The sequence below is a fragment of the Corynebacterium sp. sy017 genome (assembly GCF_017918135.1).
Classification (GTDB): Bacteria; Actinomycetota; Actinomycetes; order Mycobacteriales; family Mycobacteriaceae; genus Corynebacterium.
Genome location: NZ_RZUE01000003.1, coordinates 346,027 through 403,697, shown reverse-complemented (window position 1 = coordinate 403,697; position 57,671 = coordinate 346,027). Strand labels below are relative to the sequence as shown.

Genomic DNA, 57,671 nt, shown 5'->3' with positions numbered 1-57,671 from the left:
CAAGCAATAAAATGCGCAGTTCCTGGTAAGAAGGAAGCAAGATAAGCAAGGAACTGCAAAATGAATGGCACAACAAGATTTATGCCTAGCGCGTTGATCAGCAGCATCAAGAAAAAGATCATCATCGCCCATGCTGATGGCCTTCCAATACTTATGCTGTTTAAGACGACGAACACAATCACAATAAGTGCAATAAAAACAAACAACCGCCATGCTTTCATTGCTGCAGGTATCTCTCGCTTTGCAACGCCCAAAGGAGTTACTCGCACTCGTTGTATGCCGATAAAAGAAGCAACGACGCTGAGCAGCATTAAAATAACCGCCACTGAAACATCACCCCACCAAGGGAGAAGCATCTCAGAAACACTGATATTTTTGCCTTGGAAAGACAGTTTCGTAAACAGCGGTAGCGACACCACGCTCAGTAAAAAGCCAAGAAAAATACCAATGAAAGACTGGATGGCTGCTTCTATCAGTGCCATAGCCGTAATATCAGTTGCGGATAGACCGACGAGCCTTAACACAGCTAAGCGACGTTCACGTGCCGAAGCCCCCAATACTGCAGATTGCGCCGTAAGACTGAAAATAGCTGGAAAGAGAAAACTACACGCTATGACAGCTAACCATAAGAATATAGCCAGAAATATACGTGCGTCTTTAGGATCCTCTGCCCACATTTGTTTCATTGCTGCACTTGCTGCTTCTGGATGATTCATTCTCTGGTAAAACATCCAGGTGCCGCCAACAACGATAAACGAGAAAAAAGCACTAACAATCATTGACACAATGGCGAATATATTAATCAGCCCTGTGCCTTCACGATTACGGATACTAGCTTTTTGGAGATCCCAAACTAATTGCGCAGTTTTCATCTCAGTTCTCCTGTCGCACAGTACGCTGAGTTAATCGACGATCAGAGTGAATAATGCCGTCTCGAATTTCGACAAGCCGATCTAACCATTGCGCAACGTTTGCATCATGGGTCACCATGATTAATGTTGACCCAGTTGTCTTAGTCATGGTGGTCAATAGCTGCATTACTTCATGACCGGTACTTTGATCTAATGCACCGGTCGGTTCATCAGCAAAGATGATTGCAGGTTGTGTTACTAGCGCACGCGCAATGGCTACGCGTTGTGCTTGTCCGCCGGAGATCTGTCCAGGACGACGCTGTGCCAAGTTTCCGATGCCCAGTTGGTCAAGTAGATGTTGGGCATGTTGTTTTGCTTTGTTTCTACTTACTCCTGCCAACATTGCTGGTAATGCAACATTTTCCATATTAGATAGCTCAGGGAGTAACTGCCCATCCTGGAATACGAAACCAAAGTTATGCAATCGGATTTTGCTGCGTTGTTTATCAGTCATCGTGCCGATCTGAGTATCACCAAAAGTAATAGAACCACTGCTAGGAACCAAGATACCTGACATACAATGCAACAGGGTTGATTTGCCCGAACCAGAAGGACCCATGATCGCTACGCTTTCTCCAGCGTTAATCGTTAAAGAAATACCGGATAGTACCGGACCACCACCAAATTCCTTGGTGAGTTCATGTAGTTGAAGTGTTTGACTCATGACCCCTATTTCAGTTGAAAAACCTTCCTTGCGCCATACTGCTCACAATTATTTTTTAGGTAGTGCCAGCACTACCCCCATGTTCATGACTATGATGCTGTGTGGTGTAATAAATCTAAATGCGCAATAGCATTATCCTTAGATTCTAAGAAAAGTAACGAGAATAACTCGCAACTATCAACGGCATAAGGGCACATAGGCAGGAGGAATATGCTGCGACTATTCAATCGCTTGTTAGATCGTCGATTAAGCAATGTCGATGGTCGAGGCACATACTCTGCAGAAAAGACTCAAGCAGAAAGAATAGCGGAGCTAACTGCCTCGCGCCGTAAAATTGCCGATGCCTATGAACGCGAGCGCCAGCGCATCGAACGTGATCTCCATGATGGCGCACAGCAGTATCTCGTTGCAGCAGCTATAAAACTAGGAGAAGCCTCCTTAGACGCTCAGGGAGAAAGTGCTCAATTAATTGAAGCGGCCAAAAATGATATTCATCATGGTCTTGCCGCATTGCGTGAAACTGTTCGTGGTATTCCACCGCACATTTTGCGCGATCGTGGTTTAGTAGCAGCAATTAGTGAAGCCGCGAGTAAATATGGCAATCATATTCATGTTTATGCCCCTCATCCTCTTCCAGTTTTATCGCCTAGTGTTCTAGCTGCTGGCTATTTCTTTGCCACTGAAGCGCTCACTAATGCTGCCAAATATGCACCAAATAAACGTGTTTCTGTGCTTATTACAACAGACCAAGATCTAAAAATTTCTGTTGTCGACGAAGGATCAGGTGGCGCACGCATTATTCCTGGTCGTGGAATTCATGGTTTAGCAGAACGACTTGATTCTTTTGGTGGTACGCTCACCTTAAACTCACCATCAGGTGGTCCCACCCAAATAATCGGCACTATTCCCCTCTTGCTCGAACGTGGACAAAGCGCTATTTCTTCTTTCACGCCACATATGGACACATAAGGACATCACTAATCATGAATACTGCACAGATACATACTGAACCGCTATCAATTGTTATTGCTGATGATTCCGTCTTGTTAAGAGAAGGATTAGCTGGACTATTAGAGCGTCGTGGGCATCATGTAATCGCGCAACTAGGTACAGCTACTGAATTGCTTGAGTTTTTTACTCAGGATCAATCCCATGAATGCGAACCAGATCTATTGATTACTGATGTGCGCATGCCACCGAATATGACCGACGACGGACTACGCGCTGCACTAGAAATTAGAAAAATTAGACCTCAACTAGGAATAATCGTACTGAGTCAGTATGTCGCGCACACATATGCTGTTGAACTTTTTGATAAAGCTACAAGTGGTACAGGTTATTTGCTCAAAGATAGAGTATCTGAAGTAAAGAACTTTCTCGACACACTTTATATGGTAGTTTCGGGAGGAACAGTCATTGATCCGACTGTTGCTGGTGCATTGATATCCGCACAGCGTACTGGTCTTGGTAGTCTTTCGCCTAGAGAGAAAGAAGTCCTTGGTTTAATGGCTCGTGGACAATCAAATAGAGAAATCAGCAAAGAACTTGTTCTTTCTCAAGCCGCTGTTGCCAAACATGTATCAAGTATTTTTATGAAACTACAATTGCCAGCGACAGAAGAAAATCGTCGAGTCAAAGCAATTCTCGAATATCTTGCCCAACCAATCTAGGCCTTATTTCGTAAATAAGAAACTTCTTCTTTCTAGATGTATGATGTTTCTCATAACTGTGTTTTCTCCTATGAAATAGAAGAGGAGAGAATTACTACTTTTGTGTGAAAGGATATCTCCTTATGGTGGCTAAATCTCAGAGTCACAAAGCTAAAGTAACTGCTGCAGCGCTTGGTGTAATCTGTGCACTTTCTTTATCTTCTTGTAGCTCCCATAATGTATCCAACACCCCAGATGCTTCCACTTCTGTGCAACAAGCTACCGGCTATGACACCTGGGATGCAAATGTACTTGGTGTAGATCTCAACGGTCAAGCGGTTGACATGGAAAATGCAGACTACGCTGGTCATAGTCCAGAGGATATTCAGCAAATAACTGATTATGGTGAGAATACCGAATATCTTGAAATTCCTGAGGTTGGTATGAATGTGCCCCTAGGAACGATGAACTCATACAACGGTGTAATCGAGCCAGTTGGTTTTACCCATGCTTATGTTGTTGGCGATTTTTCACCTGGCTACCATGATCCCGATAACGGGTCTGTCATGATCGTTGCTCATGCTCTCGACGGTGCGGGAATGGCACCTGGCAATTTTGTATGGGACTCTGCTACACGTCAAGCAAAAGTACACGCTGGCAGTGAGATCAATGTTGGTGGTGATGCTTTTACCATTACTGCGGTGGAGCAAATTCCAAAAACTGAAATAACGGATAAAGAAGAACTTTGGTCACAAACTCCAGGAACTCTTTTCTTTGTTACTTGCGTTCCTAATGCTGCAGAAAACTTAATCATCACTGCTACTATCAATCAGCCACAATAATCTCCGCTAAAAGCAGTCAAAGACCCAAAGGTTAAAGCTCCTGAGCACTATCGCTCAGGAGCTTTAACTTGGAATTGCATTCTCCACTAGCTATTTAGCAAGCAAAACCCCACCTGTAGTAATTTTGGGTCGGTTTTTCTTAGCAGTTTTATGCGCATTTTTCTTGACACTATCGACGATTTTCATCGAGCGGTTCGTAGCCTCATCTTTCTTCTTCACAACAACTGTATGAGTTTCAGTGCTCACCATCGCAGGAGTTGTCATCGCAGTGCTCTGTGATTGCGATGCAGAGGTGATGGCTACCGGCTCTGAAGTTGATGGGCTCAGTACCGTTGACGTCGATGGTGATGGTGATACTGGATCATCTGCAGGGAAAGTAGTTTCTATAGGGACAACAGGTTCTGTAGATTCAGGTGCTGGTTCCGGCATTGGAGTAGTTTCAGCAGAAGCCTCTTCCTCCGTTGTGGTTGGCTCAGTGGTTGCTTCTGTTGTTGCAGGCGTGGTCGTTGCTTCTGGGGATGGTTCTTCCGAAGTTGTTGCCTCTGTGGTTGAGGTTGCCTCAGTTGTCGTAGACTCCGCTGAAGTAGGGACTGTTTGCTCAGGTGTGTTCTCCGCACCACCTTCAGCCTTAGTAACAAGTTCATCAATCACGGCGGCGATATTCGCACCACCATTAGAGTTCAATACCGTGATGATTTCACCAGCTAAATTGGGGTCAGAACTGGCAGTAACATACGGTCCACCACTGGCACCGCCACCAACCCAACATTCCTTTTCATCAGGGACTCTGTGGATTTCTCGGTTATTCTGCCCCGGATAACGGGTGTAATTACCCACGCACACAGACTGGGATTGACCGTTAAAAGGAGCAGGTCCTGGGTAACCAATAAGAGAAGCCTGTACCTGCTCACCCTCAGCTAGCTCAGGGTGAATACCAAAAGCACCAGTCACTTCCTGGATAGTTTTGCCCTCTGCATTAGGTGCTAATTTCAGAATCGCAACATCGGCAGAGGAATTCTCTGGCACAAAAGCGTCCGCTACCTTCCAGCTTTTATAAGGGTTACGCACCGCAGGGTCATTGGAAGTGCCATCGAATGCGGGGGTAATCATGGATTTACCAGCTGCTATGTTGTTGCGTGTTGCGTCGGTAATTTTCCACACAGGGCCGTTAGCTTTCGCAATGCAGTGTGCTGCGGTAATGGCTAGCAGGCCAGACTCGCTATCAATCACAGATGCGGTACACATGGAACCGCCATTGATAAAGCGTGCCACTGCGCGGGAAACAGGGTGCTCAGAGTATGGTTTCTGTGCAAAATACGCACCATTTTCATTCATCTCTGACAGTCGTCCATCAAGCACAGAACCGGCAGGATCTGGTTGGGGTAGCGGTGGTTCTTTTGGTTGAGCATGTGCAGGGGAAAAGCCCATGCCAAGCCCTAAAGAAGTAGCTACCGCAACCACTATGGCACGCTTTTTCATAGCATTCATTGAGTGTATCTCCGTCTAATATATACTCTGCAATAAGTTATTCTTATTTTTCACTAAGTGTAGCAGTCCCACTGTATTGCAGTGAAAAGGTGTACCTACATTACTGAAAGAGAAACCATGTTTAATAGCCAACAACACGCTACTCCTCGACGTTACCTCTATACAGCTGTTGGAGTCGTCGTACTAGCAGTTGTTTCTCTGCTGAGCGACGCTATCGGTATGTATCTGAACGATGGTAGGCACCAAATACTCAATTTTTGGCATTTCTTTTTCAGCAGAATATTCAATGCTGGCGTGTTATGGGCAGCACTTTCTTTCTATGTGGGCTGGCTTTTCAAGAATGGGCGCCTGACTAATTGGTATGCACCGGTTATTGCGATACTAGCAATGGAGTGCACTCTTATTGTGCACTATGGTTTAGGGGTACTTATTGGTTTTATGGACAACACGATATGGTCAGGCAATGAACAGTGGTTCATCGCAGCTGTTGTGTTATGCGGCCCTATTGGCTGGTTGGGTGCTATCGCCTCGCGACATGATTTCTTCGGCTATAGTGCACGGTTTACACTTCCACTCATTGCCCTAGTCGAATCAATGTATAAAATATATCTTGAGCTACCCTGCACTATGAGCTGCCTTGATCCAGATCATATATCTATTTGCATTGTTAGTGCTCTGCTTTTTGTAGTTGGCATCTACAGCACAATCATGGTTATCCGTTCCATTTCCCGTGATAGGCGTACTCACTCATAAAACATACCCATAGCGTGATTCGAGACCAATTAAAAGTTTTATGCATTTTACCTACGTTTTATGCGCTTTATGTATTGATTTTACTTTTATGCATACTTATCCTTGAAACATGAATCCGAACCCTTTTCACCCAACTTTTGGGCGTTCCCCTACCGTCGTCGCTGGCAGAAAAGCAGAAATTAATTCCTTTTCCTTAGCTCTAGCTGAAGGTCCCAGTAACCCTTGGCGAACTGCCCTTATCTCAGGGACAAGAGGCATTGGAAAAACAGTTCTACTCAACCAATTAGAAAATGCTGCAGCAGCTCAAGGATGGGTAACTGTGCGCGCTCATGTTGGAAAAAACATGATTTCCGACCTCAGCGAAACGACTATCCCTCGAGTAATGAGAACTTTAGATACTCATCCACCAACCCGCAAACGCCATGTCACTGGCATTGGTTTTAGCCCACTGAGTATAACAACTCAAGTAGAAAATACCAGCGTAGAACCAAAACCTAATTTGCTAAGTCAACTACATGATCTTGCTGCAATGACGCATAAATATGCGGTAGGAATCTTGATCACTGTTGATGAAATACAAAGCGCACATACTGAGCATTTACAAGAATTAGCTGTTGCTATTCAAGACCTCAACCGGGATGATGCAGAAATTGCATTCCTCGCAGCAGGTTTACCCAGTGGCATTGACGACTTGCTCCAAATGGACGGAACTACTTTTCTACGTAGAGCAGAAAAAATCCATTTGAGCACTTTACAAGAAGAAGTCGCTCAAGAATTATTTAGAGATACAGCTAATCAAGGTGAAAAGACATTTGAGGATAGTGCCCTAAAACTAGCAGCTCAAAACAGCTACGGGTACCCGTATTTGATACAAGTGATAGGTTCCATTTCTTGGGCTTATGCAAAAATAGATAACTCTGATGTTATTAATGAAGACCATGTACGCTCTGCCTTGCCAGAAGCAATAAACCGTTTAGGAAGGCAAGTCCATGAACCCTCTTTGCACGGTATTAGTCAGAGACAATGGGACTTCTTGTACGCCATGGCAGAACTGTGTAAAACCACTGATGCGCCTATTGCGTTAAGAGATATTGCGGAAAAATTAGGAACCGATACTACTGCTCTTTCACGACCACGACAAGCACTTATTCACCGAGAAATAATATCTGCGCATTCTCGTGGCTATTTAGAGTTCTGTCTGCCTTATATGGTGGAGTATCTTGAATCCATATGATAATTTTCTGTCCTTCTTTTGCCTGAAAGTATAACCATGAGTATTTTCACCGGACTCAGTGCCTTCCCGCTTACCCCACTACGCAATAACGAGCTTGATAGCAGTGCGTTTATCAGGATTATTAGCATGCTGGCGCAATCACAGGTAGATTCTATTACCGTTTTAGGGTCTACTGGCTCTTATGCTTATTTATCTGTGGCACAACGCGCTCACGTCGCACAGCTTGCCTTAGAACATTGCGGGGATAAACCAGTTTTTGTTGGGGTCGGAGCACTGAACGCTTACGACGTATTGCGCAATATCGATTGGGCACAAGAAGCTGGTGCTGCAGGGTTACTTCTAGCTCCGATGTGTTATCAACCGCTAAAAGATACGGAAGTATTCGAGCTGTATCGAAGTGCTAGTGAGCATACCCACCTACCCATCATTCTTTATGACAATCCAGGCACCACGCATTTCCAATTCACTCCTGAACTCTATAGGGATATTGCTGAATTACCGCATATCGCCTCTATTAAATTGCCAGGTGTGCCAGAGGATTCACAAGCCGCTCGCCAGCATATTGATACTATTCGCACCCTCATTCCCGGACAGGTGACTTTAGGGATTTCCACTGATAGCCACGCAGCACGCGGACTCAATGCTGGGTGTGATATTTGGTACTCAGTTATGGCTGGAACTATTCCCGACACCGCCCATGCGCTCGCCTACGCTCACTCCGAGGAAAGAATCAAAAAATCACACGATCTTACCCCGCTCTGGGAGCTTTTCGACGAGCACTCAAGTCTGCGCGTAATCACAGCCATTGCTCAGTATAAGGGCCTAGTCTCTCCTGCTTGCCTACCACTGCCGCTGCAAGATATGACAGCACATGACTATGCAAAGGTTGCGGACATGGCACGCAATCTTGGGTTATGAGCACACTTCTTTGTCTTGTTCATTTCCCAGGATACTGATCCAGCGTGAGTGGGTTTGTGCTCTTGCCCAGGTTCCGCCATCTAAACAACCTGTATCAACATAATCATGTCCTTGTACCGAAGCACTATGGGATTTCTCGTGCTGAAAATACGACCAGGTTCTCCCGCCAGAAGCGCCATAACTCCATTCCCCGCCTTCCGCTGGGTTGATAGTGGTAGGTGCGACTTCTCCGCCTATTGTTAGTGCTCCCGCGCCAGCAATAATAAGCGCTCCTGCTCCGACACCGCTGATAATCCAAGATTTTTTAGACATTTTTCTTCAACTCCACTGTTCTATCGCATTGCTCTACAACCCACGGATCGTGGCTTACTATCACTATCGACGCACCTTTAGCCGCTAATATATCGAGCTGTTCGAGAATCGTCGTAGCATTTCCCCTGTCTAAAGAGGCAGTAGGTTCATCCGCAAGAACAATGTCAGGTTGTCGTACGAGAAGTCTTGCTATTGCTACTCGTTGCTGCTCGCCTCCACTGAGTTGATAAACCTTCTCTTGTTCTCTCCCCCGCAAACCGACAATCTCTAAAGCAGTATGCAAAGATTGGGGTGATTTCTTAGCATTCGAGCGCGCCGCTAAAGTTACATTTTGCGCAACCGTTTCATTATCAATCAGCGCGTAATCTTGGAATAAATAACCAATGGTTTCGCGTCGAAAGCGCATTTTAGTGCGCGTTGAGGCTTGCGTCAGGTCAACTCCGTTGAGAAATAACTGACCTGCATCAAATTTTTCCAATAACCCAATACAATTGAGCAAAGTGCTTTTACCACAACCAGATTCACCAGTTATACATACCCGCTCACCAGCATCAATATCCACATTGATACCTTCCCATAAAACTCGATTATGAGAACGAGTCCCCACTGTCTTCTTTGCGTCTCTTACTGTAATTCGCATTATTTACCTCCTTGTATGTATCAATTCAGCTGTGCTTACATGGCGCAACCATAAAGCTGTGATTGGCAAAGCTGTTACCACAGCGATTATGAGAGAACACAACCAGGAAAAGTTTGATACATGAAAAGCAGCCATAAGTGATGGATCTGCAGCACCTGCTAATGCTCCGCCTTCCGACCAAGCTCGGAAATGGGCTGCACGGCTCCACAAAAATCCCGCTACCAGAACAACTATCCCAGCTTCTATTGCCAATAAGACGCTAAAAAGAACCGTGGGAATCACACCATGTATATAGGTTGCACGCAATCGTTGATGAAAAACTTTTAAGCAGCTATACCATACAGCTAAAGCTGTGACCACACTCAAAAACAAAGCAGCAATCAATGCACCAGCATAAATCCAGACTACTTTCCCCAAAGTTTGATGATGCTGTGCCCATTGTTGACTCATAAGTTCCGCTGACCTTATGAAATTACCTATCAGTGGATCCTCAGCCAGCTCTTGAAAATGTGAATACTGCGTAAACAGAACATCTTTCTGAGTAAGAGCTGCAACAAGATTACGATCACCTATCTGTTCTAAATTATTTGGATATACAACCACTATTGGATCAGCAATCAATGCACGGTTTATCCACTCATTATCACCAACTTCCCATGACTTTCCATGACTGCTACCCGATGCATACGTGCTAATGCGTGCCTGGGATACAGAGACACCATATCGTTCTAGCTCTGATGTTATATCTAAATTTTGTGGTATCGAATCAGGAATAAATACCCTAGTTTCACTATCATAAGGCGACTTACGATATGCTTTTTCCAATGCACCATCCACTGATCGTCGTGCAGCCGATTCATTATAAAACAACAGATCTCGATTAAGTTGCGAGTTCGGCACCACTGCATGATCAAGATATTTCGCATAGAGGACACTTCCTTGCGCAGACATTTCTCGCAGCTGCCGTGATAATAGCTCCCATGCCTCACGCATCTCTGTCAGCTCACGAGCCCCAGTAACACTAGCGCTATATACCGTGCTTTCCGACGCCCAAACTGGTACTTCCTTATGCTGTTTCCACCATTCACTGCTGTAGTTAAAAATTCCTATACTCAACGATGCCACACACATACAAGCACCAATACGAATAAGAAAAACACTGCCCAATACTGCCTTGCTTGGCAACTTTCCTGATAGCAGGGAAACAATGGAAGCACAGCGCAATGCACACAACCCTAACCAAACAGAAAGCACACAAGCACAAAGAGCAATACCCACAAAAATTGCTTGATAATGCGCTAGTTGTATAGCAGATTGGGAATTACTCAACGCAGCAAAAACCCCAGCACAAGCTACAACACACACTGCAATTATCAACACGCTCTTAGAAAATGCCCTATGCAACTCATACTGAGCACTACGCCATAAACCAAAACCATGTAAAGCGCGTACAGAATCAGCGTGCGCATTGAGAATGACACCAATGAGACAAAAGGCTATGCAGAAAACAAGAAGTAAGGCGGTAAGCTCACCCAGTGCAGTACCGGTAAGTAAAAAAGTCCACTCTGTCAACGGATATTGCTGATGGCTTATTCCCTGGTTATCGAGATACGCAAACACAGCCTCGTGAAACTTCTTGGAGCCTGAAAGCTCAAACATTTGGCGATATTCTTCATGCGGAATATCAGTCAATTCTTTAACAACCGTCGACGGCGTACCTGGTAATCCGCGATAGCCATTTTTGTGCCATACATCAAGTTTGCCGCCAGCACCATACACAATACGCCCTTGTGGGTCAGGAAACTGCACCATTAACGACGCTCGATGTTGTCTAGCGATCTGAGATAAATCTTCTAATACCTGTTCTGGTTGCTTTTGTGTTTTGGCAAGACTCCTCACACTTACCACAGCATTGACACCTGGAAGCCCCTCTTGCTCCATCGTTGTACTCGCCCAGTAACCCAGTATTGCACCTAACAACAGTGCGAGAAACAAAGCACAACGAATAAGAATCGTGCCAGAGCTAGCATTACTATGCACAGAAAACAGCCGTTTCTCACCCGTGGTGCTTTGCGACATAACGCCTCCTTAAAACCCTTGCAGTTAACACAAAATCTTGCCCCCCCCCCGTGAGAAAAATGCAAGACTTTTAAGGAGAAATTAACTAAAATGTGTCCAAATTATTATGGTCAAGTGTTTTCTCGTCCGCTGCGAATCACATACACGCCACCGATGAAAACACACACTAATACTGCAATACTCCCCAACAAAATAGGAGTCTTTACAGGATTTTTCTCTTTGCCACTCCCTTGTTGCTTAGTATCCTGAGGAAGTTCGTCGGATGCAATCATACCGGCAATCCACCCATACACATTCGCTACAGGGCTGGTATATAACTGGGATGCTTTTCCATCAGCATCATCTCCGGGTGATGCTGTACTAACACCGATCAGTCTACCTTGAACAAATGTGGGACTACCAGAATCCCCTGGCTGAATTTTTGCACCACCTTTGAGGTTTACCACCCCCACATTTTTACCACCATAAAGAGATAATTCTTCATACCGATCTAGCTGTCCCACAGCCATAGGAAGGCGAGTAGTTCCTCCTGAACCATCCGGTGACCAACCATAAGTCACAGTTTCCGACCCAGGTTGCGGCACCTGTTGAGCAAGCTGTGGATATGAGCCGAGTTTCATATCCTCAGTAGTGTGTAGCAGTGCTATATCTCCTTCTGGCGCACGGTACCACCCATCAACTCCCACACGGTACTGTTTATCGCCTTGGCCTAAACGAATACTTCCCGAAGGTTTCGCAGTACCGTCTTCATCATATCCATCAACACAATGACGTGCCGTAATCACCCATCGCGGTGTAATAGCTGTACCAGTGCAATCACCGTCTTTGTCTCCCCGATCGCTTATCTGCGTGGCAACCACAGCGTTACTCTCCGTATTATCCGGAGCAAAGGTTGTGCTCTCCATAGCTCGAGCGCTAGGGAAAAACGTGGTAAAAGCACCTATCGTCATCACAGTCATATATGCAGCACATCGACGTAGCGTTATAGACATAACTCTGTCCTTTCTTTAGAATCGTGCAGGAAGTGTGGTGTTTGTTACTGTCAGGATCGCCTCTTTTATTGCTCGTTCTAAAAGGCCCTGCCTGCAAAAGCGACGCATTATCGTCGCAAGAATAAGGAATCCCAAAAGAGAACTCCACCCAATAGTCGTCATATTTAGCGATAATTTTTCAGCAAGTCCAGCACTAAGGAGATGTAGAACATAGAAAGTCAACGGCATAGAACCAAGACACTGCAGAGGATACGCAACTCTAGCTACATATGGCACCTGGCATAGCAACAAGCACATAGATAACAAAGCTAAAGCACCCACAGTGGTAGAAAGCACATCTATCAATGCCCCCGAGTGTGATGTTGCATTCAATGCCGCTGCAACAAAAGCAACATTCTTATCGCTTGAACTCACTAATGTCTCCCAATCAAAAGCATGGCGCAACCACACACCCAGAGATACAACTGGAATGGCTATAGCAATGATTGAATAGAGTACGCGAGAATTATCAAGCATAAATCGGTAAGCGATAATACCAATAACCATATAAAACGCCCAAGCCGCAGCAGGATAAGGGAAAGAAAGAACCTCAAATGGCTGCGTATAAACTGCAGCAACTACCTGCGCTGTTACGGTGATAGCAAGTAGCCATATAGCGACAACAACAAGAGTTCGGGTTTGCCAGCGTGGGGCACAACACAAAGCAATGTAGCACAATCCAAAAACTTGCAGAACCACCAGAATACTTCCCGATAACGGCTCCAATATCACTCCCAACAAGAACAAAAGTACTCCTCTGACCATTAAACGATGACGCATAATCGTCAGCTCTTGTCCACCAGCCTTCACTGCTTTATCACTCATCAGTCCAAGCGAAACGCCAGCCAAAATGGCAAATAACGCTGATGGGAAACCGTGAAAAATGAAATTGGCTGAACCTTCTGCCGAAAAAAGATGAGCAACGATCATACCCATTAGCGCTAAAGCGCGGGCTAGGTCTAGACCGATGATGCGATTTTGAGAAAATAGCGCGGTAGCACTGCTCTTCCTCAGGTATTTACCTAATTTATGACTATTCTTTCCATGAATATAAGCACTATTGCTTCTAGTTTTTATCTGCACGCAATTCACCATATTGTTGCGACATGAGAAGAACGTGGAGAATACCTGAAGATCCACTGGAGTGTTTATGGGAAGTAGCTGGGGAAAGAAAATTTCTTTATATTTTTGTATCGAACAAAATAATGTGCACTATACAGAAGGCTATCTCTTCTCAACACTATGAAATTTTCCATTGTGTTACTGATGTTAATCAGTAGTATCTTTCTTCCATTCCAAAGCCACGTCGATAGCAGTCCAAGCAAGCGCTGTCGCTCCATCAGAAAGTGCTTGTTCTGCTACTGAGCCAATACATGCATCAGCGAATTCAGCCTGATGGTTAAGAACAGGAAAAGAATTTACACCTATGTATGGATGAATAGCTCGTGTTATATGCGAAACATTTGCAAAATCAGTGGAGGCCTGACACATATGTGTCTCTGGTCCATCACTATATAATTTTCGCCCCAGTGCCTTCGCATTTCTCTCATAAAAAGCCAGTGCTGGCTCATCTATCAGAAAATCTGAGTATGGTTTTGACTCTTCGATAATGGATAACTCACAACCAGTCGCTAAAGCACCTGCTTGAAAACAATTTTTTACTTTCTCAGCTGTTTCTTTGAGCTCAGTCATAGTAGAAGCTCTCACATACCAACGCCCCTGTGTTCTATGCGGTATTGCGTTAGGGGCATCACCTCCTTTAGTAAGGATGCCATGCACGCGTACTGTAGGAGGAAGTTGCTGCCGCAAAAGGCCAAGAGCAACTTCAGAAATAATAAACGCATCTGAAGCATTTATTCCCTCACTGGGATAAGCAGCTGCATGAGATGCTTTCCCTATAAAATTTATCTGCCAATGCATCACTGCAAAGGGTTGTGCTCTACTTACATCAACTGGTGCAGGATGCGCCATCATTGCGAAATCAAGACCTGCAAACGCACCACGATCAAGCATTTCAATTTTTCCGCCTCCCCCTTCTTCAGCTGGTGTGCCATAAACCTCAACTGTAATATCCAGTTCATCTGCAACTTCCGCTAATGCTAGACCAGCCCCTAGAGACATACTAGCGATCAGGTTATGGCCACACGCATGTCCGATTCCAGGTAATGCATCGTATTCAGCCATGACCCCAATACGTCGAGTACCAGTTCCTTTAACAGCACGAAAAGCAGTATCGATGCCAACATATTTTTCTTCTATAGAAAAACCCTTTTGACGTAGATATTCAGTGCAACGAGTTGACGACTCATATTCTTGCCATGCTACTTCAGGATGTGCATGAAGCCACTCGGACAGTTCAACTAATAAATACAATTCTTGCTTTACTTTTTCCGCAGCAATGCTTTTTAATTTACTTTTCACCAGGAACTCCATAAGCAGGTGCTACATGTGGTTTTACCCCACGTATAACGTAATCATCACGCTGAGGCATCCATACATCCAAGAGTGATTCCAGATCTTCTAATGGAACCTCAGACCAATCGACGCGTAAATCAGTTTCAACCCACCCTGCTTTACGTACAACACCCAAACCAACCGAATGTATTGGTCCAGCTTCTCCTCCAGCATATTGTCCTGCTTTCATTGCTTTCAGCAATCGGTATTCTAATTCACCAGAGGCTTTCTCAAAGGCTTCTAGCATAGCCAAGATAACATCCTCACCAGCCAACATATTCCCTGCCACCACGCAATCATCACTGATAATTTGATGATGAATACCTAAAGTATTTTTACCTGAATATGCATAGCCAGAACCTGAAAATGGCAAGATAGTAATTTGCCGATAACTCAATGTATTATCAAGCGCTGCAAGCTGTCTAAACGCATCAGACGCGGAAAATCCGTCGGCAAGTCGATCTAATAAAAAACTACCAAAACGTGGATCAGTAATATTTTGTGATGCCACTGCGCCCACATTACCGCGTAAGTGCATACATCGAGCAGCAACAGCAGGTGAAGAAGATGCTACCGCTTGCCCCAGTGCACCAGTTTCATCTCTAGCAATAATAGAAAATGTCAACCCATTTCTCCTAAAATTTCATTTGACCATGTTCTAAAAACAATCCAATTATTGTTTTTGCACACCACTATGTGATACGGCACTAATTACTGTCAGAAAGTACGGCAGTGGCATCAATTTCCACCAGCCACTCTGGACGAGCAAGTGCATCAACCACAAGACCTGTCGACACTGGAAAAACTCCCTTGAGCCATTTACCTATAACGTTGTAAACAGGTTCTCGATAACGAATATCTGTTAAATAAACAGTAATTTTGACAATATCCTCAAGACAACCACCTGCCTCCGACAACAGCAAATTGATATTTGCCATTGCTTTCTCTGCTTGTGCTTTAACATCACCAATGCCAACAGACTCCCGAGTATCAAGATCCTGACCAATTTGTCCACGTAAGAAGACCAGATTATTCGCAACAACCGCCTGGCAAAGATCGTTAGAAAGATTTTGTTCAGGATATGTGTCTTTAGTATTAAACGGGCGAATACGGGTATATTTCATGTTCTCTCCTTATGTTTTTAATCTTTTGGATTAGCGTAATCACGATAATTCCGTTGAATATCTATTTGATCGACAACAAATTTCGCATCATGCCAAGAACCCCAAATAAATGATGAACCACGTCGAGACTGCCATGGTAAACCAACGAAATAGATACCATGTGCCTCAGAAATTCCTCGTGTCTGGTTAGGTTTTCCTTCTTCGTCGGTCGCTTTATCAACATCTAACCAGGTATAGTCTCTGCCAAAACCAGTCGACCAAATGATGGTAGAGATACCTGATTCGATCAAATTAAGTTCAAGGACAGGATTTTTGACGCAATCAGGATCTTCCCCAAGTTCATAGGCCTCAGGTTCTATTGGAAGTTGCAGGCCATGCTCTGCGATATATGCATCTGCTTCTCGCAATAAGGAAAGATAATTTTCATCTCCTGAACGAATATTTTGCGCAAGATCTCCTGCAAAATATATAATTCCGTTCTTGAAAGAAACAGTACGCCCGACTAAAGTGATTCCCGCAGATGCTAGGTCACGAAAATCAATGGTATACCCCCCTTTTGCTCCTGTTACTGCAATAGTTACGTGTTGTGTCTCCTCTTGAGGGGCTACCATATCCCATTTGCCGAGAACACCTAGCCAATAAACAAAATCACGATTGCGATAACTACGTGGTGGACGATCATGTGGTCCTACCGATAAATACACTTTTCTTCCAGAAGCTCGAAGCTCTTCTGCAATTTGTACGCCTGAAGACCCAGCACCAACAACAAGAACTCCACCTTCAGGGATGCTATTCGGATTGCGATAATCCGAAGAATGGATTTGGGCAATATGGCTCTTTTCAGGAACTATCGGTGGAATTATTGGAATCTGAAAGGCACCCGTCGCAGCAACTACATAACCGCACTCATAGGTTCCATGAGACGTGCTGACGACAAAACCACTTTGTCTATTTTTACGCGTTACCTGAAGTACTTCCACTCCTTCGACAATGGGCAGATCAAACTTTTCCGCATACTCAACCATATAATCCGCAATTTCTTCTTTAGAAGCAAAACGATCTTGTTCGCCTCCAAATGCAAGGTTAGGAAAACGATCATGCCAAACAGGACCGTTGGCTACCAAGGAGTCCCATCGCTCTTTCCGCCAGCGTGCTGCAATACAATCTCTTTCAAGAACTACATGGTTAATACCTTTTTCTTTGAGATGCTCACTTGTCGCTATTCCTGCTTGACCAGCACCAACCACAACAACCTCAGTCATGATATTCTTCATCATTCACGCTCCATTCCATGAAATCACTAAGATAGTGTTTCGCTTTTTATGTGCTGTGAATACAATTTTGATTGTCTAATAGATATATATCAACTATCATTTTCCGAAAGTCTATATCTGAAAAAGTGATAAATACTCCTCCACGATATAAAACAAGGCGAATTAATAAGAGGGTTTTCATTGAACACAACACGACTTACCATGACTCAGCTTCGCTATTTCACAAGAGTTGCTGAATTGGGATCAATGAGCGCAGCCGCAGACGATATGTACATTGCACAATCCGCTATATCAACAGCAATTTCCCAATTAGAAAGTACTGTTGGAGAGCAATTATTTCACCGTTTAAGATCAAAAGGAGTATCTCTCACCGACGAGGGATTACGTTTCTACCAAATGGTCACACAAGGACTACGACAAATTGATGAAGCCGTAGAAAACATTTCCTCTGAGGAACTATCTGGCCTTTTGACAGCAGGCTGCTTTACAACACTCGGACAATTTTGGATTCCACCTGTCATCGAACAACTCAATTCCGCACATCAAGGTCTAACGGTTGAAATGCGTCAATACAATGCTGTCCAGTTGGAATCTGCATTACTTACACGAGAAATAGAAGCAGCAATCGCTTATAACTTTGACTATGGCCCCAATATAAAGTTCGAAGAAATTGGCACAGTCGATCTTTTCGCAGGGCTTTCCGAAGAACACCCGTTGGCAAAACGTACCAGCATAAAACTGGAAGAATTGATTTCAGATCCACTCATACTCCTCAATCTCGGAAAATCTGCAGACTATTTCTTGTCTGTATTTGATCGCGCAAACTTAATACCACAAATCGCCTACAAATTTGAGAGTTTCGAAGCCGTACGCTCCATGGCTGCCAGAGGTTATGGATACGCACTTCTCAATCAAGGTCCAACACATGGACTTACCAATGAAGGACTTCCACTTAACATGATCCCCATTGAGGGGTACTCCAGTGATCTACAAATTGGCATTATATCCCGGAACGATGAACCGCTTTCACGAAAGGGAAAAGCTTTTAGAGACTCATTCCATCATGTTTTCATGCAGGTAAATTCACATCACCTATAGTTTTCTAGATAATTTTATCCTTCTAAATCTATTTTGGAGATACCCTAATTCTTATTTTTCTGTTTTACACAACTGAAATGAACCAAAATAATGGTTAATCAATAGGTATTCGATATCTAATACTTTTCAGCGAACAGGAAACAAAGATGAATACAAAAGCCTACTGGGTCAATTTACAAAGCAATTTGCACTTCGACGGAAGACCATTTATCAACGGACAAAGGATCGAAACAGATTCCAAAAGAACAACAGAGAAAATAAATCCAGCAAACAATGAGTATATAGGCTCTTTAAGCCTCTCTGAAGCAAGCGATATCAATGCAGCAGTGGTTGCAGCTCGCCAAGCTTTCTCTCAAGGACAATGGCACACAAATGGAGTTACTTATCGAAAAGAATTACTAACTAAACTTGCAGCCTTAATTGATAAAAATGCTGAAGAACTCGCACTGCTCGATAGTCTAGAAATGGGAAAGCCCATTCGAGAAGCGGTAACAATAGATATACCCGGAGCCGCAGCTCTTTTCCGTTTCTATGCAGAAGCTATAGAAAAAATGGAAGATTCTATCCCGGTTACACCGCCTAAAGCAACAGCTCAAGTCACAAGAGAAGCGCTTGGAGTCATAGGAGTAATTGTTCCATGGAATTATCCACTTGAAATTCTGACGTGGAAAATTGCCCCAGCATTAGCAGTAGGAAATACTGTTGTAGTAAAGCCGCCGTTAGAGGCATCCTATTCAGCTCTGCGTTTAGCTGAACTTGCCACTGAAGCAGGTTTCCCACCTGGTGTTATCAACGTAGTTCCCGGCACAGGAGAGGAAGCAGGTCAAGCCCTTGCCCGACACAATGACGTGGATATGATAGCTTTTACAGGGTCTACCGAAGTTGCTAAGCTGCTCCAAATTTATGCAGGAGAATCGAATCTAAAGCGCTTAGCATTAGAAGCGGGTGGCAAAAGCTCAAACATAATCTTTGCAGACTGCGAAGATCTACAACTTGCTGCGCAAAAAGCTGCATTCGGCGCTTTTTACAATCAAGGAGAGGTGTGCTCTGCTAATTCACGTATTTTTGTGGAAGAACCAATATATGAGCACTTTGTGGAAAAATTTATTGAGGAAAGTAAAGCATACAAACCAGGCGATCCTCTAGACCCCTCCTGTGGAACAGGATCATTAGTATCCCAGTCACATACTCAAAAGGTATGGTCAGCAATAAAATCTGCTCAAAGCGATGGCACAATTCTTGCAGGAGGAAAGCGGCTACAAATCAATGGATCAGATTGCTATATTGAACCAACAATAATCGGTAATCTTCCAGGCGATCACTTCTTACACCAAACGGAGATTTTTGGTCCCGTAGCTATCGTGTCTTCGTTTAGAGAAGAACAAGATGCTATAGATGCTGCTAATGCCACTAAATACGGATTAGCAGCATCAGTTTGGACAAATAGCTTGTCCAAAGCAAATAGAGTATCGGCAGTACTTAACGCTGGGACAGTTTCTGTAAATACGGTTGATGCCTTGAGTTTTACTACTCCTTTTGGTGGTTTTAAGCAATCCGGTTTTGGTCGAGATCTGTCTGTTCATGCTTTTAATAACTACACAGATCTTAAAACAACATGGTTTCAATGGGGCTAAGGGAGAAAACAATGTATATCAAAGGATTAGAAACACGATCCATAGAATTTATTCCCGAATCTGAACGACGTGGTCATCCAGCTGAGCAATTTCCACTGTGGTTTTCCGTGAATATGATGGTTCTTACCACACTAACTGGAAGCATTGGGATCACCATTGGGCTCAATGTTTTTTGGACTTCTGTCGGAATAATCTTGGGAAATTTTATTGGAGCACTCTTTGTTGCAGGCCATGCAGTTCAAGGACCTCACTTAGGTATTCCACAAATGATCCAAAGTAGAGCACAATTTGGCTATTATGGTGCAGTACTCCCTCTAATTGCGACCCTCATTATGTATATTGGTTATGTAGCTAGTAACCAAGTAATAGCTGGTGAAGCCATAGCCGATGCAAGTGGTATAAATATCTTCTTTGGCATCATATTTTCTGGAATCATTGTTCTCATCATCACTTTTTATGGTTTCAATCTCATCCAAAAAACAGAAAAGATATTAGCAGTTCTTCTTGGTATCGGGTTTGTCGGTGTCACTATTATGGCGCTGAAGAAAGGGCTTCCAGAAAACGCTTTATCCATTACCGACTTTAATTTATCTGCATTTTTATCATTGATAGCGGCAACAGCCGCCTGGCAATTAACATTTGCACCTTATATTGCTGATTACACAAGATATTTACCGCCAAACACCAGTGGAAAAAAATTAACTTTTTACACTTACAGTGGACTCGTCGTCAGCACTACATGGTTGATGATCCTAGGAGCAATTCTTGCAACCGAATTCCGTTCCTATAGTAGTTCTCCAAGCAAAATTATTGCTGGCATGTTCCCTGAATCCTGGGCATCTGGAGTATATGTGTTCGTAGTTCTTGGGGTTATTGCAACAAATGTTCTCAACCTTTATGGGGCGTTCATGGCGCTCACCACAATTATCGACACTTTTATAAAAATCAATAATTCGCTATCTCTGCGTTTATTTCTATTCCTTATAGTATTTATTTCTTCCATGGGAATAGCAACTCTGGCATCTGGGGAATTTATGATTTTCTTCGGAAATCTACTAATCGTGCTGGGATATCTACTGTTTCCTTGGACAAGTATAAACCTAGCTGACTACTTTTTCGTCCGCAAAGGAAAGTATTTTATCCCAGATATATACACGCCACATGGTATATATGGAGCTTTCAATACCAAAGCTATATCTGCCTATATCCTCACTTTACTTGTGGAACTTCCCTTTGCAAAAACAGATTTTTTCACGGGATTCATCTATGAGCGGATAGGAAACACTGACTATTCATGGATTATCGCACTTGTACTACCAGGTCTTTTGTACTGCGCCTTCATGACAGTAGGCAAAGACAAAAGATCTGACGCTCATAGTGAAACAAAAGGAGGTTCATGATGAGCTATTGAAACTGATAAAAATCTTTCATATCTTGCAACACTACTCGTCACATAACACACATGGAGGAATTATGAACGGTCTTAAAGATAACGTATATATTGTCACTGGTGCCGGATCAGGACTCGGATATGCAACTGCAATTCGCTTGGTTACTGAGGGAGCAAAAATTGCAGTGGTTGACTTGCAATTGGCCTCAGCCGAACGCACAGTTTCCGAATTAAACACACTCAAATCTGAATCTGCTCTTGCGGTCCAAGCTGATGTCACGGATGCAAAAGCAGTCCAAGCCAGTATTAAACACGTTGTAGAAGTCTTTGGAAAACTTGATGGAATTGTCAACTGTGCGGGCATAGCTTTAGGCGAAGGAGGCGTCGTCGAATGCTCTGAAAGTGCGTGGGACAAGATGATGGCAGTTAACGTAAAAAGTATTTTCCTAACTGGAAAATATGGTATCCCTTATATTCTTAAAAATGGTGGTGGATCCATCGTTAATATCGCTAGCGTTTTTGGTTTTGTGGTCAATAATGATGAATGTGCATATGCTGCTTCCAAAGGAGCTGTCATTAACCTTACTCGCCAGATGGCTCTTCAACATGCTTCCGATAAAATACGTGTCAATGCAATCTGTCCAGCAGATGCCGATACCCCTATGATTGACGGTCTTTTGGGCGCAACAGGAGCAGAGCTGGACGCAGGAAAAGCAGAATTGGCAAAACCAATTCCTATGGGACATTTAACAAAGCCAAGCGATGTCGCAGCTGCGATTGCATTTTTATTATCTTCAGACTCAGCATTCATCACTGGTGTTGCATTACCAGTCGATGGAGGATTCTTGATTAAATAACTTCGACAAGTAAAAGATCCAGTTCGTAAAGAGTCACTGGATCTTTTTCTATATACCCCATCCCAAAATTCCAAGAAACCGCTCACGCCATCCATCCATGTGCCATGAGCTCATATAATGGTTCTGGATCATCTACGTGCTGCGCCGCCCACGCAGTCCCCAAAGTAAGTAAATATATATCTCGCCCAGTCACACCTGGGCGAATATATCCGTCCTCCCGAGCTTGTTGTATAAGATCATCTAGCACGGAAATGACATCATGGCATTGCATTCCTAATGGCGATGTCGTTTGCGATACCGCCGAGCGCATAGGTTCCGTCAATCCTTTATAGGTACCAAACCATTGCCCTAGCGCATGAACCTGCGCAAATAAACATTCGAGGGAGTTTGTACCTGCAGCATCTGCCGCTAATATCGCGGCTTCTTCTTTTTCTGCCAGAACAGCAGCCACTAACGCTTCCCTATTGGGAAAATGGCGATACAGTGTTCCTGCCCCAACCCCCGCACGCTTTGCGATGGTTTCCATGGGTACCTCTACGCCTTTTTCGTCGAAGGCTTGAGCAGCCACCTCAAGTATTCTTTGGCGATTTTTTTGGGCGTCAGCACGTGTTTTACGTGCTTTTTTCTTTTGTTCCGTATGTTCTTTTTGCTCCATACTTTCATCTTACACTTGAAAAGTGGAGAACCCTTCCGTATTATACATTTCATAAACGGAATACATCTCCACTTAACGAGAAAGAGGTCACGATGACACCACACCTTGATCCGCTGGAACTACGAAAAACTTTCGGATTATACCCAACCGGCGTCGCCCTCACCGCAGGGCATCTCGACGGCACCCCCATAGGAATGCTCACTAATTCATTCACAACCATCTCCCTCGATCCACCTCTCATCAGTCTGAGCTTTGCACACACCTCAACTACATGGCCACAACTGCAACAACTGGATCACATCGGCATTAGTATTCTTAGTGCTCACAATCTTGAAACAGCCACACTGCTCAAACGACCCACTGCACAACGCTTTGATGGAGTTGAAGTAATCACCCACAACACTGGTGCAGTAGTATTGCCCGATGCGGCGGCTCAGATTTTCGTCGAAAAGCAACAAGAAATAGAAGCCGGCGACCACACACTCACGCTCTGGAAAGTCACCGACCATATACACAATGCACACCATAATCCACTTGTCTTCCACAAAGGTCGCATAAACACTCTATAAATCCAGAAAGGTACAATCATGTCCAATAACACTCAAAAGAAAATGATCATCGGCATGCAGCTAGGCAACGGCTACGGATCACAAGTCACTGCTTGGAACTTCGATGGGGTAGATCCGCACAACTACAGCAACGTCGACTCGCACGTTCGCTATGCACAAAAGGCAGAACGCGGAAAGTTCCAGTTCATCTTCTTCCCAGACTCCCCTAACCAGACGATGGGATCCGATAAAGAAGCTCCTCAAATGACTATGGATCCACTCATCACTATGGCAGCCATAGCACGCGGAACATCAAAAATTGGTTTAGCCTCCACCGCATCTACCCAATGGAATGAACCTTATAATCTTGCCCGCCAACTCAAAACTCTCGATGTCATCAGTGGTGGACGTATCGGCTGGAATGCTGTGACCGGCTCCGATCCTCGTGGAGCAGCAAACTTTGGACAGAATATGGAATCCAGCGCTCACCGCTACGGCAGACTCCACGAGTTTGTTCAGATTGTGCAAGCTCTCTGGGGATCATGGGAAAAAGATGCCTTGGTTCTTGATAAAGAAAAAGGTATCTTTGCACGACGCGACAAAATCCGCCCTATCAACATGGCTGGAGAGTTCCTTGCCTCAGCAGGACCATTGCCTATTCCACCTTCTCCGCAAGGACAGCCTGTTATTTTCCAGGCAGGTGGCTCACCTAATGGCCTCCAGGTCGCAGGGCGCTATGCCAATGCCGTTATCGGCGCAACCTTCAGTATTGAGGATTCTATCCGCCAGCGTAATGCAGTACGCAAAGCTGCTGAAGACGCAGGCCGTAATCCTGATGAGATTAAGTTTTTTGCTGGTGTAATGCCAACTATTGCTCCAACAAAACGCGAGGCGTTGGATCGCCGTGGTAAGTTTGTGGAACCCAATATTTTACAGCGCGTTAATTACTTAGGCGCCATGTTGGGGATTACTCTCACCAGAAAAGATCTTGATTCCCCTATTGATCCCGCTGTACTGAAAAACGCTCATGCACACCCTGGTGATCCTCGTTCTGCCAAGGCATTAGAGATTGCACGCCAGGGGTGGAGTGTACGGGATATTCTTTACCACGGAATCATTGATTTCCACCCATCACCAGTGGGAACTGCGGAAGAAGTGGCTGATCACCTTACCGAATGGTTTGAGGCAGGAGCCGTAGATGGTTTCTGGTATTCCCCTGATGCTTATGAAGACGGTATCGACGCTTTTGTGGATAACGTCGTACCTATTTTACAAGAGCGAGGACTATTCCACACTGACTACGAGGGCTCTACCCTGCGGGAACACCTCGGAGCACCAGAGCAGTATGGTTTGGATCCACGGATACAGTAGTTGGATACAGCAGCATTTGAGTTTATAAAGATCCCATTGAGGACTATGCAACGTGTATCTTGGTACTACAGCGCCACGATACACGATAGAAAATCTGACTAAAGTTCACGAATGATCTTTGCTGGGTTACCCACCACAACTACGCGAGAGGGAATATCGCGTGTCACTACAGAACCAGCTCCTACAATAGCCCCATCACCAATGCTTACTCCGGGGAGGATGATAGAGCCAGATCCGATCCACACATCTGATCCTATTGTCACCGATTGAGGTTCCAGATTAGCCCGTTTATCAGGGTTCATTCCGTGATTCAGGGTTGCGATGATTGTCTTATGGCCAATCAAGGTGCGGTCACCAATGACAATTCCACCTTGGTCTTGGAAAGAGCAATCGGAGTTAATGAATACATCTTCACCTACCCGAATGTTCTTCCCGAAATCTGCGGTGAAAGGTGGGAAAAGGCGAAAAGTTTTTGGTGTTTCATGGCCGGTCAGCTCAGAGAAACATTCCTGGATGGCGGTCATATCTGAGCCAGCATTATTCAGGCGAACACACGTATCCCGGGCCTGTGCAGCATAGTTATTCATCAATTCCCATTCAGGGGAACCAGGCACCATTACTCCACCGGTGGCAAGAAATTCACGTAATTCTTTAAGAGTTATGCTCATGGACGCACCAAAACCTTAATTGCTTCACGGGTATCCATTAACCGATAGCCTTCTGCAATATCGTCAAGATTAATTTCTTTATCAAACACTAGGCCTGGGTTAATATCACCGGCGTAGATTTTTTCAATAAGTTTGGGAAGGTAACGACGCACTGGCGCGGGACCACCATGTAAGTGAATCAGTGAGAAAAATAGATCCATGCCTGGAATTTCTTGGTTATGTGATACTCCTACAAAACCAACAGAACCGCCTGGTCGAGTGGAATGAATAGCTTGCATCATAGATTCTTGGGTTCCTACAGCTTCGATAGAACCATGCGCACCCAAACCACCAGTCATGTCACGTATTTTCTCTGCGGCTTCATCACCACGCTCTTCAATAACATCCGTTGCTCCTAGTGTCCGAGCCAATGCTTGTCTCTGCGGGTGACGAGAAGAAATAATGATGCGTTCGGCACCCATTTCTTTGGCTGAAAGTACGCCCATGAGTCCCACTGCTCCATCTCCTATAACAGCGATGGTTTTCCCTGGTGCCGCGCCTGCAGCCTCAGCGGCAAACCATCCTGTCCCTAATACATCAGAAGCCGCAAGGAGACTCGGTAGCATTTCTTCAGTGGGTTTATCCGGTAGTGCAACGAGGGTTCCATCGGCAAAAGGGATACGAGCTTTTTCAGCTTGGACTCCAATACCTCCATGCACAAAAGAGCCGTTTACACAACGTGATGGGTACCCTGCTTGGCAGATGTCGCAGGTTCCGTCGGAGATAACAAAGGAACCCACAACATAATCACCAGGTTTTACGGTGGTAACGTCGGAACCAATTTCCTCTACTCGGCCTACATATTCATGCCCCATATGGAGATTTTCTGCATCTTCATGCCCACGATAAGGCCATAGATCTGAGCCACAAATACAGGCAACAACAATAGAAATCACTGCATCCTGAGGGTGTTCGATAACTGGATCTGGTAGTTCTTCCACGACGGGGTTTCCTGCGCCACGCATCATAACTCCACGCATATTTTCTCCTTACTTAACAGGTGAATACTGATGTGATGAATAGACATTTTCAAGGCTATTTCCCACCCAGATCTAAAACAAATAAGTATATTTCATATATCATTATGCGTATTTTGCATAGGATGGTGCAGAATAGATACCGTGACCACTCCGTTAAACTTAGAGCAGCTACAAACCTTCCTCACCGTCATTGATGAGGGAACCATGAGTGCCGCAGCTGATGTATTAGGCCTCAGCCAACCAGCAGTATCCAGGCAATTGTCCAACCTAGAAAAGCATATAGGTCAACAGTTACTCATCAGATCTAATAAAGAAATCACACTCACACCTGCAGGAGCATTATTGCAAGAACGTGCCCGAACGCTCTTATCCATTGCTGAAGGAACTTTTGAAGAATTAAATCCTTCATCTGGCACCCTGGCAGGTGAAATACGTGTTGCCGCTGCAGAAAGTACAACATTCCGATACCTGGTTACTGCAGCCCACCGGATAAGGGAAAAGAATCCCTCTGTCCGCTTTTCTATTCATTCTGGCGGTGGACGTGCTGTGGAAGATGGCCTTAATGATGGTTCTTTTTCTTTTGGACTCTTTATTGAGCCGTGGCCTTTAAGCCGTTATCACAGCATACAAATACCTGATGCCGATGAATGGGGTATCCTTGTTGCTCACAATTCTCCTCTCAGGACACGCAGTAGCATTGGGCTTAATGAGCTTGGAGAATACCCAGTTCTTGTCCCTGAAAATGTTGTTACTCCGCAAGGACTATCCCAATGGTTAGGCATATCTGGCAATGTGAAAGTCTGTGGAACATATAATCTGTTGTTCAACGCTAGCCTTTTTGTTTCTTCAGGCAATGCGGTAGCTATTTGCATTGGCGGGTTGAATGACCACCGCCCGGATGTACATTTCATCCCTTTTAACCCACCGATTCTTTCACGCCTTCATCTAGCATGGCCACGCCACAAGCTACTGTCTCCTACAGAACAAGCATTCGTGGAGACAGTACAGAGCATCATAAAGGAGAGTTCGTAACTGTTCTCCACTAGTGCCACCTAAAGTGAAGATCCATCAGAAGAGAAGGGACTAGGCAACGTTTGGATGCGCACCACACATACCGTCCAAAAATGATACGGCACTACCTATATTCTTAACTTCTCAGGCACAACACCAATTCGCAGAATATAATTTGAACATTGCATCACAGCATTGTGTTCGATCCTGTAAGCGAGTCAAACAAGTGATAGCCGAAGATAAAAGTACAGTAAGTATGAGCAAAAATAACCTGTAGGTTCTAAAGGTGGTGACGTGGTAATGGCCTTGAAAAAGTCCGATCTGTATAGTTCGCTCTGGAAAAGTGCAGATGAACTTCGCGGAAGTATGGATGCCAGTCAATACAAGGACTATGTACTGACGATACTCTTCGTCAAGTATGTTTCCGATAAGGCTAAAAGCGACCCTTTTAGCCTTATAGATATACCCGAAGGTGCTTCTTTCGATCATTTAATCACCCTCAAAGGCAAAACCAATATTGGTGAAGAAATTAACAAAGCTATTCGTCTCCTAGCTGAAGCTAATGATCTCCAAGGAGTCATTAACATCGCTGATTTTGATGACCCAAACAAGCTGGGTGAAGGTAAGTCAATGCAGGACACCTTGAGTAATTTGATTGGTATCTTCGAAGATATCGATTTCTCTGGTTCGCGAGCAGAAGGTGATGATCTTCTTGGTGATGCTTACGAGTATCTTATGCGCCACTTCGCCACGGAATCTGGCAAGAGCAAGGGACAGTTCTACACCCCAGCTGAAGTCTCTCGTGTTATGGCTAAACTTCTTGAGATTCCACGTAATGCTCCAAAATCTACAACAGTCTATGACCCGACCTGTGGTTCTGGTTCCTTGCTAATCAAAGTTGCTGACGAATCTCCGAATGGTCTGACTATTTATGGTCAGGAAAAAGATAACGCTACTTGGGCTCTTTCTCGCATGAATATGATCTTGCATAATAATGAAACACACACAATCAGGCAAGGTGACACTTTAGCAAACCCTAAGTTTCGTGACGGTAATAAACTTCAGACTTTCGACTATTTCGTAGCCAATCCTCCGTTCTCCGTTAAGACTTGGAAGAATGGTTTCGATTACCAATTCGGGCGCTTTGATGGTTTCGCTGAGCCTCCAGAGAAGAATGGTGATTATGCTTTCCTTCTTCATATGTTGAAATCTCTCAAACCTAATGGTCGTGGTACAGTAATTTTGCCACATGGTGTACTATTCCGCGGCAATGCTGAGTCAGCTATTCGTCAAGAACTCATTAAGCGTGGTCTCATCAAGGCTATTATTGGTTTACCTGCCAACTTGTTCTACGGCACAGGTATCCCGGCTTCTATCATCGTGATCGATAAAAATGATGCTGCAAACCGTAAGGGGATTTTCATGATTGATGCCTCGAAGGGATTTGTAAAAGACGGAGCTAAAAACCGTCTCCGTTCACGGGATATGCGCAAAATTATCGACACTTATCTCGGGTGTATTGAGGAGGAACGCTATTCCCGTATGGTTCCGATTTCAGAAATCGCTGATCCAAAGAATGATTACAATCTCAACATTCCTCGTTACATTGATAGTTCAGAACCTGAGGACATCCAAGATTTGGGAGGACATCTCAACGGTGGTATTCCTATTCGAGATATTGATGCGTTGGATGACTACTGGCAAGCTTTTCCGAATCTTCGACAAGAGCTCTTTAAGCCTCTCCGTGATGGTTATGTTGAACTAACTGTTAAAACAGAAGAAGTCGCTGAGACTATTGAAAGCTCTAACGACGTAAAGGTTTTCCAAGACATCAATTCGCGGCATATTGAAGAGTGGTGGGCTAGTCATAGGGAAACCTTGAAATCCATTGATTCACAGACCCCCCCCCGCATGAACTTATCCAAATCCTTGGTGACGATTTATTAGAAAAATTTAAAAAACGCCCACTGATCAGTGAGTATAGTGCCTATGAACAATTGATGAGCTACTGGCATGAGACGATGCACGATGATGTTGCTCTGATCATGCATTCAGATTGGAAAGAAGCTGCTCAGCCTCGTGAGGCTCGCATCACCGGCTATGACAACAAGAGAAAGCCAAAATACGAAGATGCAGATATTAAGTTCGGCACTGGCACGAAGACTCAACGTTGGGTGACTGATTTAATCCCACCGCAGCTCATTATTGACCGCTATTTCCCTGCTGAACAAGAAGAGCTTGAACAGCTTACTCAGCACCAAGAGCAAACAGTACAGGAGCTCGCAGAATACTTGGACGAGAACTCTGCTGAGGAAGGACTTCTTTATGAAGCAGTTAACGACGATGGCAACATTAAGAAAAAGGATATTACTGATCGCCTGAAGGCCGCTAAAGCAGAAAATGCTGATGCTGAAGAGATCGAAGCTCTTAATTATGCAAGCAAGTTATTCTCAGCAGAAGCTAAAGCAAAGAAGCAAGTGAAGGAAGCTACACTCGAACTAGATTTTGCTGTACTCAAAAAGTATCCGATCCTGACTCCTAATGAGGTACGACAGCTGGTCGTGATGGATAAATGGGGAGTTTCTATAGAAAAACGACTCAGACAAATTGAACTTGAGATTCAACAAAAACTCAACGAAAGATTAATAAAACTCGGTAACCGCTATGCCGTGACGGTAGAAGAGCTTGAAGCCGAACTAGAAGCTACCAAAGCAGTATTAGACAATTGGCTTGCGGAAATGGGGATATAATGCAGGAACTCCTGACCGATAAGAATCATGTGCCAACTGATACTACGGATTGGAATTTGACACGAATTGGCGATATTGCAGACTTCAGCAAAGGAACTGGACTACCTAAATCGATAATAGGAACCAACAAAAAGAACAAATGTATACATTACGGTGAACTTTTCACTGACTACGGTGCAAGAATCAATAAAATTAAAAGCACTACAGAATGGACTGGAAAATCTTTTTCAAGCAACAATGACGTACTTATGCCAACATCAGATGTAACACCACATGGTCTAGCGAAGGCAAGTGCTTTAACGAAACCGGATATAATCCTCGGCAGCGATATACTAATCATGCGTTTATCACCAGACAAAGCATTCGCACCATTCATTGCTTATTTAATACGGCATAACGAACAGAAAGTTTTGAAATTGGTAAGGGGTTCAACCGTTTATCATATTTATGCTTCTGATTTAAATAATCTTGAAATCCTACTCCCACCTCTACCGATTCAGAAGAAAATAGTTGAGATTCTTGACGCTGCTGATGTGAAAATCCAGACTCTCGAAAAACAACTTGAATCCACCAAAGCAATCAAGCAAGGCTTGATGCAGGAACTCCTGACCGGCAAGACTCGTTTACCGAGCTTTTCAGAAAAATGGAATATATCTACTTTTGGTAACGTCTTACAATTCATCCGAGGTTCCTCGGTTCCTCACCAAATAAAACATGGATCGATCCCACTTATTGCAGCAGGCATTAAACCTGCAGATTACATCGATACAGCAAACAGAAAAGGACCTGTGATTTCTATTAGCTCCTCAGGGGCGAATGCTGGTTATGTAGCTTGGCATGACTCCGATATTTGGGCATCTGATTGCACAACTGTGTCTCACGCAAAAGACATCACACTTAAATATGCTTTTTACTTACTTAAACTGAAACAGAATCAGATTTTTCTATCTCAAACTGGCGGTGCACAACCCCACGTCCATGCAAAAGACGTATCCCCCATTGAAATTCAATACCCTTCAGAAGTATCTGAGCAAACTAAGATTATTGAAATCCTAGACGCTGCTGATGCGAAAATCCAGGCTCTCGAAAAACAACTTGAATCCACCAAAGCAATCAAACAAGGCTTGATGCAGGAATTATTAAGTGGACGAACCAGGCTAACGACAGGAGACAAATCATGAACAAAGTAGGGCAAAAAGAAATTGTTACCCAAGGAAAAGTCATTAACCTTCTAACGCAAAACCTTGGCTATGAGTATCTCGGTGATTGGCGTGACCGTGATAATTCCAATATCCTCGAATCACTACTACAGCAAAACCTCGAGTCTCGTGGTTACGAGACCACTCTGATCCGTCGTGCTGTTCAGGAGTTCACGAAAAAAGCTTCACTCCCCGCTGGCGGATCTCTATACGAGGTCAATCGTAAAATCTATGAGCTTTTACGCTATGGAGTCAAAGTTCAGCATTCCGCATCTGAAACATTTGAAACCGTACAGCTCATTGACTGGGAAAGTCCACAGGCAAACCACTTTGCAGTTGCCGAAGAAGTAACAGTTAAAGGTCAGAACACAAAACGCCCAGACCTCGTTCTCTATGTCAACGGTATAGCTCTGGGGGTTATTGAACTCAAGCGCTCCAAAGTCAGTGTTAGTGAGGGGATCCGCCAAAATATAGGAAATCAAGGTTCACAGTTCATCCGTTCTTTCTTCACAACCGTCCAGCTTCTTTTTGCTGGTAATGACGTTGAAGGCTTACGCTACGGCGTCATAGAAGCATCAGAAAAATACTGGTTACAATGGAAAGAAACCAGTGAAGTACAGGAACCTCTCGACCGTGAAATCCTACAGATGCTGGAAAAAACCAGATTCCTAGAAATTATTCACGATTTCATTGTCTTTGACGCAGGTACAAAGAAAACATGCCGCTACCACCAATACTTCGCTATTAAAGAAGCACAACCTCGCATAGCTTCCCGTGAGGGGGGAATTATTTGGCATACTCAAGGATCCGGTAAAAGCCTCACAATGGTGTGGCTAGCCAAATGGATACGTGAAAATCAGGAGAATGCCCGTGTTTTAATTATCACTGACCGTACTGAACTTGATAATCAGATCGAATTAGTATTCGATGGTGTCAATGAATCTATTGAACGAGCATCTTCAGCTAAAAACCTGCTTGGACTACTAAACAAGAGCCAACCATGGTTAATCTGTTCACTCGTACACAAATTCCGTGGTGACAATGAGACATCCACTGATGACACTGAAAGCTTCCTCCAGCAACTGAAGAAATCGCGTTCTGAGGGCTTTTCACCAAAAGGCAATCTATTTGTATTCGTGGATGAAGCACACCGCACCCAGAGCGGCAAACTCCACGCAGCAATGAAAGAACTGCTACCCGAAGCTATGTTCATTGGCTTCACAGGTACACCCTTACTAAAAAAGGATAAAGCTAAGAGCATTGAAACCTTTGGCTCTTACATACACACCTACAAGTTCGATGAAGCCGTTACAGATGGAGTAGTACTAGATCTACGGTACGAAGCTAGGGATATTAGACAACGCCTAACTGGTCAACAACAAATCGACAAGTGGTTTGAAGCTCGAACCAAAGGCATGACTGATCTAACAAAGTCTCGCTTAAAACAACGTTGGGCAACAATCCGTGAAATTGAGTCCTCAGAACCTAGAGTACGTATGATCGCACAGGACATCATTATGGACATGGACAGTCAGCCACGTCTAAGCGATGGGCGAGGCAACGCTATACTCGTCTGCTCGAGCGTGTACCAGGCTTGCAAGTTCTACGAAATTTTTTCCAAAAGTCCTCTAACTGGAAAAATAGCGATCATCACAAGCTATGAGCCGACAGCTGCTTCAATCTCTAAAGAAGATTCCGGGTTAGGCCAAAACGAAGCAATGTTTAAGTACGAAGTTTACCGAAAAATGCTGTCAGATTACTTCGGTGTTTCTCAGGACGAAGCAGTAAAGCGGATCCCTGAGTTTGAAAAAGAAGTCAAAGAGACTTTTATCAATCACCCAGGACAAATGCGTCTACTCATTGTCGTCGACAAGCTTCTAACCGGCTTTGATGCTCCTAGCGCAACTTACCTATATATCGACAAGAAGATGCAAGACCACAGTCTATTTCAGGCTATTTGCCGCGTTAATCGTCTTGATGGAGGTGACAAAGATTACGGATACATCGTAGACTATCGTGATCTCTTCCAATCTATCAATGCGGCTGTCGATGATTATACTTCCGGAGCATTCGATGAGTACGAGAAAGAAGACATTGAAGGTCTGCTTAAGAATCGTGTTGAAGAAGAGCGAAGAGATCTCGAAGAAGCTCTTGAATACGTTCAGGCGCTATGTGAACCAGTCGCGCCTCCGCGTGGCACCTTACAATTCCAACAATACTTCTGTGCAAAGGACAGCGGCAATGCTCAACAACTTAAAGACAATGAATTGAAGCGAGTTGATCTCTATAAAGGGGTATCTAAGCTGGTGCGGGCTTTTGCTAATATTGCTAACAAAATGGCAGAAGCCGGTTATTCCACTACCGAAGCTCAACAAATCCGCAAAGAAGTCGAGTTCTACTCCGATGTATACGATGAGGTAAAACTCGGAGCAGGTGACAATGAAGATATCAAGCAATTCGAAGCTGGTATTCGTTCGCTTCTAGATACCTACGTCTCTGCAGAGCCTTCTAGACCCCTGGCATCTTTCGAACAAGGTTTAGTCAGCCTGATTGTTGATCGTGGTAAGGATGCCATCGAAATGTTGCCTGAAGGAACCAAAAAAGACAAGCGAGCTGTAGCAGAAACAATTGTAAACAATGTTCGTAAGACTATCGTCGATGAACAAGCCATGAACCCGAAGTACTATGAGAAAATGTCTTCGCTCCTTGACGAGCTCATCGAGAAACGCCACCAAGACAGCATAGGCTACGAAGAATATTTGGAAAAACTAATTGAACTAGCGCAACATGTTGGTAAGGGTTCAGGAGAAGACTCCGAGTATCCAAATTGGGCAAATACTCAAGCACGTCAGGCTTTTATTGATTTTGCTTGGCCAGAAGGAATTGTTCTAGACTTAGAAGATCTTTACACCGCTATTCAACAGAATAAAGAACATGACTGGCCTTCTAGCAAACCGAAAAGAAAAGCTCTAGCACGCACCATCCATCTCAATACATCTGGAAAACTAGAAACCTCAGTCATTGAGAATCTACTATCAGTTATCGAAAGACACAATGAGTTCCAGTAGAGGGTATATCTCGGTAAGCGGCCTAGAGATTGAGGTGTTATATAAGAGCATCAAGAATATGCACATCTCGGTCTATCCACCAATGGGGCGTGTGCGTGTAGCTGCACCTCACCGAATTGATGAGGATACGATCCGTCGGGCCATCACTCAGAGAGTGCCGTGGATTAAAAAAGAGCGTGAACGTTTCCAAAAAGCTACACGGCAAACTCGTCGTGAAATGATATCAGGTGAAAGCCACTATGTGTGGGGAAAACGTTATCTGCTAGACGTATCCAAGCACAGCGGTGTTCCCAAGATTGAGCTGTCCGGCAACACCTTATGGGTGTACTCCCCTAAAGATTCAAGCCCTGAAGATCGCTTCAAGATCCTTGACCGTTGGTACCGTCGTGAAATTAAGAAGGAATTACCAAGACTCATCTCCAAATGGGAGCCCAAAATCGGTGTAAAAGCTGACAAGATTCAAGTCCGACGTATGAAAACAAAATGGGGTACCTGCAATCCAGATTCAGCAAGCCTGTGGTTCAACCCTGAACTAGCCAAAAAGAATCCACGATGTCTGGAGTATATCGTGGTACACGAGCTAACACATCTCTTAGAACGGAAGCATAACGCACGTTTTATGGAGTTTATGGATAGATTCTTACCAGACTGGGAGTCACGCCAGGAAGAGCTGAACGAAGCACCACTTGCAGACGAAAATTGGTAAATATTAAAACCAACTTCACCACCAAGGATTCAGACAACCCAACAAAATCTGGAAACTGTACTTTCCACATCCACAAAATAATCGTCTTTTGTAAAGTATAGTTTCCATTTTTGTTGTGGTGAGCACTTTTGGAAACTACAGTTTACAGTCTTAAGGCGCTACGCCGCGGTTACCAAGTTTCCTCAGTGCGCAACGGCTCTAAGGAAATCGATTTTCGCATCACCCAAGCAGAAACAGAAGCCTTCATACAGGTTGCTTATCAAACCAACAACGACGATACCCTCAACCGTGAACTTGCAGCCTTCAACGGCACACCCCCAGGAGCACCCTGCTTCCTCATCACAGCAGACCTTATCCCACCCCAAACAGGGACTATCACGCACGTAGATGCCCTCAGTTTCCTCGCAGGAGATCCCCTACCCATGCTGGAAAAGAATTAGGACGCTTTCTAGTGGGGAGCGTTTTGAGGTGCAGGAGCTTCTGGTATCGCAGGTGGTTCAGGTGCTGCTTCAGGCTTCGGCGCCGCAGCTACCTCTGGTGCCACTTCTGGCTCTGGCTTGGGTAGTTTTGCTTTGTTCTGACGAGATAAGAAATCCCATGCTACTTGTGGAGTATCTGGTGTCCACCACCAGTTATGCCCTTGTCCACGTATTTTCCAGTGAACAGCCTCAGCAGCACATCCTGCTCCTCGTGTTACTTCAACGTTGTTGGGCAGTTGGCTAACCTGTGGCGGTTCTGTGCATTTATTCCGCTGTTGAATGGACTGGTACAGCGTCGGCGCTGATAGATATGGTGCGTCGTGTAGTAATCCACCTTCGTAATGGGTAAGGCGGTCGACGTCGCCATGCATAATTAGTGTTGGTACCATACCAGGTACACAGTTTTCATTGACTGGGTTGTAGAACGCGCCAGATATGCTCACGATTCCTGCCAGCATATCTGGTGCTTGGCATGCTAGGTTGGCAACAAAACCGCCGCCGTTAGACATTCCAAGTGCGTACACTCGATTGATATCTACGTTGAAGTATCCCTGCAGCTCAGTGAGGATTTGACGGGTAAATGCCACATCTTCTCCTCGTTTGGTGACGGCGTATGGTGCGCCTTCCCATGAATTATCAATACCGCGTGGATAGACGACTATGGCCTCATCACCGGCAGCCATATTGAGCAAGCGGGAGTATTTTCGGAAATTCTGCGGGGTATCGCCACGACCACCATAAGCGAAGATCACTGGGGTTGGCTTAGATTGGTCGTATTTTTTAGCCACGGAAACTAACGCATTACGCGCAGCCCCAGATTTTTGTGTGAAATCAATCGATGCGACGGTGCCAGGACGTGCGTCTTTCATATTCGACGCTGGTACGAATCCTGCTGGTGGTGCCCATTCTGGGGCTTTCTCCTGTGCAGGAGCTGGTGCGGGTGCTGGTTGTTCTGGGGCAGGGTTAGGCGCAGGTACTGCTTGCTCTGGAACAGGGGTCGTTGCAGGGGCAGATTTTGGTGACTCAGGTGCTGCTTCTGGCGCAGGTGCAGGTATAGGCGCTACGACATCTGGTTGCGGCAGCACTATTCCTTCCAAACCTCCTATCGATATGGGAGCAGGTGCAGAAGATGGTACCTCGGTTGCAACCGGGGAAGAAGGGGTACCTGGTGCGTTAGCTACTGACGCTGGGGGTGATGCTGGAGTATTTGGTACCGAAGCCGGAGCGGGGGCGGCATGAGGAGAAACCTGTGCAGGAATTTCTTGGGCATAAGCTGGCGCATTCGACAGTCCCGCACCAATCATCAGTGCAGAGAGACTGATAGTCACATTCTTGATTATTTTCGCATCAATTACATTAAGCACATTGATAACATTAGCAACAAGAATCTCAGCACTTTAAGCTTTGACACGCCGAAATGCAGGGATATACCATTTTTTGCAACAAATCTAGCGAATGGAAAACCTGACAACTCAAGCCAGACCAACATTCTTATTCTTGAGGAAAACCAGAGATAAGTTACACAAAAAAGAAAACCGCTCATTCCTGAGCGGTTTTGTACCCCGTACGGGATTCGAACCCGTGTTACCGGCGTGAGAGGCCGGCGTCCTAGGCCACTAGACGAACGGGGCTAGCATTCACCACGCTCCTACCAATCACGTGGTCTTGTGAAATTCTAAACAACCTCTTATTTTTATGCAAATATGCAGTTCAGTCCCCATAAATAATTTTCACACAACACTCTTGCAAAAACACGACTCTACACCTAATATAAATATCGAAACATTGTTCGATATTTTTCTTGGGGTGGGGTTTATGGAGCAACACAAGCATGATCACATACAAAATGGCAGTAACCAAAAAACATATTTTTGTATAGACCTTAAATCTTTTTACGCTAGTGTCGAATGCGTTGATCGGGGTTTAGACCCATTACGCACCAATCTAGTCGTGGCAGATCCTGAGCGCACAGATCACAGCGTTTGCCTCGCCATCACCCCACCGATGAAAACAATTGGCATCAAAAACCGTTGTCGGCTTCGCGATATCCCATCACACGTACGCTACACAGTTGCCTTACCCCGTATGCGCCGATATATGGAAGTATCTACTCATATTTATTCTTTATATCTACGCTATTTTTCACCCGAAGACATTTATCTCTATTCCATTGACGAGTGTTTTATCGATGCAACCAGCTATCTCAAACTATATAAAACGCAAGAGATAGATCTAGCTCAAAAAATCCTCAAGGAAGTCCTTGAACAAACCGGCATTAGCGCCACTATTGGCATTGGCACTAATTTATTCCTTGCAAAAGTAGCTCTCGACATCACCGCAAAACATTCTCCTGACGGAGTCGGCATTCTCGATGAAAACATTTTTCGCCACACGTACTGGTTCCACACTCCTATCACTGACTTTTGGCAAATAGGTTCGGGCATTGCTCGTCGATTAGCGAGACTCGGTATCTACAATCTTGGTGGCATTGTTGCTGCTTCACCGCAGAAACTCTATAAAGAGTTTGGTCAAAATGCGGAATATCTTATCGATCATGCCTGGGGGCAAGAACCATGCACTATTGACGATATTCACTCTTATAAACCGAAAAGTCATTCTTCATCACATAGCCAGATTCTGCCCAGCAATTACACTTTCGACGAAGCCCGCACAGTTGTATGCGAAATGGCGGATGCCAGTGTCCTAGAACTCATCGCAAAAGAAAAAGTGTGTTCTCATGTTTTCCTCTCTGTTGGCTACGCTCCAACCCCTGCCGGGGTACCGACGTATCGACATACTGGAGGAACTAAAAAATTAGGATATTTCACTAATTCCGCACAGACTCTGATAGAGAAAGTCCTCGAACTCTACGACACTACCACTCACACCACTGCCCCTATTCGACGAATCAGCGTCGGCTTTGGCGAACTCGAACCAGATACCTCGTTCACACCTTCACTTTTTGATGACGAAGAACAACTAGCCAAAGAACATACTGTGCTGAAAACGATTAATAATATCAAAGACAAATATGGCAAAAACTCCCTCATCAAAGCAATCAGTCTTAACAAGAAAGCCACTGCCAGAGAAAGAAATAAGCAAATAGGTGGTCATCGTGCAGGATAATGACTTTTTACTCACCGCAATACATAAACGCATAGCCACGTATGGAGAACACCGCGCACGCGTTTCTGCCCAACGCGCACGACAATTCATACCTTTTAATGCCCTCGCCGGATTTTATGAACAAGCAAAAAGCAAAGAAGCCTCCAGCGAGCATTTTATAGAACTCAGTGATGAGCAGGCACGGTATCTATCACAATTCATCACTACCCTTACCAAAGGTGATGAGATACTACTCACCTACTATGCACCCCAAACTCAAAGTAACCAAAATAAGTATGTCAGCATACGCGATACAATTGTTGAGGTAATTATTCCGCTGCAAATCATTCGACTAGCAGAACACACAATCCCATTTCATCTAATCAAAGAGATGCACCTCATCAATGGCACATAACCATAAACATCTTGTTGCTATTTCCCCCATTCCTCTAGATTCGGGAACTGGACACCACTACCAAACTACAAGGCCAACGAACCCATGCACCAGACAAGCACAAAGCGCGATATGCATTACACTGCACACCGCGCTTATTCCACAAACAATACTTAACGCCTAGCGCACGTCGTGAGCTTTATTTGACCACAGTCCCGCCACAACAAACACAATAACCCATCCAGCGAGAACAAGAATTGAAAGACCTGGAGTTACATATCCCAATTCCCTGCCTTGTTCTACGGTATTGAACGTACCATTCCACATAGAGTCATACCATTGCCCCATATTGGTCAGCACAGTTCCAGCACTGAGCTTACGCATCCACTCAAGAATAGGAGAAAGTTTCTCAGACATAATGAGCATAGGTTCAATGACCAAAAACACCACCAGTAAAGAGCCAATTGTCGCTACACGATTGCGTAATGTTACGCCCAAACCAGTCGCAATAGTGGTATAGAAAGGAACACCAAGCACAGACACTAATATCGGCTGCCATGCAGAATCAAAAACAAATGGACCCGATAAATCTGTAATGAGCACCAAAAAAGAACCAAAAACAGCTACTGCATTAAGCACAAACACAAAAAGCCACTGAACAATAAACCGAGCCCACAACCAATTAGAACGATTATTTTGCGTTAAAAATGAATGCGCAGTCATCCTATGACTGATCTCAGCGCTGGCACCACCGCCTAAAATAACCGCAAGAATCTGAGCAATCCATGTACCCTGAGCTGCATCTGACCAGGTAACTATGCTGGCTGGAATGTCATTGATTTGGTGGAAAAATACATTAAGCACAGAAATTCCTATTTGGCATCCCAAAAAAAGAATTATCCACACCAAAGTGCTACGCATGGTAAACAACTTTGTAAACTCAGCCTTCATAGCACTGCCAAAAGAAGGGTTAGCTGGCACCATTCGCCCACGTGCCTGCTGCTGCACAGGCTTTGCAACATCAGAAGTAACTGTGTTAGCTGTATTAGACATTTTGTGTTGCTCCCATCTTATATTCTTGCTTTGCCGAAGTAGCGGCAAGGAATCGTTGCTCTAGGTTTTCAGTCTTAGTGATCAACTCAGTAATCAACAAACGATGTTCAACCGCAATCTGGGCAATAAGATAACGCAACTGCGCCTCGTCGAACTGCTGGCTGTCTTCAGCGCTGATCCGTATTTTTCCTGCAGAATCAATAGAACTCGTATAGCCATAACCCCGCAATATCTCTATCAACTTTTCAGCAGGAGACTCAGTAGTAACACTGACATACGTTCCGCCGGACAAAAACTCATCCATGCTGTACTCGCCTACCATCTCTCCGCGAGCAATCACAACCAGACGATCAGCAGTCATCTGCATCTCGGAAAGCAAGTGCGAACTTACCAATAACGAACGCCCCTCACTTGCCAGATGGCGAATGATATTGCGCATCCAGGTAACACCCTCAGGATCTAGACCATTAACCGGCTCATCCATGATTAAATGTTGTGGATTACCCAATAATGCAGCAGCTAAACTCAAACGCTGCTTCATTCCCAAAGAATAACCCCCAGCTGCACGTTTTGCTGCTGAACTCAAACCGACAATCTCTAGGCACTCGTCTACTCGCGTACGTGGTACCCCGGCAGAGTCAGCCAATACCTTTAAGTGTCCTTTACCAGAGCGTTTAGGATGAAACCACGCCGCATCAAGTACCGCACCAGCGACATTGGATTTGTGTTTCAGAGAGCTAAAAGAACCAGAATAAGGTTGCCCGTTCAGATATGCACCAGAAAAATTGACGCTTCCTGCACTTGGACGATCAAGCCCCAAGATACAGCGCATTGTGGTGGATTTACCTGCTCCATTTGGTCCTAAAAAACCGGTGACCTGACCGTCGGGAATGCTAAAAGAAAGATTGTTGAGAACCTGCTGGCGCCCATAACGTTTAGAAAGGTTTTGCACAGTAATCATGCATATTATTGTTGCATGAAATAAGAATCTACGCATTAACAGTTTGATAACAATTGCTTATCGACGTTACACAATGCTAAGCCCCGGAACCCCTTAAACCAATGGCAAAATATTGGAGTAGACCTTGTATCTTTTCACTCTCTATAATTCCTATAAGCAAAAAATTATTAGCAATCCGCACCCTAAAGGAGCAACTCATCATGGCCTTAGAGTTTTCTGGTTTTTCTGAAAATAGTGGTAGCGATGATGCAGGACATACACCTGTCCACCGCCTCATTCTCGATAATCGTCAAGGCACTCGCATGATTTTTGAGGCCAGCGTCGGAAGCCAACAAAGCCAAGTAAATAACGAGGTGATTATCGGACGCCAAGGTAATTTTGCGGTAGGTATCGACGATCCTGGTTTACACCGCAGATTACTAAGAATCTGGGGAGTACAAGGAAAATGGTTCATCCATAATGTTGGCACTCATATTCCGGTTACACTGCTTCTACCAGCACAATCATTATGGACAGAAGAACACGTTACACTCCCCTTGGCGCCAGGAGCAGAACTATCACTTTCAGCAGGCACAACAACCATTAACTTTGAGACTCAACTACGCAGCTATGAGCTCACTGCAGAAGTAATAAGTTCCTGATCTCCTTTAGACACAGCACGCTCACTGAACCGCAGCACTAGCTCGGTTGCAACCAACACCATAATGACCAACACAAAGCATTCGCCAAGAGAAAAGAGCAGATTAACATCGCGGTAGTTCATACTCGACGCTTGAGCAATGAGCATGGCAAAAATACTGCCCACCGCTATGCCACCACAAGCAAAAGGCAAAGTTAATCCCACGCACTCTAAGCGAAGTATTCCTTTTGCTATCGACGGTTTTACGCCTCGCAATTCTAAAGACTCCACGAGTTTCCTACGGCGCAATGCTGCGCACACTGCAATCGCAACCACTACCGAACTGGCAAAAACCATAAGCACTATCACTAATATCTTGCCTAGTGCAGCATAAGAATGCTTCATCATAAACAGTGTGTAGTCAATATGCTCCTGGTCTGTTATCCCCACCTCAGTATGGGATAGAAACTCTAGGAATTGTGTCAAAGAAAACTGAGTTTCATCAAGCACAAAAAGGAGTCCTTGCGCAAGTATTTCTTGATTATGCGTAGACAAAATAGTCTCGGTCAAACCTGGTACTTTTTGTACGTGAACAGTGGATAAATCATATTTTTTCGTGTCATCTATATCCGGAAAGAATAACTGTGCATCCGCATAAGAATTATTACTATCTGCTGGTACATACAATGTTTCTGGTGCCATATCAGTTTCCTTAGGGCACTGTGGATCATCATTGGAATAGGCAGCATAATCCACACAACTACCAATAAAAACATTCGTTGTTTCTGATGCAGAAAGCAGAATCCGTGCTTCACCAAGTACCACCCCTTTATCTTTTACAAAATCAGTAGCTTGTTCACGACTCACCCCATGTGATACCTCAGCAGTGCTTATCTGTGCTTTCCAATATCCGCTTGTTTCTGGTATTTCACCTAATCCTGTTTGTATTAGTCCCGTTGTTAAGGAGGCACAGCTCGATATAGCAGTAAGCAGTACGACGCTTATCCCAATGGAATATGCCCTTTTCTCTAAAGAAGCAGCCATGAGTTCATATTTCACGCCTGTCCTAAAAATAAGCCTATATAGTCCCGCGCACAAACGTGCAATCGCAGGTGCTGCCAACAATAATGCTGCCAGGGCAACGAGGAAACTAAGCGGAATCAATATCGGCACCATGTACATTTCTGAGAGGAAAAGCAATACTGCGGCGATAACTATGCCGCATGGAATGAATAGTATTCCCGAATATGATTGCCACCTAGATATTCTTTGACTAGACATCCTTTGACCTCCGGTAGGTAACAAGAATTGTGTGCAATAGTGCTATCACTATGATGATCACACAACCACTTATCCAGCCTTGGAAGAGGTCAGTTGCGGTGAAACCTTGTGCTAGCCACTCAATATCTCGTAGGTAATACAGTATTATTCCCAAAAGAAGTGCAGCAGAAATAATGCCAATACTATGGGCGCAGATACTTGCTGCCGACGATACTATGCCAATGGTTTTAGCTGGTACACCACGCATAATGAGCCGCATACGCATGGAGCGTGAGTTATCGTCGAAAAGCTTTGATAATTGCCAGAAAGCAATAATGCTAGGCAAAACAAGAACAAGATAATAGACAAGGGTGACATAGCGGGTTATGTAATCAAGTTCGGAAATAAAATGATTAGCTACCTCATCAGATGCTGAGTTATCACTCGACTCTACGAGATTAATTGTATGGTTATCCTCTGCAGAATACGTCGTAGATAAATTCTTGCAACCACGTTCTTGCAGCTGCGTTATCTGCATGGTATCTATGTCTTTTCCGGCAGTGAAAAAGCAGTTTAATGGTTGGGGATAGCTACCCACTATCGAGGATAAAGTTGCCTGGTCGACCTGCGTAACAGTTACCTGAGAACTCCCCGCATACAGAAACTTAGTCACGCCTCCATGTTGTTGCTCCAGATTTTGTGCCCATTCCATGCGATTATTATGCGACCATAGCGCTGCAATCCCCGCAACTGGTAAAGCTGCTAAAAGAGCTACGCTCATACTCACAAGAGACATGACAATGATTTCCACTCTGTTTTTCTGCGCGAATTTAGCCGCAAATCGTAGCATTTCTCAACTCCAAAACCTGATCCACTTTTTCTTTAACACGATAATCATGAGTCACAATCACACCAGGTATATCGCTATTTTCCACTATTTCCCGCAAAGCAGCCACAACTTGTTCCGTCGAAGAATCATCCAGACTTGATGTCGGTTCATCTGCCGCAATAAGACGTGGTTTCGTCGCTAATGCACAAGCGATAGCAACTCGTTGACGTTGACCACCAGAAAGTGTTTCAGGTTCTCGAGAAGCATAATCAGCCATCCCCACTCTGGCTAAACAATCATGAGCCATATCTTTGGCATCACGAGAGCGCATCCCGCTTGCTTCACAAAGCAAGCGAACATTATCCGCACAGGTTAATTCTTCGACTAAGCTGCTTGTTTGATCTACAATGCCAATATTTTTTAGCCTAAAAGCTCGACGCTGTTGAGCAGATAGATCAGAATAAACCAAATCACCAAGTGAAATACAACCGCTATCTGGCTGAGTAATCCCCATAATGCTACGTAATAATGTTGTTTTACCGCTTCCAGAATGCCCTGAAATAGCAATAAGACTCCCAGGAGCAACATTAAAACGTGCCTTTTCAATAATAGTTTTTCCCCCGATACGGATAACTACGTCCTTAACCTCAAGCACAAGACACCACTTTCTGTTGCGTTTACTCTTAGACTCACGACGATGTAATGAGCGCAGACAAAACTATTATGCCCCCCCCCGCACGATAATCTCAAGAGATAAAGAGCTAAAACGCATAATATTCATGAGATTTCTTATGATGCGCCGTCGGTAGTTCCCCAAATAATAAAAGGTGCTATTTAATTTTTCTCCTCACGATCACGTGAAGATTTCCCAAATAAAATCAACCAACCAGGGCCAAATATAACCACAAAAATGATAGAGCTCAAAGGCATAGAAGCAGCCTCTGCCAGAGCTTCCTTTTGAGTTTCATTCACCGCTAAGAAAACCAACAACTGATTTATGAGATATGCGATTCCCATCGCCAGCGACCATTTAGCAAGAAACTTCAACTCGGCAAGCATCTGCTGACGGAAAGTTTTAGAACCTGCGTCGCTACTGTAACCCCCTGACAGACTTCTTATTTTCGCATCACACCATCGAATTATTCCTGGACCAAGCACGAGACTAACACCAAGATAAAGACCAGCGAGCTGATGAGCCAACCCCACAGGAGCTCCAAGGCGGAGATCACGAATCACAACAATAATCAGGAATACATCCACCATCGGAACCATGCACAATAAAAATCTACTAAGTGCAGGGAGACGAAGCAGATAACGAGCCGCCATTCCCAAAGCAATGAATACCCAAAATAAAATCTCTGCAATCAAAATGATCACAATTAACCACCATCTAGCTAGGCGCAGCTCCAACAGCATTAAGTCTAATGGGGGGGGCAAACCCTGCAACATTTTACTGAGAAAAAGCTATAAAAACACCACCTACCAGCATAAATGGAAATAACCTAAGGGTAGATACTCACCACTTGCCCGCCCCGTACACAATCAGGTTTCATCAAGGGAACAAAGTAAAAATCGCAAATTAAAACGCCCGAAAGAAACCTGATGATTGCTTCGCGCTTCTTTTCTCGACGCCCTTCCAAAACCAGGCAGCCCGCCAATTCCAGACACCCCTCCAATCCTTCACACCACCAACACCCCAACCCCTCACATCACCAGCACCCCAATCAGTCACACCACCAGCGCCCTCATCCACCACGGCACCAGCCCATCTCCCCTGGTACGCTCTCCCCTCGGACAACCTTTGTCTTTCTCTTATCCGCTATTTTGCCGTTGCTGGATTCTAGCCTGGTCAATATCCTCCTGCCGCATATCGCAGCAGATTTTAGCCCAAGCCCACCGTCGGCAAACACAACCCCACCGTCGGCAAGCCCAAGCCCAGCAGCACCAGCTTCTTCCCTAGACGCTATCGGCTACGGTTCTATTCACTACGCAATTTCTGGGTATATTTTCGCCGCGGGCGTCGGTATTATTCTCTCCGCTCGTTGCCTTGAGCGTTATGGCAGCCGCATTATCTGGTACGTTTCTGTGGCAGGTTTTGCTCTGGCATCTCTTGCCGTGGGGTTGGCTCCGAACGCTACTTTCTTTATCCTCGCGCGTTTATTCCAGGGTGTTGCTTGTGGTTTCATTATGCCCACGGTGCAGTACGCAACGGCGCAGTTGGTAGGAAAGAATAATATGCGCACGGCCTTGGCGACAATTGGTTTACCTGCTGTTATAGCCCCTGCCGTAGGTCCGCTGTGCGGTGGTTTGCTGGTCGATGTTCTTGGTTGGCGGTGGCTTTTCCTTATCAATGTCCCTATTGCTGTTTTAGCTTGTGCGTTAGCTCCGGCGGCGTTTGTGGATCTTCCTCGGCGCCCACAGCTCTCCCGGCACGATGCATCTTCCTCTCATCACACCCCTCACCTATCCCTCATCCGCAACCTGCAGTTGTATCGGCACATTCCTTTTGCAAGCGCTATGCTGCTGTGTGCACTGGTAGGAGCCGTTTTTTATGGCACTCTTTTGGCAACATCTGTGCACATACAGCATGATCTGCACCAACCAGCGTGGGTTGCGGGTGTGCTGTTGGCGTTGCAGGGTGTTGGTGCATGGTATGCGCGCAAAGCTGTGGTGGGACGCTTGAAGGGCAAGAATGCGTTTGGAATTATCAGCGCTGGGCTTATCATTACCGCACTGAGCACGCTCCCCATTGCGTCGATAATCAGTACCGCCGCACTGGGTACTTACATCGTGTGCGGACTGTGTTGTATTCTTCGAGGTATTGGGGTGGGCGCGTGCACTATCCTGGCGTTGTCTGCGGGGTATGAGCTGGTGGATGCGCGTGAATCTGCGGTGGTGAGCGCGCATAGCCGGCTTATGGTGCAGTTTGGTGGGGCGTCGGGCACTGTGTTGGTGGGTGTGTGGGCAGGTTCGGCACCTGGTCTGGGTACTGTCTTTGCTGTATGCGCAGTGTGTGGTGCGGCGTTATCTGCCATGACAGCGCGGGCGGCTCGTCGTACGCAATGAGCACTGATGTACCCGTTGATAGACACTTTTCAGACGAACGGGCTAGCATATAGCAGTATGGATGCCCAGGGTGATGCTGAGTTTTTCGGGCGGCGTTTACGCCACGCACGCATGGACCGTGGGCTGTCCCAGCGTGCGCTCGCCTTGGGGATCTGCTCCCCCAGTGCTGTTTCGCGGTGGGAATCTGGGGAGAGTTCGCCAAGTGGGGAGATGATTCTGCGTCTTGCTGCGCGTTTAGGGATCGACGCCCACGTTCTGAGCGGGCAGGGTTTTGATTCTCGTCTTGCGCAATCCGACGCGAGCTTTGACGAGCTGCTGCATATTTCTTGGGATTCTTATGCACCTGATTCTTATGTGCAGGGAGCGCAACGCTGGTGTTCTGCGGACGATTCCGCGGGGTGCCCTGGGGCTTCTGGCAGCTCTCCCCTGAATGAGTGGATGAGCCATGCGAAATACATTGGATACCATGCCGACCCCTGGCGTGCTGCATCCTTAGCAAATCCTACTTCCCTTGTGAATCTTCGGAATCTGGTGGATGACCTGGCGGTTCATCCACTTACCGTGTCTTATCCTGTTGCTGCGCAAACTGTGGAAATACTGGACGCAGTGGTGCGGCTGAAAGATAATCCGGGCGCTGAGGCCACTGAGGTGGTCGTCGAAACGCTATCTGGTACGCAGCACGCTCCCGCTGCTTTACGACGCACAGCGCTGGAAATTGTGGTGGGCACGTATTTATTGGCAGGTATGCCAGTTGCGGCTCATGCTGCGCTAAGGCGGGCAAAGGTGGTGGAGATCAGCCTGGCGACGCAGGTGATGCTGTGTTGGGATGGGTGCGATGGGGATAGTGCTGTTCAGGAACATAACCAGGATAGTCATGTGCGGGGTGAGCGCACGGATACATCTGTCCCTACCCTGCTGGTGGGTGCTGAGCCTGTGAACATAAGCAGTGAACGCAGCGCACGGGATGTGGCTTTTCATATTCTTTATGACCTGAGAAATAGCGGTTTTTCTACACAGAAAATCCTGGAATCATTATCTACTGCTTGTGGTAATGACCGGCTAATTATGCGCTGGGGTGAGGAGTATTGTTCCTGATATAGGCTTGAATAGTGTGGTTGGGGAAACGGATAAGAATACCAATGCAGTTTGTTATTAGACCTGGTTGGGCAAACTCAGGACCACAACACTAGCAGACATATCTAGAGAAAGAACATTCTCATTTGCAGCGGATCACGGATGATAACTGGGAATATATTGAGAGGCAACGTCGGATTGATGAGGTTGAGCACAGGATCAGCACTATTGACGACGCTGTAGTAATCATCGGTCATAGCCGGGGTGCAGAATCAATCATTATTCCTGATGCAGGGCATATCGCAACAGATGATGGTTATGGTTCTTGGTCAAAGATTATTCGCTACATTGAAGCTTTCGCACAGGTGACATTGCACAAGAAAACCAAAATTAATTTACGCCGCGCTTGGGTAGCTATAAGCGTAGAAACTATAAGTGATCTACGCTTTCTCTTCTTTTCTGGGATAATCGGTAGAAAAGCCGAATCAAAGGAAGAAGATATGCGCTCAGAAATTTTTTTTACATCTCTATTTCTTTTTGCTGTAGGTCTCCTATTTATCGGCAAGTCGGAGGGATCATCCTCATGGTACGCAGTACTTGGTTTCATCTTCCTTGTATTGGGACTTGTTGGAATCATTTGCGGATTCGTAGCAGGTAAGAATAAGGAAAGCAGCAAAAGTAAACCTACAATAATCAGTCTCGATGAGAATGAGAAAGAATCACTAAAAGATATATTGAATAGTCAAGGAAGTACACGTGCAGCGCGTAAGCTTCGTGAAAATCACCCCAATACCACATTGGTGCAAGCCAAGCACACTATAGATGCGCTAAGGTAAAATAAATGATGAACAGTCAGAAAGTAAGAATTCCTTTTCCAGAGTTAGCCTTAGCAGGAATCGGAGCCATCCTAATATTGATCGGTGTTATATTCTCAACAGGATCATTAGGGTCTATCGGCATTCCGCTTGTCATAATCTCAGTGATCAGTACTGTTCTAACACCTCCTACATCGCTTCTTAATAACCGCGGACAATTCATCCTGATCGCTATTGGAGCTGTTATGCTGATAAGCGGCATCTGGTACGGAGTGAATACTCAAGAAGATACGGCTATATTTTCACCAGTACTGATATGGTTCGTTGGTGCAGCGCTCATGCTGTCAGCTATTCTCACACTACTTTTTAGACCCGATCAAAACAGTAGTCGCTAACAGCAACAAGGTATTAAACAGCACATCTATAGTGTGCCGTGCCACAATTATAGGAGGGAAAATGAGCCGCAGAATCGCCTACTACGAATACGGTGGCCCCGAGGTTCTTCGGATCGAAGAGGAGAGCCTGCCACAGCCCGGCGTCGATGAGCTTATTGTGCGCAATGAAGTCATTGGTGTGAATCCTATCGACTGGAAAATGATTGCTGGGGCTTTCAGGCACCAGGATCCCCACCCTTTCCCTGGGGTTCCCGGCTGGGCTAGTGTTGGCACTGTGGAGGAGGTTGGCGCATCCGTACAGCATCTCCGACCAGGGCAAAAAGTTATCGTCGGTAGCCGTGCCGGAAGTTATAGGGAACGCCAACTGGTGAACTCCCGCTACGTCGTAGCACTCCCGCCTGGTTTACCGATTGACCAGGCCGCAGGTTTGCCGTCCTCAGCAGTTGCGGGATACTCCATCATCCACCAGCTTGGAATTACCGCCGACGATGTGTTCCTTATTCATGGCGCGGCTGGAAGCGTTGGGTCAGCTGCTGCTCAAATCGCCATTGCACAGGGTGCGACGGTGATAGGTTCCGCGTCTGCCAGCAACCATGATTTTCTGCGCTCGCTAGGGGTAATACCCGTTGAGTACGGCCCCAACCTGATTGCTGATGTTCGGGCTATTGCGCAGCCCACTGCTGTGGCGGACGCCGTCGGTGGGCAAGAACCTGCGGAGGCTACACGTGCGCTGCTCAGTGTGCATCCAGATATGCGCACTGTCACGGTATGGGGTACTCAGTATTCTCACGACGCCGGGATTCCTGGTCTGAGCCACCCCGAGGATGAGCTTGAACGCACCGTGGAGTATGCGCTCCAAGGCGCACTCACGGTGCGCATAGCCGCTGATTATGCTTTCGACGACGTACAACAGGCCCTCAAAGCCAGCATGACAATGCACACACCCGGAAAGATTTTGCTGCGGGTGCAGCACGATTGATGAATGGGATCCTTCAAGGTACGTGTATCCACTCACTCGTAGAGACCCATCTCATCACTAAGAACAGTGAGCTGATCTGCGCTGATACGCTGCTCAATATCTCGTTGATGCTTGTATCTCTGAACATCAGCAGCATATACACGACGATGAGTGCCCACCTTATGACCAGGTAATACACCCTGATCCATGAGCTTAACGACATATGGCCGAGATACATTAAGCAAATCCGCTGCTTGCTGCGTTGTTAATTCCGCGTGTGTAGGTATAACGCCAACAGGTATTCCTGCTGCTGAATTAACCAAAATCTCACGTAGCACTACAGCTACTTCGTGTGGCAGGCGGATTGTTTCATCAGAGTTCTCCACAGCAACATCAATGGTTTTGTTCTCGGGATGGCTATCCAATACAGAGTTCAGTTTTCTGAGAGCTTCTCGGGAAGTCACTGTCGTACCGGAAATACTGCCGTTGTGTACATGGCTCATATCTACATAATAAACACTAAACGAAATACACGAAACATAGAATCTTCATTCAGGTTTCACATAGCCGCCAATTATGCTTTCGACGACGTACAACAGGCCCTCAAAGCCAGCATGACAATGCACACACCCGGAAAGATTTTGCTGCGGGTGCAGCACGATTGATGAATGGGATCCTTCAAGATACCGGGCATATTCTCTTTGACATTGTTAGCTAATATAGAGTCTCGACTATGCGCAAAGTATGCTAGTTATATGGCAGGCATAGTGCGAGTTTTAAGTCATGATAATGAGCTGAAATGGTGTTTCCAATCCCAGGTTTATGATCACGCTTTTCTCGCTGCACGGATGCACCTCAGTGATGATGACTGGAACAAATGGATCGAGTTATCTCAAGAAGAACAATTAGTTCGAGCCCCACTATTGCGTGGGACACTACATACACTTCCCCGCCAACTTTATTCAGAAATGGCGCACATTATCAGACCTGTTATAGAACGGATAATAAAGTCACATCAGGTTAAACGATACGGTACTGAGCGGATAGAGGAAGTATGGCATAGCACCACAGCTCTTGTAGATCATGAAGGAAAGGTTAAGATTGATAATGCTCTTCATTCACTCTCCACAGATTTCCCAGAAATCAGGAAAAGCGACTTAAAATACCTGATCCGAAGTGCCCCTGAGATCGTCGAAATAGCAAATGGTGATCAACTAATCGAGCGGATACCGCTTAAACCAGGGATTGTAGATCACCAAAATCTTTTTTCTTGGTACATACAGTGCTTTTCTAGCTCAAAAAAGGATTTTCTAAAATGGTCCGGATTCCTCAATCGAGAAGTCAAGGATTATCTATCGGAAAAACATTTAGACCACTTACCTCAATGCAGTACACCTTTTCTCCATTCTGAACCGAATGAGCTGATTGTTTTACCTCCTTTTGATCCCTTTTTGTTGGCGTACTCGAAAGAACAAAGGTTACGTCACATAGATACAGATCATTACAATCAGATCTGGGGAAAAACTGGAATCGTAAACGGAGCCATAGTAAGAAATAATACAATTATCGGTCAGATCAATTTTAAGGGTAAAAATGTCTGCAAAGTTAATACTTGGGAGAGTTTAGAAAATAGTGAGATTGAACAATTAAAAGACGCACTACAATTTATGAGATATGATCTGCAGCAGAAAGTGGTACTGGAGATTAGTTATACGTCGTAAATCACACATACCTTCAACCCATTTTGCTTTAGTTAGCTTGGTTTGCCTTAGAAGAAGAAAAACGAGCTTTCATAATAAAAGCAGCCACCGATAACAAAATGGGCGATACAGCTGCCAAGAAAAATGCCAAGGAGTACGCACTATAACTCTCAAACATTTTATCTCCATGAGCGCCAGAAACTACTGCCACTATAGAACCTAAAAGCAGCGCACCACCAACCTGCCTGCTCGTATTAACCAAACCGGACGCAATTCCATAGAATTTCCAATCTATGCCTGTTGTCGCCAGCATAGAACTAGACGTGGTGATTATCCCCTGACCAATTCCTAGCAGCAAAGTTGCCATAATCACTATCAGCAGATTACTACTATGGAATAACGACGCAAGCGCCAACAATAACAGCCCTATCCCAGCAACTAACAACCCCAAACAATTGGTCACATAACCACCCATCTTGGCAGATAGAAACCCACCAGCCAACCTAGCAGAGAAAAACATCAGCACAGTCATCGGCAAGTAACTAAGACCTATTTCAATGGGTGAAAAACCTAAACTTTCTTGCATTTGTAAAGTCAGAAAATAATACGTTGCGAAGATGGACCCTGATGACACCAGAGCCGTCACATTTCCTAGCACCACCGAGGATGACTTAAACAATGCTGGAGGAATAACAGGATTCTTCAATCGGGTTTGGATAACCCAAAACATAGCAATCAACACAACGGCAATCACAAATCCTATTAACCCATAAGCTACTTTGGTGTCGCCGCTTGATAAAAGTAATGCTGAGTAAATTAAAACTACCAAAGCAAACGCAGCAATTACCACCACACCCACAGAACGCAGAGCCAGCAGTATATTTCCTGAACGTTCATTACCACCCATTGGCACCTTCCATATCAAAAAGAGAAGAACCACAACCAAAGGAACATTCACCCAAAATACCCAGTGCCAGCTCAACCATTGTGTAATCACACCGCCAAAGATCACACCTGCTGCACCACCGGCACTCGCAGTCGCTCCCCAGATGCCGAAAGCTTTTCCTCTGAGAGATCCATTTCCAGCGAATGTTGATGCGATAATACTCAAAGTGGAAGGGGCAATCAATCCAGCAGATGCACCCTGTAGCGCCCTGAAAATAATTAGAGTGGTTTCATTCTGAGAAAAACCCGCCAATAAACTCACAGTACCAAAAATCAAAGAGCCTGCTAATAAAACTTTCCTGCTACCAAATGCATCAGAAAGTACCCCACCCACCAGTAATAAAGCGGCAAAAAGAATCGTATATATGTTAATGAGCCATTGCAGACTGTCCCCGCTCATATCAAATTCTTGTCTAAACGACGGCAACGCTATATTCACAATCGAAGCATCCAAAACAACAAGAAATTGCCCCAGCGAGCACAGAGTCAGAATAAGTTTACCGACTTTACTGAAACTATCTTTATCGGTTTCCATTTTATCTTGACACCTCCAATAAATTAGTAGTCAGTTCCACCTAGCTGACTAGTTAGGAATGAGTCATCAAGCCCGGATCTATCACATAGAAAGGAGCACTCTTTATATTTTAATTCCCCCCCCGATCCGCAAGTTTAATTTCTATGCAAGGACTCCAGCGCTCACGGTAGCGTCTACGGATGTGTTCACGGTGGAGATTAGCTGACCAATTATGCTTTCGACGACGGGATTCATGCCCTCAAAGCCAGCATGACAATGCACACACCTGGAAAGATTTTGCTGCGGGTGTAGAAAGAGATCCAGCCCACTCCCAACCAAAATATGGTCGAGGCGGGCTGAACGATTGCAACCACTTTAACACAAAAGCTAAACGACGAAGAAGCAACGCCCTAATCAGGAGTTCAAGAGCCGCTTCGCTGCGATCTTAGTTTTCTTAACGATACTTCTTCAGACTAAAAGGTGTTATCTTTTCACTATGAAAGCACCATAGTTCGACTGAGAATACTACAGATAGGAGCAGAATTAAGATGGATGCCAGCAAATACACCTACCAAGTTTCCTGGTCAGAAATTGACCAGGAATATGTTGCTACCGTGACAAAGTTTCCTTCATTGTCATGGTTGGACGCTGATCCTCAACAAGCTAAAGCAACTCTCATCAAGATTGTTGATGGGATCCTTGCAGATATGAAATCTACGGGAGAAGAAATACCTTAGCCACTAAAAATTTGCATATACATCGGATAGGAAAAATACACCTGAACTCAGCTAATATACAAGACATACTCCAACCACAATTCCATGAAATAGGAATCAAAAACTGAGGAATAAAATATGGATGGCAGAAAAATAAGAATTCCTTTTCCAGAGTTAGCCCTGGCAAGAATTGGTGCTATCGCAATACTTATTGGTGTTTGCTTCTCCATAGGATCCATAGCAACCATGGGAATTCCACTTATAATCGTTTCATTGATTGCCGCTGTTCTAACGCCTCCTGCATCACTTCTTCATAACCGTGGACAATTCATCCTGATAGCTATTGGAACTGCTGTTCTTATAGGTGGTATTTGGTACGGGGTAAATATTCAAGAAGATACAGCTATATTTTCACCAGTACTCATCTGGTTCGCTGGAGCAGCACTCATGATGTCAGCCATTTTCACTTTACTCATTAGATCACAATCAAAAGCAATAATTACCAGACGAGAAAAAATTCAACCTGCCTTAACTAAAAGAGCTGAGGCAGGCTGAACGATTAGGAGCATACTAACATCGACTACAAAAGTCTGATAATCCTATTCGTTTGTTTCCTCTAGTGTCATCCGCTTAGTCATTTCAACAGTTTGTTTCCAAGCCTGACGCACCTCATCACTTGTCATTCCTGGTCGCCAAGACTTCAACAACAAAACCGACACCAGTTCTACACCAACAGCCACCGAAGTCATCAATATAGCCGACGACACAAACCCCACTATCGCATAGGTGAGCGCATAATACACAGCCGCGATTACCCCACATCGAAAGAATATGGGTAGCCATCCACCTGGATCATTATGCCTGTGCTTTTGCGCATAATACTGATCGAATACTGTCGATAGTGTTTCAACAGTTATCACGCCCAATCCTACGATGCACATCAAGTGTAGAACACCCGCATCATAGGGAGTGATCCAGAAAGCTATAGCAGCGAGCACAAAAACACAGAACCCAAGAATAGACCCAGTGATTATATGCCCCATCCAGGCATAAGAAAAAGGAACAGGCCTCCAACTAGGATCCATATTTTATCCCCTCATCAAGAAAAACAAGCTGAAATGACCCCATCAAATCCAAGAATCATCTCAAGCACTTGTACGCCTTCTTCACCAATCTCAGCGAAGGCATCTCCACGCTTGATTGCCCTCCAAATTCCATATACACTTCCCCACATTCGTCGCGCATCTCTCAGCCATTTGAGAACTTTAGCAACTGGAATGCCATACTGTACAACAACACTTGCAATTTCAGCTCCACACTGCAACCAAGAGGATCGAAAGGCTACTCCCTCAGAAGGACGCAACAATCTGTTAAGTTCTTGCGCTAGCTGATCTTCATAGTCAGGAATCGCCTCAGGATTGGCTTCCTTAAGGTTTTTCGATACCCTGTCCAAAACTTGAATAAGCCGATCCAACTCAGCATCACTCATCAGTGATGAACTATCACTGCTTTCAACAGATAAATTTTGCATAGCAACCGAAGTACCACTAGGTGCCGCAGAAACCACACCTACAGATGAAAATATAAGCGCCATGCTCAACGTCATCCCCATAACTACGTTATAGCGTTTCATGCCATCTCCTTACACAATTTATATATGAACCGATTACATCCAAGAAACAGGTCTCTTGATCGAATAAATTTGCGAAGCCAACAACTACACAGATTCCAAGATCTCCTACTCAAATTTTATTCTAGACACAACATAAAATCTAAGCTTTAGAAGTATAATCGGCTTTATGATTTCAAGTATCACCCCCCCCCCGTTAGCTTCTCCAGCTGAAAAAATTGCTGCTGCCAGGTCCTTTGCACAAAAGTGGTCCGGTCGAGGATATGAGAAGGGTGACACTTCGAGCTTTTGGCTAGAACTACTACGTGATGTCGTAGGTATGCAAGACGTTACGACCAACGTTCTATTCGAGCAGCGTACCCACAAGCGGGGCTTCATAGATGTTCACATACCAGATGCAAAAACATTTATCGAACAAAAATCCCTTGGCGTATCACTTGATAAACCTGATATTCGGCAAGGAGAAAAAGTAACCCCTTTCCAACAGGCATTAAATTACGCTAATACCCTTCCCAATAGCCAGCGACCTGATTTCATCATAGTCTGTGACTTCAACATTTTCCGTATCCATAACTTAAACCTTACCGATGTAGAAAATGACTATCTTTCTTTCACTTTAGAAGAGCTACCAGAACAACTACACCTGCTGGATTTTTTGGTTGATCCGCAACGTGCACGTCTCAAAAGAGAAGAAAAGGCATCAATAGATGCCGGAGCCCTCATAGGTAAGCTATACAGTCTGCTACGCAATCAATTTCATGATCCCGACACCCCAGAAAATCAACACGCGCTCAATGTACTATGCGTTCGACTTGTATTCTGCCTATTTGCTGAAGATGCCGGACTTTTCCCCAAGGATGCACTAGCTAACTATCTCAGCGGCATCAAACCCGGAGCTGTACGAGTGATGCTCAAAGAACTTTTCAACACACTCAATACTCCGCTCGAACAGCGTGGCTCAAACATCGACCAAGACTTAGCTCACTTCCCTTATGTCAATGGTGGTTTATTTGCGAAGGACGAAGAAATACCTCCTTTCACTGAGGAGATACTCATCGTCCTACGAGATGAAATAAGTAGGAATACGAACTGGTCTTCAATCAGCCCAACAATTTTTGGTGGAGTCTTTGAGTCAACACTCAACCCAGAAACACGCGCCACCGGAGGAATGCACTACACAACACCAGAAAATATCCATAAAGTCATCGATCCATTATTCTTAGACTCACTTACTCAAGAATTAGAAGAAATACTCTCCACCCCAACGCTTACAGATATAAAACGAAACAATAGACTGAAAAAATTCCACGATAAAATAGCGAACCTACGTTTCCTTGACCCTGCGTGCGGTTCAGGAAACTTCTTGACAGAAACTTATATCTGCTTACGACGACTCGAAAATAAAATCCTCTCAGTCTTAGATAATAATCAAATATCTCTAAGCTTTGACGACGTAGACGCGACTCCTCTCAAAGTATCTCTGGATCAATTTTATGGCATAGAAATTAATGACTTTGCTGTTTCTGTTGCTTCCACTGCATTGTGGATCGCTCAACTTCAAGCGAATATAGAAGCGGAAATTATCATCACTCGAAATATTGAAGATTTACCTTTGCGCGATTCTGCACATATCCATCATGCCAATGCACTAACAACCGACTGGTCAACCTTCATTGACCCCGCCATCTGTGATTACATTATCGGAAACCCTCCCTTCCTTGGTGCTCGAAACCAGACAAAGGAGCAAAAGCAAGAAATCAAAGATATTTTCCCCAAAGGGACGAAAAATGTGGGAAACATTGATTATGTAG

Annotated in this window: 57 protein-coding genes and 1 tRNA gene (2 of these 58 only partly in view); 31 read left to right on the top strand and 27 right to left on the bottom strand. The window is 44.9% G+C overall.

Translation table 11 applies throughout. The annotated features are described in order from the left end of the window. Together EML15_RS08365 and EML15_RS08360 are read right to left on the bottom strand one after the other, a co-directional pair. Positions 1-872, bottom strand: the 5' portion of a protein-coding gene (locus EML15_RS08365; RefSeq protein WP_144274848.1) for an FtsX-like permease family protein. Its footprint begins 550 nt before the window's first position; the window shows 872 of its 1,422 coding nt (coding positions 1-872); it begins with the start codon at positions 870-872; the stop codon falls past the left edge of the window. Position 873: 1 nt separating this feature from the next. Beyond that, positions 874-1,575, bottom strand: a complete 702-nt coding sequence (locus tag EML15_RS08360) for an ABC transporter ATP-binding protein (protein ID WP_144274846.1) — start codon at positions 1,573-1,575, stop codon at positions 874-876. A 210-nt stretch (positions 1,576-1,785) separates the two neighbouring features. Here EML15_RS08360 and EML15_RS08355 point away from each other — a divergent pair, with 210 nt between their 5' ends. From EML15_RS08355 to EML15_RS08345, 3 genes are all read left to right on the top strand, one after another. Further along, on the top strand, positions 1,786-2,544 hold the full coding sequence (locus EML15_RS08355; protein WP_144274844.1) for a histidine kinase: 759 nt from the start codon (positions 1,786-1,788) through the stop codon (positions 2,542-2,544). Positions 2,545-2,558: 14 nt separating this feature from the next. Next, positions 2,559-3,245 (top strand): response regulator transcription factor, encoded by a 687-nt coding sequence (locus EML15_RS08350; RefSeq protein ID WP_144274842.1) that lies wholly within the window; start codon positions 2,559-2,561, stop codon positions 3,243-3,245. Positions 3,246-3,367: 122 nt separating this feature from the next. Next, positions 3,368-4,066 (top strand): hypothetical protein, encoded by a 699-nt coding sequence (locus tag EML15_RS08345; RefSeq protein ID WP_144274840.1) that lies wholly within the window; start codon positions 3,368-3,370, stop codon positions 4,064-4,066. A 90-nt stretch (positions 4,067-4,156) separates the two neighbouring features. Here the strand turns inward: EML15_RS08345 and EML15_RS08340 are convergent, their stop codons facing one another. Further along, positions 4,157-5,554, bottom strand: coding sequence for a trypsin-like peptidase domain-containing protein (locus EML15_RS08340; protein ID WP_144274838.1), 1,398 nt, complete (start codon positions 5,552-5,554; stop codon positions 4,157-4,159). 117 nt (positions 5,555-5,671) lie between these two features. Here EML15_RS08340 and EML15_RS08335 point away from each other — a divergent pair, with 117 nt between their 5' ends. The 3 genes from EML15_RS08335 (at position 5,672) to EML15_RS08325 (ending at position 8,459) form a co-directional block, all read left to right on the top strand. After that, positions 5,672-6,307, top strand: coding sequence for a hypothetical protein (locus EML15_RS08335; RefSeq protein ID WP_144274836.1), 636 nt, complete (start codon positions 5,672-5,674; stop codon positions 6,305-6,307). 109 nt (positions 6,308-6,416) lie between these two features. Continuing rightward, positions 6,417-7,541: an ATP-binding protein gene (locus EML15_RS08330; protein WP_144274834.1), complete on the top strand. Its 1,125-nt coding sequence runs from the start codon at positions 6,417-6,419 to the stop codon at positions 7,539-7,541. Between the two features lie 36 nt (positions 7,542-7,577). Beyond that, complete coding sequence (locus tag EML15_RS08325; protein WP_185967225.1) at positions 7,578-8,459, top strand: dihydrodipicolinate synthase family protein; 882 nt, start codon at positions 7,578-7,580, stop codon at positions 8,457-8,459. Here EML15_RS08325 and EML15_RS08320 read toward each other — a convergent pair. The 9 genes from EML15_RS08320 to EML15_RS08280 form a co-directional block, all read right to left on the bottom strand. After that, positions 8,454-8,771: a lactococcin 972 family bacteriocin gene (locus tag EML15_RS08320; RefSeq protein ID WP_144274832.1), complete on the bottom strand. Its 318-nt coding sequence runs from the start codon at positions 8,769-8,771 to the stop codon at positions 8,454-8,456. The two genes, EML15_RS08325 and EML15_RS08320, sit on opposite strands and share 6 nt — an antisense overlap. After that, positions 8,764-9,411, bottom strand: coding sequence for an ABC transporter ATP-binding protein (locus EML15_RS08315; RefSeq protein ID WP_144274830.1), 648 nt, complete (start codon positions 9,409-9,411; stop codon positions 8,764-8,766). Before EML15_RS08315 ends, EML15_RS08320 begins: the two co-directional genes overlap by 8 nt. A gap of 3 nt (positions 9,412-9,414) precedes the next feature. Then, positions 9,415-11,490: a hypothetical protein gene (locus EML15_RS08310; RefSeq protein WP_144274827.1), complete on the bottom strand. Its 2,076-nt coding sequence runs from the start codon at positions 11,488-11,490 to the stop codon at positions 9,415-9,417. A gap of 110 nt (positions 11,491-11,600) precedes the next feature. Beyond that, entirely contained in the window at positions 11,601-12,482 is an 882-nt protein-coding gene (locus EML15_RS08305) for a S1 family peptidase (RefSeq protein ID WP_144274825.1), read from the bottom strand. A gap of 15 nt (positions 12,483-12,497) precedes the next feature. Continuing rightward, complete coding sequence (locus EML15_RS08300; protein WP_144274823.1) at positions 12,498-13,604, bottom strand: hypothetical protein; 1,107 nt, start codon at positions 13,602-13,604, stop codon at positions 12,498-12,500. A gap of 186 nt (positions 13,605-13,790) precedes the next feature. Then, positions 13,791-14,942 (bottom strand): M20 family metallopeptidase, encoded by a 1,152-nt coding sequence (locus tag EML15_RS08295; RefSeq protein WP_255456000.1) that lies wholly within the window; start codon positions 14,940-14,942, stop codon positions 13,791-13,793. After that, complete coding sequence (locus EML15_RS08290) at positions 14,932-15,600, bottom strand: DUF1028 domain-containing protein (RefSeq protein ID WP_144274819.1); 669 nt, start codon at positions 15,598-15,600, stop codon at positions 14,932-14,934. The genes EML15_RS08295 and EML15_RS08290 overlap by 11 nt, the downstream gene beginning before the upstream one ends. Positions 15,601-15,682: 82 nt before the next feature. Continuing rightward, positions 15,683-16,099 (bottom strand): RidA family protein, encoded by a 417-nt coding sequence (locus EML15_RS08285; RefSeq protein ID WP_144274817.1) that lies wholly within the window; start codon positions 16,097-16,099, stop codon positions 15,683-15,685. Between the two features lie 17 nt (positions 16,100-16,116). Further along, positions 16,117-17,373, bottom strand: coding sequence for an NAD(P)/FAD-dependent oxidoreductase (locus EML15_RS08280; protein WP_144274991.1), 1,257 nt, complete (start codon positions 17,371-17,373; stop codon positions 16,117-16,119). Between the two features lie 201 nt (positions 17,374-17,574). Between EML15_RS08280 and EML15_RS08275 the strand changes: the two genes are divergently transcribed. The 4 genes from EML15_RS08275 to EML15_RS08260 all read left to right on the top strand — a co-directional run bounded on the left by EML15_RS08275 (position 17,575) and on the right by EML15_RS08260 (position 22,352). Further along, the gene (locus EML15_RS08275; protein WP_144274815.1) at positions 17,575-18,471 is read left to right on the top strand and encodes a LysR family transcriptional regulator; all 897 of its coding nucleotides are present in this window, start codon (positions 17,575-17,577) and stop codon (positions 18,469-18,471) included. A 146-nt stretch (positions 18,472-18,617) separates the two neighbouring features. Then, the gene (locus EML15_RS08270; protein ID WP_144274813.1) at positions 18,618-20,105 is read left to right on the top strand and encodes an aldehyde dehydrogenase family protein; all 1,488 of its coding nucleotides are present in this window, start codon (positions 18,618-18,620) and stop codon (positions 20,103-20,105) included. 11 nt (positions 20,106-20,116) lie between these two features. After that, positions 20,117-21,505, top strand: coding sequence for a cytosine permease (locus EML15_RS08265; RefSeq protein WP_185967224.1), 1,389 nt, complete (start codon positions 20,117-20,119; stop codon positions 21,503-21,505). A gap of 73 nt (positions 21,506-21,578) precedes the next feature. Beyond that, positions 21,579-22,352 carry an SDR family oxidoreductase gene (locus tag EML15_RS08260; protein WP_144274809.1) on the top strand — a complete coding sequence of 258 codons (774 nt, stop codon included), beginning with the start codon at positions 21,579-21,581 and terminating at the stop codon, positions 22,350-22,352. A gap of 82 nt (positions 22,353-22,434) precedes the next feature. On the opposite strand, the gene EML15_RS08255 is transcribed toward EML15_RS08260, so the two are convergent. Continuing rightward, the gene (locus EML15_RS08255) at positions 22,435-23,007 is read right to left on the bottom strand and encodes a TetR/AcrR family transcriptional regulator (protein ID WP_144274807.1); all 573 of its coding nucleotides are present in this window, start codon (positions 23,005-23,007) and stop codon (positions 22,435-22,437) included. Between the two features lie 92 nt (positions 23,008-23,099). Here EML15_RS08255 and EML15_RS08250 point away from each other — a divergent pair, with 92 nt between their 5' ends. Together EML15_RS08250 and EML15_RS08245 are read left to right on the top strand one after the other, a co-directional pair. After that, positions 23,100-23,576 (top strand): flavin reductase family protein, encoded by a 477-nt coding sequence (locus EML15_RS08250; RefSeq protein WP_144274804.1) that lies wholly within the window; start codon positions 23,100-23,102, stop codon positions 23,574-23,576. An 18-nt stretch (positions 23,577-23,594) separates the two neighbouring features. Continuing rightward, positions 23,595-24,926: an NtaA/DmoA family FMN-dependent monooxygenase gene (locus EML15_RS08245; protein WP_144274802.1), complete on the top strand. Its 1,332-nt coding sequence runs from the start codon at positions 23,595-23,597 to the stop codon at positions 24,924-24,926. Positions 24,927-25,024: 98 nt separating this feature from the next. Here the strand turns inward: EML15_RS08245 and EML15_RS08240 are convergent, their stop codons facing one another. Together EML15_RS08240 and EML15_RS08235 are read right to left on the bottom strand one after the other, a co-directional pair. Continuing rightward, complete coding sequence (locus EML15_RS08240; protein WP_144274800.1) at positions 25,025-25,594, bottom strand: DapH/DapD/GlmU-related protein; 570 nt, start codon at positions 25,592-25,594, stop codon at positions 25,025-25,027. Further along, positions 25,591-26,613, bottom strand: coding sequence for a zinc-binding dehydrogenase (locus EML15_RS08235; RefSeq protein ID WP_144274799.1), 1,023 nt, complete (start codon positions 26,611-26,613; stop codon positions 25,591-25,593). Before EML15_RS08235 ends, EML15_RS08240 begins: the two co-directional genes overlap by 4 nt. A gap of 141 nt (positions 26,614-26,754) precedes the next feature. On the opposite strand from EML15_RS08235, the gene EML15_RS08230 reads away from it, so the two are divergent. From EML15_RS08230 to EML15_RS08205, 7 genes are all read left to right on the top strand, one after another. Next, on the top strand, positions 26,755-27,645 hold the full coding sequence (locus EML15_RS08230; RefSeq protein ID WP_144274797.1) for a LysR family transcriptional regulator: 891 nt from the start codon (positions 26,755-26,757) through the stop codon (positions 27,643-27,645). Positions 27,646-27,924: 279 nt separating this feature from the next. After that, on the top strand, positions 27,925-29,571 hold the full coding sequence (locus EML15_RS08225) for a class I SAM-dependent DNA methyltransferase (RefSeq protein WP_246858206.1): 1,647 nt from the start codon (positions 27,925-27,927) through the stop codon (positions 29,569-29,571). 53 nt (positions 29,572-29,624) lie between these two features. Beyond that, a complete protein-coding gene (locus tag EML15_RS10155; protein ID WP_246858205.1) occupies positions 29,625-30,374 on the top strand; it encodes a hypothetical protein in 750 nt (249 codons plus the stop codon). Continuing rightward, the gene (locus EML15_RS08220; protein WP_144274795.1) at positions 30,374-31,555 is read left to right on the top strand and encodes a restriction endonuclease subunit S; all 1,182 of its coding nucleotides are present in this window, start codon (positions 30,374-30,376) and stop codon (positions 31,553-31,555) included. The genes EML15_RS10155 and EML15_RS08220 overlap by 1 nt, the downstream gene beginning before the upstream one ends. Next, entirely contained in the window at positions 31,552-34,641 is a 3,090-nt protein-coding gene (locus EML15_RS08215; RefSeq protein ID WP_144274793.1) for an HsdR family type I site-specific deoxyribonuclease, read from the top strand. Before EML15_RS08220 ends, EML15_RS08215 begins: the two co-directional genes overlap by 4 nt. Before the next feature lie 58 nt (positions 34,642-34,699). Next, on the top strand, positions 34,700-35,347 hold the full coding sequence (locus tag EML15_RS08210) for a SprT family zinc-dependent metalloprotease (RefSeq protein WP_349236856.1): 648 nt from the start codon (positions 34,700-34,702) through the stop codon (positions 35,345-35,347). 128 nt (positions 35,348-35,475) lie between these two features. Continuing rightward, positions 35,476-35,787 carry an ATP-binding protein gene (locus tag EML15_RS08205; RefSeq protein ID WP_144274789.1) on the top strand — a complete coding sequence of 104 codons (312 nt, stop codon included), beginning with the start codon at positions 35,476-35,478 and terminating at the stop codon, positions 35,785-35,787. 8 nt (positions 35,788-35,795) lie between these two features. Here the strand turns inward: EML15_RS08205 and EML15_RS10225 are convergent, their stop codons facing one another. After that, on the bottom strand, positions 35,796-37,190 hold the full coding sequence (locus tag EML15_RS10225) for an alpha/beta hydrolase-fold protein (RefSeq protein ID WP_144274787.1): 1,395 nt from the start codon (positions 37,188-37,190) through the stop codon (positions 35,796-35,798). Positions 37,191-37,384: 194 nt separating this feature from the next. Next, a tRNA-Glu gene (locus tag EML15_RS08195) sits at positions 37,385-37,457 on the bottom strand. 184 nt (positions 37,458-37,641) lie between these two features. On the opposite strand from EML15_RS08195, the gene EML15_RS08190 reads away from it, so the two are divergent. Together EML15_RS08190 and EML15_RS08185 are read left to right on the top strand one after the other, a co-directional pair. Further along, the gene (locus EML15_RS08190) at positions 37,642-38,952 is read left to right on the top strand and encodes a DNA repair protein (RefSeq protein WP_144274785.1); all 1,311 of its coding nucleotides are present in this window, start codon (positions 37,642-37,644) and stop codon (positions 38,950-38,952) included. Continuing rightward, positions 38,942-39,346: a hypothetical protein gene (locus tag EML15_RS08185; RefSeq protein ID WP_144274783.1), complete on the top strand. Its 405-nt coding sequence runs from the start codon at positions 38,942-38,944 to the stop codon at positions 39,344-39,346. The genes EML15_RS08190 and EML15_RS08185 overlap by 11 nt, the downstream gene beginning before the upstream one ends. Positions 39,347-39,505: 159 nt before the next feature. On the opposite strand, the gene EML15_RS08180 is transcribed toward EML15_RS08185, so the two are convergent. Together EML15_RS08180 and EML15_RS08175 are read right to left on the bottom strand one after the other, a co-directional pair. Beyond that, positions 39,506-40,378 (bottom strand): hypothetical protein, encoded by an 873-nt coding sequence (locus tag EML15_RS08180; RefSeq protein WP_144274781.1) that lies wholly within the window; start codon positions 40,376-40,378, stop codon positions 39,506-39,508. Then, on the bottom strand, positions 40,371-41,339 hold the full coding sequence (locus EML15_RS08175) for an ATP-binding cassette domain-containing protein (RefSeq protein WP_144274779.1): 969 nt from the start codon (positions 41,337-41,339) through the stop codon (positions 40,371-40,373). The genes EML15_RS08180 and EML15_RS08175 overlap by 8 nt, the downstream gene beginning before the upstream one ends. A gap of 200 nt (positions 41,340-41,539) precedes the next feature. On the opposite strand from EML15_RS08175, the gene EML15_RS08170 reads away from it, so the two are divergent. Next, entirely contained in the window at positions 41,540-41,980 is a 441-nt protein-coding gene (locus EML15_RS08170; protein ID WP_144274777.1) for a hypothetical protein, read from the top strand. Here the strand turns inward: EML15_RS08170 and EML15_RS08165 are convergent. The 4 genes from EML15_RS08165 to EML15_RS08150 all read right to left on the bottom strand — a co-directional run bounded on the left by EML15_RS08165 (position 41,947) and on the right by EML15_RS08150 (position 45,424). Further along, complete coding sequence (locus EML15_RS08165) at positions 41,947-43,239, bottom strand: hypothetical protein (protein WP_144274775.1); 1,293 nt, start codon at positions 43,237-43,239, stop codon at positions 41,947-41,949. The genes EML15_RS08170 and EML15_RS08165 overlap by 34 nt on opposite strands. Continuing rightward, positions 43,232-44,014: a hypothetical protein gene (locus EML15_RS08160; RefSeq protein WP_144274773.1), complete on the bottom strand. Its 783-nt coding sequence runs from the start codon at positions 44,012-44,014 to the stop codon at positions 43,232-43,234. The genes EML15_RS08165 and EML15_RS08160 overlap by 8 nt, the downstream gene beginning before the upstream one ends. Positions 44,015-44,048: 34 nt before the next feature. Next, the gene (locus tag EML15_RS08155; RefSeq protein WP_185967223.1) at positions 44,049-44,702 is read right to left on the bottom strand and encodes an ATP-binding cassette domain-containing protein; all 654 of its coding nucleotides are present in this window, start codon (positions 44,700-44,702) and stop codon (positions 44,049-44,051) included. Positions 44,703-44,881: 179 nt separating this feature from the next. Beyond that, entirely contained in the window at positions 44,882-45,424 is a 543-nt protein-coding gene (locus tag EML15_RS08150) for a hypothetical protein (RefSeq protein ID WP_144274769.1), read from the bottom strand. 225 nt (positions 45,425-45,649) lie between these two features. On the opposite strand from EML15_RS08150, the gene EML15_RS08145 reads away from it, so the two are divergent. The 5 genes from EML15_RS08145 to EML15_RS08125 all read left to right on the top strand — a co-directional run bounded on the left by EML15_RS08145 (position 45,650) and on the right by EML15_RS08125 (position 50,376). Next, positions 45,650-47,113, top strand: coding sequence for an MFS transporter (locus tag EML15_RS08145; RefSeq protein ID WP_144274767.1), 1,464 nt, complete (start codon positions 45,650-45,652; stop codon positions 47,111-47,113). A gap of 57 nt (positions 47,114-47,170) precedes the next feature. After that, on the top strand, positions 47,171-48,208 hold the full coding sequence (locus EML15_RS08140) for a helix-turn-helix transcriptional regulator (protein WP_185967222.1): 1,038 nt from the start codon (positions 47,171-47,173) through the stop codon (positions 48,206-48,208). A gap of 125 nt (positions 48,209-48,333) precedes the next feature. Next, positions 48,334-49,023 carry a hypothetical protein gene (locus EML15_RS08135; protein WP_144274762.1) on the top strand — a complete coding sequence of 230 codons (690 nt, stop codon included), beginning with the start codon at positions 48,334-48,336 and terminating at the stop codon, positions 49,021-49,023. Between the two features lie 5 nt (positions 49,024-49,028). Beyond that, positions 49,029-49,397, top strand: coding sequence for a hypothetical protein (locus EML15_RS08130; RefSeq protein WP_144274760.1), 369 nt, complete (start codon positions 49,029-49,031; stop codon positions 49,395-49,397). 61 nt (positions 49,398-49,458) lie between these two features. Continuing rightward, positions 49,459-50,376, top strand: coding sequence for an alcohol dehydrogenase catalytic domain-containing protein (locus EML15_RS08125; protein ID WP_144274758.1), 918 nt, complete (start codon positions 49,459-49,461; stop codon positions 50,374-50,376). Between the two features lie 32 nt (positions 50,377-50,408). Here the strand turns inward: EML15_RS08125 and EML15_RS08120 are convergent, their stop codons facing one another. Next, positions 50,409-50,858: a helix-turn-helix domain-containing protein gene (locus tag EML15_RS08120; RefSeq protein ID WP_144274756.1), complete on the bottom strand. Its 450-nt coding sequence runs from the start codon at positions 50,856-50,858 to the stop codon at positions 50,409-50,411. Between the two features lie 252 nt (positions 50,859-51,110). Between EML15_RS08120 and EML15_RS08115 the strand changes: the two genes are divergently transcribed. Next, on the top strand, positions 51,111-52,076 hold the full coding sequence (locus tag EML15_RS08115) for a winged helix DNA-binding domain-containing protein (RefSeq protein WP_144274754.1): 966 nt from the start codon (positions 51,111-51,113) through the stop codon (positions 52,074-52,076). 28 nt (positions 52,077-52,104) lie between these two features. Here the strand turns inward: EML15_RS08115 and EML15_RS08110 are convergent, their stop codons facing one another. Beyond that, entirely contained in the window at positions 52,105-53,535 is a 1,431-nt protein-coding gene (locus EML15_RS08110; protein ID WP_144274752.1) for an MFS transporter, read from the bottom strand. A gap of 527 nt (positions 53,536-54,062) precedes the next feature. Here EML15_RS08110 and EML15_RS08105 point away from each other — a divergent pair. After that, positions 54,063-54,251: an antitoxin HicB gene (locus EML15_RS08105; RefSeq protein WP_144274750.1), complete on the top strand. Its 189-nt coding sequence runs from the start codon at positions 54,063-54,065 to the stop codon at positions 54,249-54,251. A gap of 117 nt (positions 54,252-54,368) precedes the next feature. Then, positions 54,369-54,785: a hypothetical protein gene (locus EML15_RS08100; protein WP_144274748.1), complete on the top strand. Its 417-nt coding sequence runs from the start codon at positions 54,369-54,371 to the stop codon at positions 54,783-54,785. 44 nt (positions 54,786-54,829) lie between these two features. Here EML15_RS08100 and EML15_RS08095 read toward each other — a convergent pair whose 3' ends face one another. Together EML15_RS08095 and EML15_RS08090 are read right to left on the bottom strand one after the other, a co-directional pair. Continuing rightward, positions 54,830-55,150 (bottom strand): hypothetical protein, encoded by a 321-nt coding sequence (locus tag EML15_RS08095; RefSeq protein ID WP_144274746.1) that lies wholly within the window; start codon positions 55,148-55,150, stop codon positions 54,830-54,832. 179 nt (positions 55,151-55,329) lie between these two features. Further along, positions 55,330-55,863, bottom strand: a complete 534-nt coding sequence (locus tag EML15_RS08090) for a hypothetical protein (protein WP_144274744.1) — start codon at positions 55,861-55,863, stop codon at positions 55,330-55,332. A 166-nt stretch (positions 55,864-56,029) separates the two neighbouring features. On the opposite strand from EML15_RS08090, the gene EML15_RS08085 reads away from it, so the two are divergent. Continuing rightward, on the top strand, positions 56,030-57,671 hold the 5' portion of the coding sequence (locus tag EML15_RS08085) for a DNA methyltransferase (RefSeq protein WP_144274742.1). 1,190 nt of this gene lie beyond the right edge of the window; the window shows 1,642 of its 2,832 coding nt (coding positions 1-1,642); it begins with the start codon at positions 56,030-56,032; its stop codon lies beyond the right edge, outside the window.

What these genes read in the sequence shown, in the direction of transcription:
- EML15_RS08360 (WP_144274846.1), bottom strand. Translation starts at nt 1,575, where the DNA reads ATGAGTCAAACACTTCAACTACATGAACTCACCAAGGAATTTGGTGGT.
- EML15_RS08355 (WP_144274844.1), top strand. Translation starts at nt 1,786, where the DNA reads ATGCTGCGACTATTCAATCGCTTGTTAGATCGTCGATTAAGCAATGTC.
- EML15_RS08350 (WP_144274842.1), top strand. Translation starts at nt 2,559, where the DNA reads ATGAATACTGCACAGATACATACTGAACCGCTATCAATTGTTATTGCT.
- EML15_RS08345 (WP_144274840.1), top strand. Translation starts at nt 3,368, where the DNA reads ATGGTGGCTAAATCTCAGAGTCACAAAGCTAAAGTAACTGCTGCAGCG.
- EML15_RS08340 (WP_144274838.1), bottom strand. Translation starts at nt 5,554, where the DNA reads ATGAATGCTATGAAAAAGCGTGCCATAGTGGTTGCGGTAGCTACTTCT.
- EML15_RS08335 (WP_144274836.1), top strand. Translation starts at nt 5,672, where the DNA reads ATGTTTAATAGCCAACAACACGCTACTCCTCGACGTTACCTCTATACA.
- EML15_RS08330 (WP_144274834.1), top strand. Translation starts at nt 6,417, where the DNA reads ATGAATCCGAACCCTTTTCACCCAACTTTTGGGCGTTCCCCTACCGTC.
- EML15_RS08325 (WP_185967225.1), top strand. Translation starts at nt 7,578, where the DNA reads ATGAGTATTTTCACCGGACTCAGTGCCTTCCCGCTTACCCCACTACGC.
- EML15_RS08320 (WP_144274832.1), bottom strand. Translation starts at nt 8,771, where the DNA reads ATGTCTAAAAAATCTTGGATTATCAGCGGTGTCGGAGCAGGAGCGCTT.
- EML15_RS08315 (WP_144274830.1), bottom strand. Translation starts at nt 9,411, where the DNA reads ATGCGAATTACAGTAAGAGACGCAAAGAAGACAGTGGGGACTCGTTCT.
- EML15_RS08310 (WP_144274827.1), bottom strand. Translation starts at nt 11,490, where the DNA reads ATGTCGCAAAGCACCACGGGTGAGAAACGGCTGTTTTCTGTGCATAGT.
- EML15_RS08305 (WP_144274825.1), bottom strand. Translation starts at nt 12,482, where the DNA reads ATGTCTATAACGCTACGTCGATGTGCTGCATATATGACTGTGATGACG.
- EML15_RS08285 (WP_144274817.1), bottom strand. Translation starts at nt 16,099, where the DNA reads ATGAAATATACCCGTATTCGCCCGTTTAATACTAAAGACACATATCCT.
- EML15_RS08280 (WP_144274991.1), bottom strand. Translation starts at nt 17,373, where the DNA reads ATGAAGAATATCATGACTGAGGTTGTTGTGGTTGGTGCTGGTCAAGCA.
- EML15_RS08275 (WP_144274815.1), top strand. Translation starts at nt 17,575, where the DNA reads ATGACTCAGCTTCGCTATTTCACAAGAGTTGCTGAATTGGGATCAATG.
- EML15_RS08270 (WP_144274813.1), top strand. Translation starts at nt 18,618, where the DNA reads ATGAATACAAAAGCCTACTGGGTCAATTTACAAAGCAATTTGCACTTC.
- EML15_RS08265 (WP_185967224.1), top strand. Translation starts at nt 20,117, where the DNA reads ATGTATATCAAAGGATTAGAAACACGATCCATAGAATTTATTCCCGAA.
- EML15_RS08260 (WP_144274809.1), top strand. Translation starts at nt 21,579, where the DNA reads ATGAACGGTCTTAAAGATAACGTATATATTGTCACTGGTGCCGGATCA.
- EML15_RS08255 (WP_144274807.1), bottom strand. Translation starts at nt 23,007, where the DNA reads ATGGAGCAAAAAGAACATACGGAACAAAAGAAAAAAGCACGTAAAACA.
- EML15_RS08250 (WP_144274804.1), top strand. Translation starts at nt 23,100, where the DNA reads ATGACACCACACCTTGATCCGCTGGAACTACGAAAAACTTTCGGATTA.
- EML15_RS08245 (WP_144274802.1), top strand. Translation starts at nt 23,595, where the DNA reads ATGTCCAATAACACTCAAAAGAAAATGATCATCGGCATGCAGCTAGGC.
- EML15_RS08240 (WP_144274800.1), bottom strand. Translation starts at nt 25,594, where the DNA reads ATGAGCATAACTCTTAAAGAATTACGTGAATTTCTTGCCACCGGTGGA.
- EML15_RS08235 (WP_144274799.1), bottom strand. Translation starts at nt 26,613, where the DNA reads ATGCGTGGAGTTATGATGCGTGGCGCAGGAAACCCCGTCGTGGAAGAA.
- EML15_RS08225 (WP_246858206.1), top strand. Translation starts at nt 27,925, where the DNA reads ATGGCCTTGAAAAAGTCCGATCTGTATAGTTCGCTCTGGAAAAGTGCA.
- EML15_RS10155 (WP_246858205.1), top strand. Translation starts at nt 29,625, where the DNA reads ATGAGCTACTGGCATGAGACGATGCACGATGATGTTGCTCTGATCATG.
- EML15_RS08220 (WP_144274795.1), top strand. Translation starts at nt 30,374, where the DNA reads ATGCAGGAACTCCTGACCGATAAGAATCATGTGCCAACTGATACTACG.
- EML15_RS08215 (WP_144274793.1), top strand. Translation starts at nt 31,552, where the DNA reads ATGAACAAAGTAGGGCAAAAAGAAATTGTTACCCAAGGAAAAGTCATT.
- EML15_RS08210 (WP_349236856.1), top strand. Translation starts at nt 34,700, where the DNA reads ATGCACATCTCGGTCTATCCACCAATGGGGCGTGTGCGTGTAGCTGCA.
- EML15_RS08190 (WP_144274785.1), top strand. Translation starts at nt 37,642, where the DNA reads ATGGAGCAACACAAGCATGATCACATACAAAATGGCAGTAACCAAAAA.
- EML15_RS08180 (WP_144274781.1), bottom strand. Translation starts at nt 40,378, where the DNA reads ATGTCTAATACAGCTAACACAGTTACTTCTGATGTTGCAAAGCCTGTG.
- EML15_RS08175 (WP_144274779.1), bottom strand. Translation starts at nt 41,339, where the DNA reads ATGATTACTGTGCAAAACCTTTCTAAACGTTATGGGCGCCAGCAGGTT.
- EML15_RS08170 (WP_144274777.1), top strand. Translation starts at nt 41,540, where the DNA reads ATGGCCTTAGAGTTTTCTGGTTTTTCTGAAAATAGTGGTAGCGATGAT.
- EML15_RS08165 (WP_144274775.1), bottom strand. Translation starts at nt 43,239, where the DNA reads ATGTCTAGTCAAAGAATATCTAGGTGGCAATCATATTCGGGAATACTA.
- EML15_RS08160 (WP_144274773.1), bottom strand. Translation starts at nt 44,014, where the DNA reads ATGTCTCTTGTGAGTATGAGCGTAGCTCTTTTAGCAGCTTTACCAGTT.
- EML15_RS08145 (WP_144274767.1), top strand. Translation starts at nt 45,650, where the DNA reads ATGATTGCTTCGCGCTTCTTTTCTCGACGCCCTTCCAAAACCAGGCAG.
- EML15_RS08140 (WP_185967222.1), top strand. Translation starts at nt 47,171, where the DNA reads ATGGATGCCCAGGGTGATGCTGAGTTTTTCGGGCGGCGTTTACGCCAC.
- EML15_RS08130 (WP_144274760.1), top strand. Translation starts at nt 49,029, where the DNA reads ATGATGAACAGTCAGAAAGTAAGAATTCCTTTTCCAGAGTTAGCCTTA.
- EML15_RS08125 (WP_144274758.1), top strand. Translation starts at nt 49,459, where the DNA reads ATGAGCCGCAGAATCGCCTACTACGAATACGGTGGCCCCGAGGTTCTT.
- EML15_RS08120 (WP_144274756.1), bottom strand. Translation starts at nt 50,858, where the DNA reads ATGAGCCATGTACACAACGGCAGTATTTCCGGTACGACAGTGACTTCC.
- EML15_RS08115 (WP_144274754.1), top strand. Translation starts at nt 51,111, where the DNA reads ATGGCAGGCATAGTGCGAGTTTTAAGTCATGATAATGAGCTGAAATGG.
- EML15_RS08110 (WP_144274752.1), bottom strand. Translation starts at nt 53,535, where the DNA reads ATGGAAACCGATAAAGATAGTTTCAGTAAAGTCGGTAAACTTATTCTG.
- EML15_RS08105 (WP_144274750.1), top strand. Translation starts at nt 54,063, where the DNA reads ATGGATGCCAGCAAATACACCTACCAAGTTTCCTGGTCAGAAATTGAC.
- EML15_RS08100 (WP_144274748.1), top strand. Translation starts at nt 54,369, where the DNA reads ATGGATGGCAGAAAAATAAGAATTCCTTTTCCAGAGTTAGCCCTGGCA.
- EML15_RS08090 (WP_144274744.1), bottom strand. Translation starts at nt 55,863, where the DNA reads ATGAAACGCTATAACGTAGTTATGGGGATGACGTTGAGCATGGCGCTT.